We start from the raw sequence: 56655 nt of genomic DNA, 5'->3' as shown, positions 1-56655 counted from the left end.
TACCGCAGCATCTTTGAAAACGCCACCGAGGGGATTTACCAAACCACGCCCGATGGTCAGTATCTCAGCGCCAATCCGGCGATCGCCCGCATGTATGGCTACGACAGTCCTGCCGAGCTCATGGCCAGCGTCGGCGACATCACCCAGCAGGTCTACGTAGACCCCCAAGAGCGCGATCGCTTTCGATCCCTGCTCACCCAGCACGGCGAAGTCAAAAATTTTGAATACCAGGTGTATCGCCGCGACGGCACCGTGATGTGGCTCCTAGAGTCGGCGCGGAGCGTGCGCGATGGCGCGGGCAGAGTCCTCTACTACGAGGGCATGTGCATTGACATCACCCAGCGAAAACAGCAGGAACAGTCCCTCCAGCAGCGAGTGCAGCAGCTTCAGATCGAAATCGACGAGGCCAAACGCCAGCGCCAGGTCGCCGAAATCACCCAAACTGACTATTTTCGCCAGATTCAGCAAGAAGCCGAACAATTCAAACGGCGATTGGCTGAATAGGGCTGGATGTAGGGCTGGAATAAGCCTGTATGGAAGCCTGGAATAAGCCTGGAATAAGCCTGGAATCGGTTCAGATGGACACCCGCCCGTCATCCTCTCCAACCCCTATCCGCTTCGCTCAAAATCCGCTTCGCTCAAAATCCGCAGAAATCCGCCTCGATTAGAAATCCGCTTTGATAAAAAAAGTTCACGCGAAAAGCTAAATTGTCCTCACGCGAAAAAATGAGAGAATAGTGGCCCAAATAGCACCCCGGTTTCAGATGAAATGCTACATAACCCATACACGCTACGGTGATCACAACCCGCCGTAGCCGCAAATCGGGGATGCAGCAGGTGCGAATCGCGCATCAATCAGGTGTGAATCCGGTCTTTGTCATCCAGTCGAGGTTTCTGTGGCCAAAATTGTTTCGATTCATTCCTACCGGGGTGGCACAGGCAAGTCCAACCTTACCGCAAACCTGGCCACGGCGATCGCCCTCCAGGGTAACCGAGTCGCCGTCATCGACACCGACATTCCCTCACCTGGCATCCACGTCATCTTCGGGCTAGACGACCAAAAAATCGACAAAACCCTCAACGACTACCTCTGGGGCCGCTGCACCATTGCCGATGCTGCCTATAATGTCACGCCCCCCTCCTCTAACCCCAGCGGCGGCCAGGTGTTTCTCGTCCCCTCCAGCGTCAACGCTGACGAAATCGCCCGCATTCTCAACCAGGGCTATGACTTTCGCCTGCTCAACGACGGACTGCGCCAGCTCGTCCGCCAGCTTGAAATCGACTATCTGCTAATCGACACCCACCCCGGCCTCAACAAAGAAACCCTCTTATCAATCGCCGTTTCCAACCTGGTGCTGCTGATCCTGCGGCCCGACCAGCAAGACTTTCAAGGCACCGCCGTCACGGTAGACGTGGCCCGCCAGCTCGATGCCCGCCAAATGCTGCTCATCGTCAACAAAGTCCTCAGCAGCATGGATCAAAACGCCCTCAGAGAACAGGTCACCCAGACCTACAAAGTGCCCGTTGCAGGCGTGTTCACCCTGTCCGAAGAAATGATTTACCTGGCCAGCAACGGCATCTTTTTCCTGCGGTATCCCGATCACCCGTTCAGTCAGGAACTCCGCCGCGTCGTTGCCCAGGTGATCGGTTAGTCATCGGTTAATCATTGGTTTAATGCTGCAAATCTTTGGCGATTTTCAAGACGACTATCCCCCCAGTCAGGAATTCCTGTCGCTGGCTTTTTCCCCCAGTTCTGCGCCCATCCGCCAGCGCTGGCGCGTGAACGGACTCTCGGCCGATTTCGTGGCCGACTACATGACGACCTTCTTTCCCGGCGAAGATGATTTATCATCTCCCTCTCAGCAAGATAAGGTTCGCGATGCCGTAAGCTTTATTGCAAATGAACTGCTGGAAAACGCGATGAAGTTTAGTGACGAAACCTCCGCTTTTCCGATTCAGATTCAGCTCCATTTGCACAGCGACGCGCTGGTTTTTTACGTCACAAACAGCATCAAATCCGACGACATCACCCGCTTCCAAACGCTGATTCAGGAAATTGTTTCCAGCGATCCCGACGAGCTTTACATCCAGCGGCTGGAAGCCAACGCCCTGGATGATGCCAATTCTGGGTCGGGGCTGGGGCTATTGATTATGCTGACCAGCTATGCCGCCCGCCTGGGATGGAAGTTTGAAACCCTGCCCGCAGAACCGCCCCTCACCGCCGTCACCACGATGGTTAAAATGCCCGTCTAGGCTGCAAGATGGATAAGCTACGACAGACGATAGATGCATTAGAATCAGCAAAGATTAAGTTGAGCGCTATGGAACTCCGGGACGACGACTATCAAATCTGGTATGACGCAGAGACGCAGACATTGACCTGCCAAGGGGCGCTGCGTCTGGGCGGGCCCGACGAATACGCGCCGATTGCTCAACTGCTGGATGAAGTGGTCAAGCAGGAACCCCAAAATTTGGAACTCGATTTGCGAAAGCTGGCGTTTCTCAATAGCTCTGGGATTAATACCCTGTCCAAATTTGTGATCAAGGTGCGACAAAATAGCCAGATCCAACTAGTGATTCAGGGATCAAATGAGATTCCCTGGCAAACCAAGTCGCTGCCCAATTTGCAGCGATTGCTACCCACGCTCAAGCTCCAGTTTGATTAGGGCGCTTCTATCTGTTCTCTCTGATCGACCGGGACTTATCCTGGGAATTCTGGCAAATTCTGGCTCTCGATTTTCGACTCACGCTTTCGGTCAATCACTATGGGCACGTCCGTATCGCTTTCTGAGCAGGCCCCCGACCCGCTGCTTTCGGAGGTGATTGCCCTACAACAGCAAGTCGAGCAGCTACGTCAGCAGCTCTTGCAAACTCAGCAGGAAAAGGCTGACCTAGAAGTTTTGCTGAACATGGTGACGGGCCATTCTGACCAGATTTTGTCGGAAGTGGAGCAGGAAAAGACGGATCTAGAGATCTTGTTGGAAACCGCAACGGAGCATTCGATGCTAGTGGAAACCGACTTGCAGCAGCAGGTCGAGGAAGAGCGACGGCAGCGAGAGGAGCAGTTTCAATCCATTACGGCGGCAACGCCTGTGGGGCTGCTGATCGCCGAGGTGGAAACGGGGCGAATTTTGTATGCCAATGAGCGGCTGGGGGATTTGCTGGGGCTGTCGCCAGCGGCCCTGCTGGCCCAGTCTACGGTCGATTTTTACGCTCAGCCGGAGGAGCGGGTTTCGGTGCTGGAGGCGATCGCCCAAAACCAGACCTACCGCGGAGAACTGCTGTTTCGGCGGGCCGATGGCAGCGTGTTTTGGGGGCTGCTGTCGATGCGGCCGTTTGGGTTTAACAGGCAGCACACCCTGTTGACGGCAATTCAAGATATCAGCGATCGCAAGCAGGCCGAAGATGCCCTGCGAATTGCCGAAGCCAAATATCGCGGCATCTTTGAAAACGCAGTGGAGGGCATTTTTCGGATGGCGCTGGATGGCGACTATCTAGAAGTCAACCGGGCAATGGCGGGCCTGTTTGGCTATACCTCCCCCGGCGAAATGCTAGAGTCCGTTCGCGGCGCAACGGCCCAGCTCTATGTTGACCCTGCCCAGCAGCAAGACCTGCGGCAGCGCCTCGAATCTCAGGACGAAATCAAAGATTTTGAATACGCAGCCCGCCGCCAGGATGGCAGCCGCTTTTGGGCATCGGCCTGGGCGCGGGCCATTCGCAGCGAATCGGGCGACCTGCTCTACTACGAAGGAAGCTGCATCGACATTACCCAGCGCAAGCAGCAGGAAGAAGCCCTGAAGCGGGAAATTCGCAAATTACGAATCGAAGTGGATCAAACCAAGCGCCAAAAAGAAGTCGCGCAAATCGAGCAAACCGACTATTTTCAATGGCTGGTGTCCCAGGCCGATGATCTGCGCCTGTTCAAAGACGCGCCACGGCGAGACGAGGGATAATCCGGCGCTGGCAGCTTCCGGCGTTGGGGCTGCCTAGCCGCAGCGATACTCGGCGCTATGCTATGGCTATGGTTTCTTCTTTCCAGCCTGCTTTGAATGCCGAAGACCAGCGCGTGCTGCTGTCGGGCGTAACCTGGCAACAGTACGATAGCCTGCTGGCAACCCTGGGCGACTATCCCGGCTTGCGGCTGATCTACCTGGAAGGAACCTTAGAGATCTTCATGCCCTCCGCCGAACATGAGCTAGTCAAGAAAGTGCTGGCGCGGCTGATCGAGCGCTATGCCGAAGCGGTGGATATTCCCCTGCACGGCTACGGTTCCACCACCTTTCGTCAGGAAGCTGCTGCCCGTGGGCTAGAGCCAGACGAGTGCTGCTGCATCAACACGCTCAAGCCGTTGCCCGACTTTGCCATCGAAGTGAACCTGAGCAGTGGCGGCATCAACAAGCTGGCAGTCTATCAGGGATTAGGCGTGCCGGAAGTGCTGGTCTGGCAGGCGGGCGACCTGACGCTGTATGACCTGCGCGGAAAGGCCTATCGCACCGTCAGCCACAGCCAATTTTTCCCAAATCTAGAGATTCAGCAGCTTGCCCAATTTGTCCGCCCCTACGACCAGCCCCAGGCAATTAAGGATTTTCTCAGCAGCTTGTAGGGTTTTGACTCCGTGCCGGAGCCTCCGGCAGAGGCGGCACCATTTTCGACAAGTTTTTCGACAAGTTTATTGCAGCGTTTGGGCGTAGCAGACCGGAGCAGACCGGAGCAGATCAGAAATATATCGGATATAACGGAGGAAAATCTTCTTCTCCTTTCCTACAGCGCTATGATTGACCCGCTTTCCATCCCGGCTGGGACGATTTTGGCCTATGCCCTGCCCAAACTGCTCGATGCCAGCCTGGAAAAGGTGGGCGAACTCTTGACCGAAGAAGCCATAAACCAAGCGAGGCAAAAGGGGCAAGCGCTGCGGCAGGCGATTTTGCGGCGACTCAATCCCGAAAAGCAACGGCAGCTAGAGCAGGCCATGGCCGCCGCAGAAACCTCACCCGACCAGCGCCAGAAGCTAGAGGGCTGGCTAGAGCGGATGATGCAGCAGCATCCAGATTTTGCGGAGGAACTGCGGAAACTGGCGCAGGAAATTCACCAGATTATCAACATCGATAAGGTTCAAGGGCGAAACGTTCAGCAGGTATTTGGAGGACAAGGGCTTCAGGTAAACGACCCAAACCAGCCCGTATTTCAAATTCAGGGCAATCCGATTTTTAATCTGGGAAACCAACCCCCAACCCCTTGACTGGAGCCGCCTGCTGGGGGTCGGGCAAAGTTACCCCCGCCGACGGGCTATGCAGGCAGCGACCTGTTGCCCACGCTGACCTACTGGCAAGGACGCACCCAGGAGCAAGCACAACTCCATGCCTGGCTCAAGGATGCTGCGATTCCGCTGGTTGGTGTTTATGGGCTGGGGGGCTTTGGCAAGTCCACCCTGGCGGCGCGGGTGTATGAAGACAGCCGTCAGTTTGTCGGGAAGTTTTGGGCAGATTTGAGCCAGACGCTCGGTTTTCCGGATGTGGCTCGACGCGCCCTGTTTGCCTGGGGAATGCCCGCCGAGCAGGTGGCGGAGATTGAGGAAATTCGCCTTGGGGCAGCGCTGGTGCAGCAGCTTGGCCGTGGGGCGTATCTGCTGGTGCTGGATAATTTGGAAAGCGTGTTGACGGAGAGCGACGAGTGGCAGAGCGTCACCTATCGACAGTTTTTTGAGCTGCTGCTGAGGACGGCGGGAGCCAGCAAGGTGCTGCTGACCAGTCGCAACCGCCCGCCCAGCCTGCCGGCCCGCTGGCTGCCGCTAACGGAAGGGTTGACCCCGGAAGAAGGGGCAGCACTGCTCCGGCAAAAGGGCGTGTTGGGCGGGGATGAAGAACTGCAATCGGTTTCGCGGCGCGTGGGGGGCTATCCGCTGTCGCTGGTGCTGATTGCGGGGTGGCTGCTGGCGGAGGAGGCTGCTGACCCCCAGGTGCGCTATTTGCCCGGTGATTTGTGGGCGCTGGAGGGGCCCTATCAGGGGGAACGGCAGCTCAGCGTGGAGCAGGTGTTTGGCTGGAGCGCGGGGCGGCTAGAGGAGCGCCTGCGGCAGATGCTTTGGCCGCTCAGCATTTTGCGGCAGCCCTTTGATGCCACCACGGCCGCCGTCGTGGCTGGGGTAGACCCTCCCCAAGCCGAGGCAGACCTGGGCCAGCTTGAGCGCCGATCGCTGCTGCAACGGCTGCCTGCTGCTGGCCGCGAAGGACCGCGACTCTTTCGCTGGCAGCCCCAGGTGCGAGAACTGGCCCAGCGCCGGGCCGGCGACCAGTCCACTGCTCATGGGCGAGCCGTGAGCCACTTTGCCGAGCGGGTGCAACCTTTGCAGCAGATGAGGGGCCAAGAGAATCTGCGGCAGGCAGAAACCGATCTGCTGCAAGACTATTTGGAGGTGTTTCATCATCTCTGCGAACTGGGGCAGTATGGCATGGCGCTGGACTGGCTGACGAGAGAAACGCAGCCAGGGGAGCAGTATAGCCAATGTGATTTTTGGATGCAGCTTTCGGGCTATGACGACCTGCGAGAGGCCTTGTATCGCCGTTTGGTGGAGGAGTGGCGGCCCCAGGAAGAAGAGCGCGGGAGCTATGGCTATGTTCAGGAAAAGCTGGCCGATGTGCTGCAATTTCTCAAACAATGTGATGCGGCGATCGCCTTGTATGACGAAGCGATCGCCACCTATCAGCAGGTGGGCGCTCGATTGGGCTATGCCAATGCGCTAAAAGCCAAAGCCGATGTGCTGCAATTTCTCGACCAACGGGAAGCGGCGATCGCCTTGTATGACGAAGCGATCGCCACCTATCAGCAGGTGGGCGATCGCTTGGGCTATGCCAATGCGCTAAAAGCCAAAGCCGATGTGCTGCAATTTCTCGACCAACGGGAAGCGGCGATCGCCCTCTATGACGAAGCGATCGCCACCTATCAGCAAGTGGGCGATCGCTTGGGCTATGCCAATGCGCTACAAGCCAAAGCCGATGTGCTGCAATTTCTCAAACAATGTGATGCGGCGATCGCCTTGTATGACGAAGCCATTGCCACCTGTCAGCAAGTGGGCGATCGCTTGGGCTATGCCAATGCGCTAAAAGCCAAAGCCGATGTGCTGCAATTTCTCAAACAATGTGATGCGGCGATCGCCTTGTATGACGAAGCCATTGCCACCTATCAGCAGGTGGGCGCTCGCTTGGGCTATGCCAATGCGCTACAAGCCAAAGCCGATGTGCTGCAATTTCTCAAACAATGTGATGCGGCGATCGCCTTGTATGACGAAGCCATTGCCACCTATCAGCAGGTGGGCGATCGCTTGGGCTATGCCAATGCGCTACAAGCCAAAGCCGATGTGCTGCAATTTCTCGACCAACGGGAAGCGGCGATCGCCTTGTATGACGAAGCGATCGCCACCTATCAGCAGGTGGGCGCTCGATTGGGCTATGCCAATGCGCTACAAGCCAAAGCCGATGTGCTGCAATTTCTCGACCAACGGGAAGCGGCGATCGCCTTGTATGACGAAGCGATCGCCACCTATCAGCAGGTGGGCGATCGCTTGGGCTATGCCAATGCGCTAAAAGCCAAAGCCGATGTGCTGCAATTTCTCGACCAACGGGAAGCGGCGATCGCCCTCTATGACGAAGCGATCGCCACCTATCAGCAAGTGGGCGATCGCTTGGGCTATGCCAATGCGCTACAAGCCAAAGCCGATGTGCTGCAATTTCTCGACCAACGGGAAGCGGCGATCGCCTTGTATGACGAAGCCATTGCCACCTGTCAGCAAGTGGGCGATCGCTTGGGCTATGCCAATGCGCTAAAAGCCAAAGCCGATGTGCTGCAATTTCTCAAACAATGTGATGCGGCGATCGCCTTGTATGACGAAGCCATTGCCACCTATCAGCAGGTGGGCGCTCGCTTGGGCTATGCCAATGCGCTAAATGCCAAAGCCGATGTGCTGAAATTTCTCAAACAATGTGATGCGGCGATCGCCTTGTATGACGAAGCGATCGCCACCTATCAGCAGGTGGGCGCTCGCTTGGGCTATGCCAATGCGCTACAAGCCAAAGCCGATGTGCTGCAATTTCTCGACCAACGGGAAGCGGCGATCGCCTTGTATGACGAAGCGATCGCCACCTATCAGCAGGTGGGCGCTCGATTGGGCTATGCCAATGCGCTAAGAGCCAAAGCCGATGTGCTGCAATTTCTCGACCAACGGGAAGCGGCGATCGCCTTGTATGACGAAGCGATCGCCACCTATCAGCAGGTGGGCGCTCGATTGGGCTATGCCAATGCGCTAAGAGCCAAAGCCGATGTGCTGCAATTTCTCAAACAATGTGATGCGGCGATCGCCCTCTATGACGAAGCGATCGCCACCTGTCAGCAAGTGGGCGATCGATTGGGCTATGCCAATGCGCTAAGAGCCAAAGCCGATGTGCTGCAATTTCTCGACCAACGGGAAGCGGCGATCGCCCTCTATGACGAAGCCATTGCCACCTATCAGCAGGTGGGCGATCGATTGGGCTATGCCAATGCGCTAAAAGCCAAAGCCGATGTGCTGCAATTTCTCGACCAACGGGAAGCGGCGATCGCCTTGTATGACGAAGCGATCGCCACCTATCAGCAGGTGGGCGCTCGATTGGGCTATGCCAATGCGCTAAAAGCCAAAGCCGATGTGCTGCAATTTCTCAAACAATGTGATGCGGCGATCGCCTTGTATGACGAAGCGATCGCCACCTGTCAGCAAGTGGGCGATCGATTGGGCTATGCCAATGCGCTAAGAGCCAAAGCCGATGTGCTGCAATTTCTCGACCAACGGGAAGCGGCGATCGCCCTCTATGACGAAGCCATTGCCACCTATCAGCAGGTGGGCGCTCGATTGGGCTATGCCAATGCGCTAAAAGCCAAAGCCGATGTGCTGCAATTTCTCGACCAACGGGAAGCGGCGATCGCCTTGTATGACGAAGCGATCGCCACCTATGAGCAAGTGGGCGCTCGATTGGGCTATGCCAATGCGCTAAAAGCCAAAGCCGATGTGCTGCAATTTCTCGACCAACGGGAAGCGGCGATCGCCTTGTATGACGAAGCGATCGCCACCTATGAGCAAGTGGGCGCTCGATTGGGCTATGCCAATGCGCTAAAAGCCAAAGCCGATGTGCTGCAATTTCTCAAACAATGTGATGCGGCGATCGCCCTCTATGACGAAGCCATTGCCACCTATCAGCAGGTGGGCGCTCGATTGGGCTATGCCAATGCGCTGTGCAGTCGCGCTGGTCTGCTGGAGGATACATCGGCTGCGCTGGAGGCATTTTTGCAGGCACAGCAAATTTATATTGATATTAATCATCCCTACAGCCAGGCCCGCAACTTGATTTTGTACATTTCGTCGGCCCAGGCGGCGCTAGGCCAAGTAGATGCGGCCCTGGAGTCGCTCCAGCAGGCCGCAGAGATTGGCCAGGCGATTGGCGTAGACATCCTTGTGCAATTTGCACAACAGCGAATGGCGGAGTTGCGGGGTTGAGATTTTGGATTTTGGATTTTGGAATTGGCGCGAGATGCCCCAGCAAACCTGGACGGCCGATGCTCTCACTGATTCCGAAACTGCCACGCGGCCTCTAGCACCTGCACCCAGCGCTTTTGCACCTGCTTGGGCGTGCAGCGGAGGGACTGGGCGATGGCCGGGTCGGATTCCCGCTGCATTTTTAGCCGCAAGAGCTGGCGCTGGTCGGCGGTGAGCTGGGCCTGAAACGCCTCCCACTGGTGCTGGGGCATTCCCAGGTTTTGATCCAGATCGGCACCGAGCCACTGGTGGACGAGTTGCCAGCGGTGAGAGCGCGAGAACTTTTCGACGTGATACTTAAACCGCTGCTGCAAATAGTCTCGCTGGCGGGGCGACAGGCCCAGGATTTCGTCGATTTCGGGGGCGGTGAGATCCTGCATTTTTAGGATGAGGTAGTCGATGCAGTCCTGCTGCTTTTGGGATTCTAGGTATTGCACCAGTTCTGCCACGACGCGATCGCGCAGGACGGAATCTGATGGGTCGAGCGCTTCGGACACCATCTGTTCTCGCACCTGCTGCACCACGGGCGATCGGCTGTGGATGTCGGCTTCGTCGCCCCGCGCCGATTCTACTGCCAGATCCAGGTCCACAGAGGTTTCGGCGGGCTGGCGACGGGCAAACCCCTGGGCCCGCAGCACGATTAGCTGCTGGTTTCGGCGGCCGGGCAGGTTGATGCGGCGCTTGGCATATTGCTCCATAAAGGCCATGTATTCCGCCAGTTCTAGCCGGGTCTGGGGGCTATAGTCTTCGGGCAAAAAGTTCTCTTTGCGGAAGGCCTTTAGCACTTCGATGTAGAAGATTTGCATGAAGTCTTCGATCATCTCGTAGCGGGCCTGGAAGCCAAGCTGGGCGCGGCTGCGCGTGATGTGGCGATAGACGATGGCGCTGAGGTGGCTATGCAGTTCCACACGACCGCGCCGCGACCCCAGCCGATAGTAGGTGAGGCACTTTTGCAGGCGGTGTTGGGCCAGCGTCCACTGCCAGGTTTCGACCTGTCCTGAAGACTGGATGCGATCGCTCTTGGAGCAGATCCGCTCGACCTCGGCCACGATCCGCCGGATCACCGCGTCGGCGCTGGTGGGCCGCTTGTCCAGTGCGGATTCCAATTCGTGCAACAGCCGCTCCACAAGCTGGAGGTTCTGAATTTCGGGCGGCTGGGCGGGTGGGAGGGCTGCGTCGTCTGCGTCTGTCGAGGCGAGGGAATGGGCGGGGGAATGGGCGGGGGAATGGGCGGGGGCGATCGCCAACGATTCTGTATCCACCTCCGCCATCAGATCGACGGAATCCAGCATCGGAGCGGAATCCAGCCCAGCCGCAAACAAAGAATCCACAGAATCCGTCGCTTCCGAACGATCTGGCGAAAATGCCGCAGACGGTGACGCAGTGTGCGTATCGTGGGGACTGGGTTGATTGAAGTCGGCAGAGGCGACCGGAGCATGAAAACCAGAAGCCGTAGACGCAGGCGTAGCACAAGTGGGGAAGTTGGCGGGTTCGAGATTCATGACGGTGTTGGTGATGCACGGGTTGGTAGAGCAACTGCTGGAGGGCGCGGAGAACACTGCAAGCCAGTTTTGGCCGCTTTATTCCACCCAACTCAGCAGTCATAATCAGGTCTACACGCTCCCCCGGAGGGAGTACGGCTTCGTCCGGATGGGGCTATGTCACTTTTTATGCTGGTCTCTTGGGGCAAGACCCAGAGCGGGGTTCACCCGTGTTCACCAAACCGCTGAATTTTGCAGGAACTCCAGACGAATCGGGCAGACGACGGGCGGGTAGCTGTCCCTGAGGGAATCGAAGAAAAGGGGGTGCCAGTTGACCGGGTGGCTAAATTTTGGTTTAGTCCTGATCGGGCAAATGAATCGGGCGAATGAATCGGGCGTGTGATCGGGGTCGGGGTCTTTGCAAAAAGCGGGCTTTCCGAAAGCGCCTGCGCTGCAAAGGGGGCGGCGCGACTCTCAGACCTATGGCAAGGGGCCCAAGCGAGCGTGGCTCAGGCGGGGGGCTATTCCGATTCTGGTTCTCCCACCAGCCCGGCAACCGCCTCTACTCCTAGACCCTTTCGCAAGAGAATAGGTTCCTCCCCTGTTAGATCCAGCATGGTAGACACCTGATATCCCACGCGAGAATCGTCGTCGATGATGAGATCCACCAGCTTATCAAAGCGGTCGAACAGTTCAGGTTTAGAAATGTGACCGGGGGACGTGCGCGATTGCGAATCAAACGCTGTGGTTGCAGAGGTAGAAATAATCGGGTTGCCCAGCGTCGTCAGCACTGCCTGACAGACCGTGTGATCGGGGACGCGGATGCCCGTTGTCTTGCGCTTGGGGTCCATCACCAGCCGAGGCACAAGCTTGGTGGCGGGCAGCAAAAAGGTGTAGGGGCCGGGAATCAGCCGCTTGATCAGCCGATAGGCCGCATCGCTGACGTAGGCGTAGCTGGCGATGTTCGACAGGGACGAGCAAAGAAAGGTTAAGGGTTTGTCGCTCGAAAGCTGCTTGATTTTGCGGACGCGCTCGATGGCCGATTTGGAGTTGAGGTCGCAGCCGATTGCGTAGACTGTATCGGTGGGATAGAGCAGCACAGCCCCGTCCTGAAGCGCATCACAGACCTGATCGACCTTGCGCTTTTGGGGAGTTTCAGGATGGATGCTGTAGACGATTGCCATGCAGGTGTTTTGTAAAGGGTTGCAGCGTGCGGATCGAGCCTGGATTGAGCCTGGATTGAGCCTAACCACCTACCTCCGTGGAACTACGGACGCGGCTGCTTCATCCGCCAGCCAGGGCATCAAACTATCGTACTCTTGCGGACGGTGAATCGTGGGATGGGGGTTTTTAATTCAGTACGAGATGAATTTCTCCTGATTTTTGGGTAACTGGGCGATCGCCCGCCAAAGTTTGGAGTATCCTGGTAAATCCTGCACTCTTTTTGAGCAACACGGCACAACCGGGGGCGTTTGGCTTGGGTGGCTCGATTGAGGTTTGCCTCAAAAAGGTTGTAGAGGATGTTTGAAAAGTCCTACTGTTTGTAGCAAAGCGTGCAAGATCCCCCTAAATCCCCCTTAAAAAGGGGGACTTTAAGGCGGTTTCCCCCCTTTTTAAGGGGGGGCGGGGGGATCTCTGAGTGCTTAACATTACAGGCGATACCTTTTCAAACACCCTCTTACAGACAAAGGTTTTACGCAAATCAGGTTTTATGCACCAAAGTTTTACGCAAAACCCCCTGGGGAACCTACCGACTCCAAATTTCATCTGAGTCACTCAACCTGCAAGCATCGAGCCGCAAGCTTCGAGCTGCAAGCATCGAGCCGACTAGATCCAAGGGCTGATTTCATCGCGTCGGATTCAAGAGGTTTGATGGGTGTATCCCACTTTTGTAACCCTCACCCTAAATCCCTCTCCTAAAGCGGGAGAGGGACTTCCAAATCCGGCCCCCCTTTTCCCCAAGAGGGAGAGGGGGATGGGGGATGAGGGCAAACTTGTAGAACTGGGATGCGCCCGGTTTGATGAAGAAAAGCTAAAGCCTTTGCAGCGGATCGTAATCCCGTCGGCGAGTGCTGATAACAGTAGTAAGCTGGCAGGCTGATGGCTGTGGCAGGGCTGGGCAGGTGAAAAGACGAAGGGAAGATTGCCGGGATCTGCATTGATTCAGTCCTCTACCCGACCTACCATTCTCGTTAAATCAACGAATTCTTCAAATCCGCAAGCCACAAATCTGCAAACCGCAAATCTGCAAATCTACAAACCACAAAAAACCACAAATCTGTAAACAAACCCAAACAACCCCAAGGAGGTGAACCCACGATGACCCCGCTGACCTATGCAAGGCTAATCAAGTTCTTGCGCGAAGAGCTATCGGTGCCAGATGCGTCGATTGCGATCGCCCAGAAACACCTGGAGCATGACCCGGGCCCGCTGCCGATGATCCTGTGGCAATACGGCCTGGTGACGCTGGAACAGCTTGACCGCATTTATGACTGGCTCGAAACCGCCTGACTGCTGCCTGCGGCGCTTGGAGCGGCCACTGGAAGCGGTCACTTGAAGTGACCACTAGAAGCGACCACTGGAAGCGACCACTGGAAGCGACCAAACTTAGGGCTGCTGCAAGATTTGCCGACATTCCTCCAGGGTCGTTGGGCGGTTGATCGTACTGCCAATCCACGATCCAAAAAACAGCATTAGCAGGATGACTAGCACGATTGGGCTGGGATCGCCCCATCCATCAGGATTGCCGGGTGGCTCAATTTTGCTCATGGCGATCGCCTCAAAGAACTTTTCACACTGAAATTTTCACACTGAACCGTTAACGCGGCATGAGGTGTACCGGAGTCCGTGAATCCCCCATCCCCTCGTTCCCCCACTAGAATATCTTCTCCAACGCTCCGTCACCCCTGCACTCGCGGATCAAGCCAGCCGTATAGCAAATCTGCAACCAGGTTTAGCAGCACCACCAGGACGGAGAAAATAAAGGCGATCGCCATCACCACGGGCGTATCGCTGCGGGAAATCGACTCCACTAGCAGCGCCCCCATGCCCGGAACCCGAAAGACCTGTTCTACCACCAGCGATCCGGTAAACAGGCTAGGCAAATCCAGCGCCACCAGCGTCACTACAGGGATCAGCGCATTTCGCAGGGCGTGGGCTAAAACAATGCGCCGTTTGGATAGACCTTTGGCGTGGGCCGTGCGGATGTAGTGCTGCGGCAGTTCGTCGAGCAGGGCGGCCCGCACAAACCGCATCAGCACCGCCGTTTGAAACAATACCAGGGTCGCGACTGGCATCAGCGATTGCTTCAGTTGCAGCAGGAAGCTGTTCCAATCCCGCACGACCAGCGTGCTGTCGTAGATAAAGGGCAGCCACCGCCGCTGCACGCTGAACACGATAATCATCAGCAGGCTGGTGACAAAGGTGGGCAGCGAAAAGCCCATTAGCACCGCCGAAGTTAAGACCTGATCGGCGACGGAACCGCGCCGCAGGGCAGAGAAGACCCCCAGCGGCAGGGCGATCGCCACGGAAATGAGATACGACAATCCCGCGATCCACAGGGTCGTCGGCAGCCGCTGCAAAATTAGCCCGCTGACGGGGCTACGGCTGGTGAAGGAATAGCCCAGGTCGCCGCGCAGCAGTGCCCCTAGCCATTTCACGTAGCGGACGGGCAGGGGTTGGTCGAGGCCGAGCGATCGCCGGATGTTTTCCCGTACCTCTGCGGTGATGGCCGGATTGCTGGCAAATTCCGACATCGGATCGCCCGGAGCCACCGCCAAAATGGTGAAAATGACCAGGCTAATCGCCAGCAGCGTCAGCCCTAGCCCCAGCAGCCGCATCGCCACATAGCGAATCATCGCCTACTCTCCCAGCAGCGAAAGCTGAGCCGGGTTAGCCGCCTCTAGCGCTGCCGCCTGCGCCAGTTCTCCCACCGCCCGCTCTACGTCGCCCCGACGATAAAGCAGCGTGCTGCTGCGGCCCCGCGCCACCAATTTTCCCTCAATGCCCAAAGACATCAGCAGTTTGGCGGCTTTCTTTTGCCGCTGCCCCAGCAGTTGCGCCGCATATTTCAAGGGCATCACCTGACGCGCAAACCGGGCCAGCAGCACCGTATCCTCTTCATTGCAGAGTTCTGTCAGCAATCGTTCGGCTAGCAGCCAGCAGGCCAGGGTATCCGCCGCTGCCCGGTGCGACGTATCGATGGGAAATTGAAAATGCTGCACTAGTTTGGGCAGACTGCGCGAGGGCAGATCGGGCAGCATCAGCCGCGATAGCTCTACGGTGCAAAGCTGCATTCGCTCAGGGCGCATAAACTCCACGCCCAGCCGTCGATATTCCGCCTGCAAAAAGCCGTAGTCAAATTCCAGATTGTGGGCCGTCAGCACACCCGTTTGCAGCAGTGGCAAAAAGTCGGTCAGCGCTTCGGCTGCTGTGGGAGCCGTTGCCACCATTTCTGGCGTAATGCCTGTAATCCGCACAATCTTAGCAGGAATCAGCGCTTCCGGATTCAGCAGCGTAGACTGCTGCCGCTGCACTCCTTCCTTCAGGCTGGCGTGCAGCACCGATAGTTCTGTCATGCGATGCTTAAACGCCAGTCCGCCTGTTGTCTCCACATCCACCACCGTCAGCGGCTGTTGGCTTAGTTGGCGATAGTGCTGTAGCAGTTGGGGAGAGAGCATGGGTGGGGTGGGAGAGGGAGAGCAGAAACGACGCTTCCAAAAGCCTTCTGACTATCCTAATCCTTTCTCCAGCGGCTGCCGTCTAGAATCCCACACTCTACGACTTTCCCACTCATCAGACCGTCCTTCCTATTAGCCCTCCTGTGCGGCTTGTCGCAGCATGGCCAAGTCGCCGCCGCAGATAGCAGGCAGGTGGCGGGTAATTTTCTGGATGTCCCAGTCCCACCAGCGGATTTGCAGGAGTTCCTGGATCACTGCGTCGTCAAAGCGCTTGCGAATCAGGGCTGCGGGGTTGCCGCCAACGATGGCGTAGGGTTCCACGTTGCGCGTGACGACCGCACCCGTGGCGATAATGGCTCCGTCGCCCACCTGCACTCCCGGCATCAGCATCGCGCCGTAGCCGATCCACACGTCGTTGCCGATGATGGTGTCGCCTTTGTTGGGCCAGGAATCGGGCATGGCGTGTTCCCAGCCGTTGCCAAACACGGGAAAGGGATAGTTGGTGAACCAGTCGGTGCGGTGGTTGCCGCCGTTCATAATGAATTTGACATCCGAGGCGATGGAGCAAAACTTGCCGATGATGAGGCGATCGCCCTCAAAGTCGAAGTGATACAGCACATTGCGCTCAAAGTTCTCCGGTGTCTCAAAGTCGTCGTAGTAGGTGTAGTCGCCGACGATAATGTTGGGATTTTTGACGATATTTTTCAGAAACGCCAGCCGGGTCTGGCCGGGGATCGGGTAGCGGGTGTCGGGGGAAGGGCCGGAGGTCATTTTATCGCCTCAAACAATTGCGTCAAATTATCGCCTCAAATTATCGCCTCAAAAATCGCTGGCTTAACCGACTCACAAACGCATCCACCTCCGGCAGCCGTAGCCGCGTGGCAAACCACCCAAATACCAGCAGCCCTACGCCGCCTGCAAGACACAGATTCACTAGCAGCACGCCAAAGCCCTGGTTGCCGAGCCATTCCTCGCAGCCCTGAAGCACCGCCCACGCTACCCCGCCTGCCAGCCCGCTGCCCAGGGCCAGCAGCGCCGTCAGTCCGCCCCACTGACGCAGCGGCAGCCCTTGCAGGCGACGGTGCAAAATAGCCAGCATAATCAGCATCGAAATCAGGTTCACGCCGACAGTCGCCAGCACCAGCCCCACCGCGCCGTAGGGACGCACCAGCAAAAAGTCCAGCAGCGCATTTAGGAAGATATTGGCAATGCTAATGCGGAACGGCGTGAGGCTGTCTTCCAGGGCATAAAACACGCGCACCAGCACGTCGCGCCCCAGATACACAAACATGCCGACGGAATAGGCCATCAGCACGGTAGCGGTGAGCAGCGAGTCTTCGGGGCGGAAGGCATAGCGCTCGTAGACCACCCGCGAAATGGGGACAGCCAACACGATCATCAGGGCGCTGATGGGCAGCATGGTCAGAGCCGTGGTGATCAGTCCTTGACGGATGCGGAGCTTGAGGTCGGGCCAGTCTTGCGGTGCGGTGAGGCGAGAAAACACAGGCAGCAGCGGCACCAGGATGACGTTTGACAAAATGCCCAGCGGGGTCAGCGCCAGCAGCCCTGCATAGCCCATTGCCGAAACAGCCGCCGCCGCGTTGGGAATAAAGGACGCGAAAAACAAATCCGTCCATACGTTAATCTGCATCATGCCTGAAGAAAACGTCGCCGGGCCCATGACGTGGATCACCTCGCGCACGGCGGGATCGTTGAAGTTGAACCGGGGTCGCAGCGTGCCCAAGCCGGATTTCCACTGGGCGGGTAGCTGCACCAGCCATTGCAGCAGCGCCCCCGCTAGGGTAGACCAGGCCAGCACCGCGCCGCCCAGCATGGCGTATTGCGGATCGGTGATGCGATCGCCCAGATACCACGCCAGTCCCCCCAACCCCAGCAGCACCGTGACGCTGCTAAACAGCGGGCTGATGGACGGCAGCCAGTATTGATTGGCCGCATTCAACGCGCCAAAGCCGATGCCCACCAGCCCCGCCAGCACCGCCATCGGAGCCATAATCTTGAACTGCTGAATGGCAATGTCTCGCGTCTGCTGGAGCGTGGCATAGGTTTCCGGCGACATCCCCTCCCGCGCCGCATCGGCCGCCGAGAGAAACAGACCCGGAGCCACCAGGCTCATCATTGGCTCTGCAAACGCAATCAAGCCCACCGTCACCAGCAGCAAAATGCTGACCACCAGCGTCGTGATTCCTTCCACAATCGGCGCGACTTCTTCTTGCTTGCGCTTCGACAAGACGCTGACAATCGCACTGTGAAAGGGCCCGTTGATCCCGCCCAGCAAAATCAGCAAAAAGCCCGGAATTACATAGGCAAAGTTGAACGCGCCAAACACGGGGCCCGTGCCAAAAGCGGCGGCGATCGCCTGCTGGCGAAACAAGCCAAACACCTTGCTCAGCAGCGTAGCAATGGCAACAATTCCAGCGATTCCGGCAAGTGAGCGGGCTTTGGACACAGGTTTAGAGGGATTGGGGGTATTGGTTTACTTAAGAAAGCGAGGCAGAAAAAGGCTTGAACAGAAGAAGGTCAAGCCGCTCTTGCGCCTCTTCTCCCAAGTCAGGAGAAGCGATTGGGGAATGAGGGCAGATTGAAAGTTGCACATCGCGTAGAGAAGACAATCAAGACCTGGCTCCCGTCCCTCGCGCCGCGCTCTCTCCTTGTATCTTAAGAGGCAAGCGGTAACCCAATTCGCCTCATCCCCCAGTCTGCGGGTTCAAACGATTCCCACCCTCCCACACCCCCAACCCCCTATAATTCGGATTGCCCTTCCTATCCAATTCCTCTTCTATGTCCGATTCTCAGGCTGTGAGCGCGGCGGTTGCGCGGCTATATGACACCTATCCGTTTCCCCCAGAGCCGCTGCTGGATGAACCGCCACCGGGTTATAACTGGCGCTGGAACTGGCTAGCAGCCTACAGCTTTTGCACCGGACGCAGACCCGCACGGCAGGATATTCGGATTTTGGATGCAGGCTGTGGAACGGGCGTGGGGACGGAATATCTGGTGCATCTGAATCCGCAAGCGCAGGTGACGGGGATTGACCTGAGCGCGGGGGCGCTGTCGGTGGCGCAGGAGCGGTGTCGGCGATCTGGGGCCGATCGCGCTACCTTTCACCACCTGAGTTTGTACGATGCGGATCAGCTACCGGGTGAGTTTGACCTGATTAACTGCGTCGGCGTGCTGCACCACCTGCCTGACCCGATTCGCGGGATTCAGGCGTTGGCGAAAAAGCTGGCTCCGGGTGGCATAATGCATATCTTTGTCTATGGGGAATTGGGACGCTGGGAAATTAAGCTGATGCAGCAGGCGATCGCCCTCCTTCAGCAAGATCGCCGGGGCGACTATACCGACGGCGTGCAGCTAGGGCGGGCCATCTTTGCCAGCCTGCCCAAAAACAACCGCCTAGTGCGGCGCGAACAGGAGCGCTGGTCGCTGGAAAACCAAAAAGACGAGTGCTTTGCCGATATGTACGTGCATCCGCAGGAAATCGACTACAACATCGACACCTTGTTTGAACTCATTGATGCATCGGGGCTGGAATTCTTGGGCTTCTCAAACCCTCGCGTGTGGGATCTGGAGCGACTGCTGGGCAAGTCGCCGGAGTTGATGCAGCGGGCCGAAGGTCTGGGCGATCGCCAGCGTTACCGCCTGATCGAACTGCTCGATCCCGACACCATCACCCACTACGAGTTCTTTTTGGGTCGGCCGCCGCTAGAGCGTTACAACTGGTCATCGGATGCCAGCCTGCTCAGCGCCATTCCCACCCTCAGCCCCTGCATCGACGGCTGGGATAGTCGCTGCGTGTTTAACTACGACTACCAGATCATCAACCTCAGCGAGGCCGAGTGGGGCTTTCTCAAGGCTTGTGAGAAGAATGACGGAAGGGCGATCGCCCAAATCCTGCAAGACCAGCCGTTGCCCCTAGACAGCGTTCGCAACCTCCAGCGCCAACAACTGCTGCTGCTAACCCCAGCAACTTAGACCCCAGGCTGCACCCCAGAATCTCAGTTGCAAAAGCCTTCTAAATTCTTTTCAAAGAATCCTGTTTAGAAAGTCCGTAGGAATTGAATGATTTTGAATCACCGTCATTAAGTATTGTTACCCTGCGATGATATGATTAGAGACGGTTCATCACTGCGTTGGCAATGATGCACTGATGACTCCAAAAGACCTATCTGGACTCGGTTCTCAATCGTGACCACGCCAGATCTCCCACCCGAAACCAATACGAACGCTCCGGCTGATCCTGCTGCTCCAGAGAGCAGCGACTCCTCTGCCGCCCTGTCAGCCCAGCCCGATGCATCCATGCAGGAATACTACAAGCTTCAGAACCATCTGCTGCTAACAACGCTTGTCATGGCTGCGGTCATTTTTAGTTCTGTGTGGGCAGTCTACTCTCTGAATATTGCTCTCAATTACCTGATTGGAGCGTGCACAGGTGTGGTTTACTTGAGAATGTTGGCTAGAAACGTTGAGCAGCTAGGCCGAGAAAAGGGACGAATTGGAAACACTCGTCTCGTTCTCTTGGTGGGTTTGATTCTGATTGCTTCTCGCTGGAATCAGCTTCAAATTATGCCTATTTTTTTAGGCTTCCTGACCTATAAAGCTGCGGTCATTCTCTATATGTTGCGGACATCTATCCTCCCCTCACAGGGATAGGTTTAGATATCCTAGCATCCCTCCAGTTAATTCGGGCAAGCCATTTTCATGGAAACGTTGCTTTCTCTTAACGTCTTCAATGCCTTTCCGCTTGCTGAGCTAGAAGTCGGCAAACACTTCTATTGGCAGTTAGGAAATCTAAAGCTGCATGGGCAGGTGTTCCTCACCTCGTGGTTTGTAATCGGCCTTTTGGTGCTGGTCACGTTCCTGGCAAGCCGTAATATTCAGCGCGTTCCCTCTGGGCTACAAAACCTAATGGAATACGGGCTAGAGTTCATTCGCGATCTGGCGAAAAACCAGATTGGTGAAAAGGAATATCGCCCCTGGGTTCCGTTTGTGGGCACGCTGTTTCTGTTCATCTTCGTGAGCAACTGGTCGGGTGCGCTGGTTCCCTGGAAGCTCTTTAAGCTGCCAGAGGGTGAACTGGGTGCGCCGACTGCCGATATCAACACCACGGTTGCGCTGGCGCTGCTGACCTCGCTGGCCTATTTCTACGCAGGGTTTAGCCGCAAGGGATTAGGCTATTTCGGCAACTACGTGCAGCCTGTGCCGTTTATGCTGCCGTTCAAGATTATTGAAGATTTCACCAAGCCGCTCTCCCTCAGCTTCCGACTTTTCGGAAACATCTTGGCGGATGAGCTGGTGGTGGGTGTGTTGGTTCTCCTGGTGCCGCTGTTTGTGCCGCTGCCCGTGATGGCGCTTGGCCTCTTTACGAGTGCAATTCAGGCGCTCATCTTTGCGACGCTGGCGGCAGCCTACATCGGCGAGGCAATGGAGGATCACCACGGTGAAGGGCATGAGGAGCACTAGCATCCTCAGTTGGGGTGTGTGAATTCCCCGTTCATGCGACTCGATTGCAGCAGTCGTCAGTGCAATCGACGGTCGTTGTGTGAGGTGTGCGATCGCCTTTACATGGGCTGATTTTGCAAGCCGGATCACGCATTTGCTGACGTGTTTCTCGTTCTGTAATTTTTAGGGAAGGAAAACATCATGGATCCGATTATTTCTGCTGCTTCGGTTGTGGCTGCTGCGCTGGCTGTAGGTCTGGCGGCGATTGGCCCTGGCATCGGTCAAGGGAATGCCGCTGGTCAGGCAGTTGAAGGGATTGCTCGTCAGCCCGAAGCAGAGGGCAAGATTCGCGGTACGCTGCTGCTGAGCTTGGCGTTTATGGAAGCGCTGACGATCTACGGTCTGGTGGTGGCGCTGGTGCTGCTGTTTGCTAACCCCTTTGCCTAAGAGATGGGCTGTGTGGCTGGGGTGCAGGGCATTTCAGCCACAGGCTTGCTTAGACTTGAGTGTTTTGGACTTGAGTGTATTGTTGTCGGGCGATCGCGCTTGAGTCAGGTATCCAACTTTGGGCAACGCTCCTCGACAGTGCTTTCGACGTTAGTGCAGATGGTTTGGTTAGTAGAACCCCAAAAAGTTAGTCGGGGCGAATGAATATGGTTTATTGGACATTCTTACTGGCTGAAGAGGGCGGCGGTGGTCTGTTTGACCTGGATGCCACACTGCCGCTGATGGCGCTTCAGTTTATGCTGCTGGTTGCAGTGCTCAACGTCACTTTTTACAAGCCGTTGGGAAAGGCACTGGATGACCGCGAGGGCTACATCCGCGCCAATCAGTCAGAGGCGAAGGAGCGTCTGGCAAAAGCAGAGGCGCTGGCTAAGCAGTATGAGACTGAGGCAGCCGAGGTTCGCCGTCAGTCGATCGCAATTGTCTCAGCGGCTGAGGCAGATGCTCAGAAGATCGCAGCTCAAAAGATTGCCGAAGCCCAGCAGATTGCTCAGGCTCAGCGAGAGCAAGCGCAAAAGGACTTAGACGCTCAAAAGGCTGCGGCATTGCAGTCTTTAGAGCAGCAGGTGGATGAATTGAGCCGTCAGATTTTGGAAAAGGTGACGGGTGGTGTTGCGCTTGGCTAGCGCTGACGGGGCAAGCCGCTAGGTCGCAGCGTTTTCTGGTGTTGTGCTAGTTGACGTTGCTCTTCGGTTGGCTTTCCAGAGACCTGTTTTGAACTCGTGAATCAATCAAAGACGCAGATTCGGGCATTCACAGATGGAGATACTAGGGAGTTTGTTGGCGATCGCCGCAACAGCGGGAGAAGCGGCTGAAGCGGCCGAAGAAGGCGGCTTCGGGCTGAATTTTGACCTGCTAGACACAAACCTGATTAACCTCGCCATCATCATTGGTGTCTTGGTATATTTTGGTCGCGGCTTTTTAGGGAAAACGCTGAGCGATCGGCGGGCGAAAATCGAAGCTTCGATCAAGGAAGCGGAGCAGCGCAAGCAGGAAGCCGCCGCTCTCCTGGCAGAGCAGCAGCAAAAGCTGGCACAGGCTCAAGAAGAAGCGGCTCGTATTCGCTCAGAAGCAGAAGCTCAGGCAGCCGCAGCGAGTGCCGCAATTCTAGAGCAGGCGACGCAGGATGTGGCTCGAATGCAGGCGGCGGCGGATCAGGATGTCGCCGCAGAAGAGCAGCGCGTTGTGAACGAACTGCGTCAGCGAGTGGCAGCGCTTGCGCTCCAGCAGGTCGAGGCAAGGTTGAAAGGCGGACTGAGCGAAAATGCCCAGCAGCAATTAATCGATCGCGGCATTGCGGCATTGGGAGGTTAGCGAAATGAGAGATTCAATTACAGCATCCGAAGTATCGGAGCCTTACGCACAGGCTTTGATGTCGCTTGCCAAATCCAGTGATTTGATTGACCGCTTTGGTGAAGATGTCGCATTCTTGCGATCGCTCCTGGCCGAATCAGAAGAACTTCAGCAAGTCTTGGCGAACCCGCTGATTAAGCCTGAGGCCAAGAAAGGCATTTTGCGCCAGCTTGCATCAGAGCAGGTTCATCCCTATACGCTCAACTTTCTGTTTCTGCTGGTGGATCGGGGTCGAATTCTGTTTCTAGACAACATTTGCAAGCAGTATCAGGCGCTCCTGCGCGAACTGAAGCAGGCCGTTCTGGCGGAGGTCAGTGCGCCTGTTGAATTGACCGAAGCCCAGCAAGAAGCGGTTCGCAACAAGGTCAAAGAGCTGACGGGTGCCCAGCAAGTTGATTTGGAAACTCGCATCAATCCTGATCTGATTGGTGGAGTCGTGATCAAGGTGGGTTCTCAAGTGTATGACACAAGCCTGCGGGGCCAACTGCGACGCATCGGACTGAAGCTAATGGGTTCTAGCTAGGAAGCACCCCCGGACAACTGGCTGCCTTTACTGGTTCCCCTTGATCCATAAAGAATCTATTACTTTCATCCCGACGGGTATTACAACCTGATCCCCCACCGTTCAACTGGAGAAAAACGCAATGGTAGCAATTAGACCAGACGAAATTAGCAGCATTATTCGCCAGCAAATCGAGCAATATGACCAGCAAGTTAAGGTTTCCAACGTGGGAACCGTGCTGCAGGTCGGCGACGGAATTGCCCGTGTCTATGGATTAGAGAACGTTATGGCCAGCGAACTGCTGGAATTTGAAGACGGCACGATTGGTCTGGCGCTGAACCTGGAAGAAGACAGTGTGGGTGCTGTGCTGATGGGCGAAGGTCTGAATATTCAGGAGGGCAGCACTGTACGCTCGACGGGTCGAGTCGCCTCGATTCCTGTTGGGGAAGCCTATCTGGGTCGTGTGGTCGATGCGCTGGCACGTCCGATTGACGGTAAGGGGGAGATTGCCGCGACTGATTCTCGCCTGCTGGAATCTCCTGCACCCGGTATTGTGCAACGGAAATCGGTGTACGAGCCGATGCAGACCGGGATTACGGCGATCGATGCTATGATTCCAATTGGTCGTGGTCAGCGTGAGCTAATCATTGGTGACCGTCAGACGGGCAAGACCGCTGTTGCGCTGGACACCATCCTGAACCAGAAAGGCGGGGATGTGATCTGCGTTTACGTTGCGGTGGGACAGAAAGCCTCGACGGTGGCTCAGGTAGTGGATGCACTCCAGTCTCGTGGCGCATTGGAATACACCATCGTTGTCGCAGCAAACGCCAGTGATCCTGCGCCGCTGCAATACCTGGCTCCCTACACGGGCGCAACCCTGGCAGAGTATTTCATGTACAAAGGCAAGCATACGCTGGTGGTGTATGACGACCTTTCCAAGCAAGCTCAGGCATACCGCCAGATGTCGCTGCTGTTGCGTCGTCCGCCCGGACGGGAAGCCTACCCTGGCGATGTGTTTTATCTCCACTCACGCCTGCTAGAGCGGGCTGCAAAGCTCAGCCCTGAACTGGGTGAGGGCAGCATGACGGCGCTGCCAATCGTGGAAACCCAGGCGGGCGACGTGTCGGCCTATATTCCAACGAACGTCATTTCGATTACGGACGGACAAATCTTCCTGTCTTCTGATCTGTTCAACTCAGGTCTGCGTCCGGCGGTGAACGCAGGTATTTCGGTGTCTCGCGTGGGATCTGCGGCACAGACCAAGGCGATGAAGAAAGTCGCAGGTAAGGTGAAGCTGGAACTGGCTCAGTTTGCTGAACTGGAAGCCTTTACTCAGTTTGCGTCTGACCTAGACAAGGCGACCCAGGATCAGCTAGCGCGGGGTCAGCGCCTGCGGGAGCTGCTGAAGCAGCCACAGTATTCGCCGCTGTCGGTGGCGGAGCAGGTGGCTGTGATTTACTCCGGGATTAACGGCTATCTGGATGATATTCCGGTGGAAAAGGTAACTGCGTTCACCAAGGGACTGCGCGACTATTTAAAGACCAGCAAGGCCAAGTACATCGAAATCGTCCAGGGGCAAAAGGTGCTGACAGATGAGGCAGAAGGACTGTTGAAAGAGGCGATCGCCGAATACAAGCAAACCTTCCTGGCAGGACTGAAGTAGGGATAGGGTGTCAGGGGCCAGGTCTTAGGAATCAGCATGGGTTTGTATTTCTAATGCCTGCCTCTTCCCTCTAACCGCTTCGACTCCTAACCCTTAATTCCTAACTCCTAACTATGGCAAACCTGAAGGCAATTCGCGATCGCATCCAGTCGGTCAAGAATACCAAGAAAATTACAGAGGCAATGCGCCTAGTGGCTTCTGCAAAAGTCCGCCGCGCCCAGGAGCAGGTGATTGCGACTCGCCCTTTTGCCGATCGTCTGGCGCAGGTGCTATACGGCTTGCAAGCGCGGATGCAGTTTGAAGATGTCGATCTGCCGCTGCTGAAGTCGCGGGAGGTGCAGACCGTTGGGCTGCTGGTGATTTCGGGCGATCGCGGTTTGTGTGGCGGCTACAACAGCAACATCATCAAACGGGCAGAAGCGCGATCCCGCGAGCTACAGGCCGAGGGTCTAAACTATCGCTTTGTATTGGTTGGACGGAAAGCGCTGCAATACTTCCAGCGCCGCAACCAGCCCATCGATGCCAGCTTTTCCGGGCTAGAGCAAATCCCAACGGCTGCGGAAGCGGCAAAGATTTCTGATGAGGTGCTGTCGCTGTTCCTGTCGGAAACCGTGGATCGGGTCGAGCTAATCTATACCAAGTTTGTGTCGTTGGTCAGTTCTCGCCCGGTGATTCAGACGCTACTGCCGCTTGACCCGCAGGGACTGGAAACACCAGATGACGAAATCTTCCGGCTGACGACTCGATGCGGCGAGTTTGCGGTGGAGCGGGAAAAAGTCGCTACGCCAGATGTACGGTCTTTCCCCCAAGACATGATCTTTGAGCAAGATCCAGTGCAGATTTTGAACGCGCTGCTGCCGCTCTATCTCAATAACCAGCTTTTGCGGGCGCTGCAAGAGTCCGCCGCCAGCGAACTGGCCGCCCGGATGACTGCTATGAACAACGCCAGTGACAACGCCAGCGAACTGATGAAGACACTGACACTGACTTATAACAAGGCGCGTCAGGCCGCGATCACCCAGGAAATTCTTGAGGTGGTGGCAGGTGCAAACGCCTTGCAGTAGCTGTGAGCAGTAGTTGCAAGTAGTAAGCCAAAAAATAACAGCAGTTTTCCGTGAGCGCACACCTTTACACGCTCACGGAAAGCTTTTTTATTTAGCGCTTGCCCAGGTTTTTATTTAGCGCTTGCCCAGTTTACAAAATTGGGTGGGCAACACGATCGCCGAGAGGTACGAGCGTTGGGAGATGAAGGGCGATCGCCCAGAGGCACGGGTGCTGCAAGATGAAGGGCGATCGCTCTGCGTAAGTCCCAACGGTTGATATTTCTGCTAGTATTTCCGCTCTTGGGGCTGGAACTGAGTGATAGTCACCGGGCGATAGCGTAGCTCAATGCCCGCAGGCGAGTAGTAAGCCATTGTGTGCTGAAGGAAGTTCACATCGTCGCGATCGGGGCAGTCTTCGCGGCAGTGCGACCCCCGGCTTTCTTTGCGGTTCAGTGCGCCCGTGAGGATGATTTCGCCCACAGTGAGCAGGCTTTGTAGCTCCAGAGCTTCGATTAGCTCGGTGTTCCACAGTTTGCCTTTGTCGTCTAGGAAGATATTGCCCGCCTGCTGGCGAATCGTTTGCAGCTTTTGCAGCCCTGCTTGCATTACCTCTTCAGTGCGAAACACGCCGCAGTGATCGGTCATGCAGTCCTGAAAGGCTTGCCGCACCGTGTTGATTCGGTGTTCGCCGCGCTGGTCGAGCAGGGTTTGGATACGCTGACGGGCTTCGCTGAGGTAGGGTGTCTCGTTCAGGTCGGGTAGCTTGCGGTTTTGCACATAGCGGGCGATCGCCGCCCCCGTCCGCCGCCCATACACCACGCACTCTAGCAGCGAGTTGCTGCCCAGGCGGTTTGCGCCATGCACCGACACGCAGGCCGTTTCCCCGGCGGCAAAAAAGCCTTCCACTAGCGTCTCGTCGCCGCTCCGCACCTGTCCGTCAGTGTTGGTGGGAATGCCGCCCATCGAATAATGCACCGTCGGGCGCACAGGGATCGGCTCATGCACCGCGTCTACGCCCAGCAGCCGATGAGCTTCCTCCCAGGCAAAGGGAATGCGGCTCATAATCTTTTCGCGACCGAGGTGGCGCACGTCGAGATGGACGAAGGGGCCGCCCGCGCTGCCGTCTCGGTGAATGCCGCGTCCGGCTCGAATCTCTTTCACGATCGCCCGTGAGGTAATGTCTCGCGGAGCCAGTTCCATGCGGCTGGGGGCGTAGGTCTTCATGAAGCGATCGCCTTCCGAGTTCACCAGGTAGGCCCCTTCGCCGCGCACCGCCTCCGAAATCAGCACCCCCACGCCATACACGCCTGTTGGGTGAAACTGCACAAACTCCATGTCTTCCAGGGGTAATCCGGCGGCTGCCGTCATGGCCAGCCCGTCGCCTGTCGAGGCAAAGTCATTGGACGTGGTGTTATACACGCGCCCATAGCCCCCCGTAGCAAACATCACCGCCTTTGCCCGCACCACTTCCAGATGCCCATCGCGAATGCGGAACATCACCAGTCCTTTCGCCTGCTCCTCTTCCAAAATCAGGCGCATGACGTACCACTCGTCGTAGATGTGAACGCCGTAACGCCGCAGGTTGTTCACCAGTTCGTGCAGGATGGCGTGCCCGGTTTTGTCGGCGGCGTAGCAGGTGCGGTTGTGGGAATGGCCGCCAAAGGCTCGCTGGGCGATGCGTCCGTCAGGCAGGCGCGAAAATAGCACGCCCATGTGTTCCAAGTCGATCACCACGTCGGGCGCTTCGCGGGTGAGGATTTCCACTGCGTCCTGGTCGGCGAGATAGTCAGATCCCTTCACGGTGTCGAAGGCGTGGGCTTCCCAAGAATCTTCGCTATCGACATTTTTGAGCGAGGCCGCCATGCCGCCCTGGGCAGCGACCGAGTGGGAGCGAATCGGGTGCGTTTTGGCAATCACCGCCACGCTGAGGGATGGATTCATGCGGGCAATTTCGACAGCGGCGCGGCATCCGGCCAGTCCGCCGCCCACAATCACAACGTCGTGATCAATCATGCTAGTGTGCTGGGTCGGTGTTCTCCTGTTCTCTATGGTGGCGTAAAACAAAAGCTCCCCGCCGATTGGCAGGGAACTTCTTTAGAAAGTAGCGATAGAAAGTAGCGACTTTCTGAGGCGGAGAAGGGGGGCTAGCTGAGGCTCTGGGCGGGGCGCTGGCCCGAAACGGTCACTTTTTTGCTGGTGGTTTCTGTAGCAGGATCGACCGACGAAAACTCGATGTGGTTGAGCAGCGTCGTGACGAAGGCAAACAGCAGGAACGGCAGCGATAGCACCAGGATCAGCCCTACCGTCACCAGGGCAAACAGCGGGCGACTCGTGCCCATCAGCGCCAGCGCACTGGCCAGGCTGAGGAAAATGACCACCAGCCAGACCACCACCTGACCGTAAATATCTCCAAAGGACAGCGTGCAAGTGACGCGATATTTTTCCATATTCATGACCGTTAACCCATTTAGCCTTGAGTGGTTGGCAAACCTGCATTGCGGCGGCTTTGGCGATCGCCCAGTGAGGCGCATCTCGCTTACCCCAAAAGGCAACGCAAGTTGAAGCGCATAAAACTAATGGACTAAGCGTAAAGCGTGAGTTGAGCGATCGCCCGAAGTCCTCAATCTCTCTTAAGGTTTCTGCAACATCTGTTTAATCACAACATCTGTTTAATCAAATTAATCATTAATCAAATTAATCAAATGAAGTTAATCAAATGAAGTATCGCAGCCAACACACCACTGCTCGACCATGCCTGCATCGGCTGCCAGCAAGCTCACTCACCGAATCAGGCTTTCCATCGCCGTTTGCAGGTCTTGGGTCAACTGTGTGACGGCTTCGCGGCGGTTGGCGCGATATTGCTCAGCGCGATCGCTCACCGAGAGGGGCGTGCCAACCGTCATCACCACGCGGCGCGGCCCCAGACGCAGGGGCGGTTTGGGTGCTTCGCCCTTGAGGCGGTTCACCATGTTTCGCAGCAGCAGCAGCGTTTCGGCAAAGCGCTCGGCGGTGGGCTTTTCCATGACATAGCGGCCGGTGACGCTGACGAAATTTTCCACCAGGCGCATGTGCCAGATCCGCAGGTCAGCCTCTTCGGCGATGCGGTCTGCCAGACCGCGCTCGGCGGGCGACAGCGCCTCCAGATTCAGGTCTTCGCGAAAGATGCGCTCCCACCCGGCTTGCTCCAAACGGCGACAGCGATCGGTGAGGCTGCCTTTGGGGGCGATCGCAAAAAATTCTTCTGCCACCCTCAGCGCCGTGTCCAGCAGCGACTTCAGGCGGGCGGCCAGGCGGGCGTTGGGGTCGGCATCGGCCGGCAAGTCGGGCAACACGAGCGATCGCCCGTAATATTTGCTGTAATAATTCTCCATCTGCGTTAACAACGTTTCGCCCAGGTTTAATAGCCGCTGATAAAGCTGGGTCTGCTGCTCTAGCGTGGGTTCTGTGCCGTCTTGCAGGCCCAGATAGGCCGTCGGCGAAACGCTGGCCCGAATACCCGTGTCATATTCCAAATCCAGAAGGAGCTGTTCGAGCGATCGCCAGGGCGGCGTGATGTAGTGATACTGGATGCCCACGGGCAGCAGCGCCACGGTTTCTGTCCGCTTGGCTTTTTGCAAATCCTCCACACACCAAAAGCCAAATTGAGCAATTCCCGGCTCCAGCGGGCTAACGATTTCGTTGTGTCCATTCGTGCCGCCCTCTGGCGAGGCGGCCATCGGAAATTGACCATTCGCAAACAGATCGCGCACCGCCTTCAGGCTCACCAGATCTGCCTTGCCCCGCTTCACAGGCACACAGCCCATCTTGGGCAATAGCCAGCCGACAAACTTTCCTGCCCACAGCGGAATCCCCCGGTCATAGATAAAGTGGGCGTGAACTGGCTTTTGCAGCGACACGCCCAACTCTCGCGCCGTCTGGGGCACCGACCGCGACAGCAACCACAGCAGCGAAAACGGGTCATCCGGCGTGGGATGCCGAAACGCCAGCAAAAATCGCGTCTTCCCCGCCTGAAACTGCTGAAACAACTCAACCAATTGCTTGGTGTTTTCCACCTCCACATCGGCGATCGCCACTCGCAGCTTCATCCAGGACGGCAGCACCGCACACATCCCCCGATAAACCAGCGGGTCAAAATCGGGCGGAATAAACTCCAGCGGGGGTTGGACTTGGGTGATAGGGGAGGGCATTTGGGGAAGAGGGAAGAGGGAAGAAGGAAGAACGAAGAAGGAAGAACGAAGAGAGAAGAGAGAAGAGGGAAGAGAGAAAACTTCTGCTTTTCGTTTTTCGTTCTTCGTTCTTCGTTTTTTCTTTTTTCCCTTTATACCCCACGCAGGCGCATCGCTTCGACGGGTCGCCCCAACTGGAGATGCTGATGGGCGATCGCCCCCACTTCTTCTGGCAGCACGCGCCAGTACCACACCTCGTCTGGCAACACCAGCACCATCGGCCCGTTGCCGCACTGCCCCAAACAGCCGCTCGCCACAACTTCTACCCCCTCCACCCCCTCTAAACTTGCCGCTCGAAATGCCGCCAGCACTTGCTGCGCTTTTGCCTTGCGACAGGCGTTGCTCTGGCAGACGAGGACTTGGTAGGACATGGGAATCGGGGATAGAGAAATTAAGGGGTGGAATTGCTAGATTGCGTCCGAGACTCCCTCCATTATCCCAACCTGCCTATCCCAACCCGTCAACTCTCCACCCCCCTTAGCACGCCTTTTTCCCCTCTTCGTTCTTCCCTCTTCCCTCTTCCCTCTTCGTTCTTCGCTCTTCGTTTTTTCTCTACGACCTCTCAGCGGGCTGCATCGCCTCCAAATCCACCACTTCGGGCGCTGCGCCGCGACTGCGCTGGGTCATCAGCGACACGATCACAAAGGCGGCTAGCCCCAGCAGCGGGCTGATCAGCGTCGGGAATCCGTCAAAGTCGGCGGTGAAGATAGGGTTGGGAATGTAGAGCAACGTGTTGTCTGCGCCAAACATGGTAGGCATCAGCACAAAAAACAGCAGCCGCGCTACCGTGCCCACCAAAATGCAGGCCATTGCGCCGTAGCGAGTCGCTTTGGGCCAATATAGCCCGCCCGCCAGCGGCACCAGCAGCCCCGCAAAGCCCAGGTCAAACGCCAGCAGCAGCAAGATACCTGTTTGGGGCACCAGCAGGGCAAAGATTACGCCCAGGATGGTGATGACCAGTGCCATCGTGCGGGTGAGCGCTAGCAGGCGATCGCCCCCGGCGTTATGGTCGGTGTGGCGAACGCCGAGAATGTTGTGGGCAATCACCGACGAGGTTCCCAAAATTGCGCCATCGGCGGTGGAGAGAGACGCAGACAGAATCGCAGCGATCACCAGCAGGCTGAGCAGCGGCGGCGCCACGTTTTTGAGGAGCGACAGCAGGATGGGGCCGTCAGATTGGATGCCCAGCCCAGACAGGATGCCCGGTGTGCCCAACGCCATCATGGCAAAGGGAACGCCGATAATCACGGTTCCCAGAGAGCCGATGAGACAGGCCCGCTGAGCGGTTTCGGGGCTTTCGGCGGCAAAGACCCGCGCCATAAAGTCGATCGCCACAATGTCGCCCAGCCCCAGTGCCAGCAGGGTGGCCCAGTTCACTGCGGCTCCCTGGCCGGGGTCTACCAACTGTCCCAGGGCCAGCGGCCCCATGCCTTCGGGTACATTCAGCCCAAAGCTGCTGCTCATGAAGCCCAGCAGCGCCAGGGTTCCCAAGAAGGCGATCGCCACCTGAATTGCGTCCGTGTAGGCTACGGCAAACAGCCCGCCGCTAGCCGTGTAGGCAAAGACGATGGTGGCAATCAGCAGCACGCCTGCTGTGTAGCTCGTACCCAAAAAGCCCTGAAACAGGAAGCCGCCCGCCACCAGGTTACCTGCCAGCAAAAAGGCAAAGCTCAGCACCATGATCACCGAGGCGACGACCTCAACGCGCCGACCATACTTGACTCGATAGAAATCGGGCAGCGTGATCAGCTTCATGCGGTTCATCGGCTTGGCAAAAAACAGCGCCGTGAGAAGCAGGCAGAGCGCCAGCCCCAGCGGTAGGGACGCGCCCGCCCAAAAGCCAAACTGAGACGAGAGATCCATATTGCCCATCGTGGCGTTTGAGTCCACAGACTGGGCCATGAGGGTCGCCGCCGCTAGGGGCAAGACGAGGCCTCGCCCTGCGACAAGGTAATTCACGCTGTCGCCTTTGATCTGCTTGGAAGCCCAAACGCCAACGCCCAAGGTTCCCAGGAGGAATACAATAATCCCCCAGAAAAAGATATGTTCTGCCATAATGAGTTGTTCCTGGTCGATAAGAGTGAACGGTTGACAGTGGATTAAGCTGTCATCGATTTGGTTTCGGTCGGTCTGGGAGCCAGTTGGGGTGGGGTCGTGTCTCTGGCCGGAGGTGACCCCTGCCCCAACTGCTGACTGTGCGTTGTTGCACGCCTGATGCAAAGCCCTGATTGCAAACCCTGCTAGGGGGCGATCGCCATTGAGGAGGAGTCCGCAGGATGGGGCGAATGGTTTTGTGAAGGGTCTTGCGAAGGGTCTGATGAATGGTTTTGTGATGGATTGGGTGAATGAAGCTGCGATCGCACCCAATCAAACCACGCCTCCAGTCCTGCCCCAGTTTTGGCGGAAACGGGTAAGATAGCCACTCGCGGATTGACCTGGCGCACGTTTGCCACCAGCTTTTCCAGATCCACTTCTAGATGCGGAGCCAAATCCATCTTGGTAATCAGCAGACAATCGGCTTCGCGGAACATGATGGGATATTTCAGCGGCTTGTCTTCGCCCTCGGTTATGCTGAGCAGCGCGACCTTAGCGTGTTCTCCCACTTCAAATTCTGCTGGACACACTAGGTTGCCCACATTTTCCACCAGCACTAGGTCGAGCGTTGCCGGGTTGCACTGGTGTTCTAGCAGGTGAATGCCGCCTGCCACCATGCGCGAATCCAGGTGGCACGATCGCCCAGTATTGATCGCAACCACCGGAACCCTGTGCTGGCGCAGGCGGTCAGCATCGAGTTCTGTGATCATGTCGCCTTCAATCACAGCAATGTTGATTTGGGGCGCAAGTTGCTCCAGGGTGCGCTCCAGCAGGGCCGTCTTGCCCGCGCCGGGACTGCTCATCAGGTTCAGACAGGTGATGCCCCATTCGTCAAAATGGGCGCGGTTGTGGTCGGCTCCGGCTTGGTTGGCGTGGAGCAGGTTCATTTCGATCGCAGCGTCGTGGGTCAGGTGCATGGTGGTTCAACGGTGGGTATCGAGAGTATGTCGAGTCAGTCAGTCGAGCGTTTTAGCCGAGTCATCCGCCGAGTGAGTAAAAGGCAAAATGCCGAGTTACTTACCGGAGGGTGGCCAGGTCAGTGCTGTGGGCGGCGGCGTATTCAATCCGGTCAATTTTGAGTTCTCGCCCAGAGCGGATGTCATCCATAGGCGCGTGGCAGGTGGGGCAGGCATATTGCAGCCCAATCTCCGGCGCATACTCCTGCTGGCAGGTGTGGCAAAAGGCAATCAGGGGCGTTTCCTGAATCGCTAGCTCTGCACCGTGCAGGAAGGTGTTTTGGGTCTGCACGTCAAAGGCGAACCGCAGGCTAGCGGGTTCGACGCAGGTAAATCGCCCAACAATCAGATGGATGCACTGAATGGTGGGGCGATCGGGCTGCGATTCCCACCAGTCTTTGACCGTCAGGATGAGCGCTTTGGTCATGTCGGTTTCATGCATATCAGATTAACGGAGGAGTAAAGCGAGAACGCTGGGTGGAACTAGAAACGGATAGCAATTGGGGATGAGGGCGATCGCCCCAACACGCATCACGACAATATAAGTAGACGTTAGAAATAGACGTTAAGCGCATCATTAAGCGCATCATTTCATGCACAGATTCTCCATCGCTACGACCACGCCTGATCCACCGCCATATTTGCTTCGGCGTGAATGTAAGCGGGCTTTTCCCGGCGCGGCAGTTGCCCCGAAATAACCAGATGCGCCATCGTGTCGCAAATTACGCGAGTCGCCATCAGCGCCGTCATATCGCTGACATCGTAGGGGGGCGAAACTTCCACCACCTCCAGTCCGCAAATGGGCGCACGCTGGACGATCTTGCCCAGCAGGGCCAGCGCTTCTCGCGGCAGCAGCCCGCCCGGTTCTGGCCAGCCTGTGCCAGGGACAAAGCCCGCGTCGATGCAGTCGATGTCGAAGCTGATCCAGACGCAATCAGTGCCATCGAGGGCCCGCTCTAGAGCAAATTCTGCGGCAGCGTCGATTCCCATTTCCGTAATGTCAGTCACCGTGAGGATGTTTGTCGCGCGATCGCGGCATACTTTCACCCCCTGGCGCGGCACCTGCCAGCCGCCGATGCCCAGTTGCACCAGGTTTTTGGCGGGGGCGTTTGCCATATTGGTCGCGTGAAACCAGGGGCAGGTGTGCATCCGCTCATCCAGGTCGGTTTCCTGCGTGTCCACATGGCGATCAAAGTGGATAATGCCGACTTTCTTATCTCCCAAATGCCGACACACGCCGCGCACCGTGGGAAAGCCAATGGAGTGGTCGCCACCCAGCAGGATCGGGAAGGCTCCCGACGCAAACACATGGGCAACCCCTTTGGAAATTTGGTCAAACGACTTTTCGTTGTTGGCGGGGATGGTAAACACATCGCCCACATCGCACAGCGTAATTTGCTCCCGCAGGTCTACGCCCAGTTCAAAGTTATATGGCGTGTAGAGGGCAGAGATGCGGCGGATACCCTGGGGGCCAAACCGCGTGCCAGGACGGTAGGTGGTGCCAGAGTCGTGGGGAATGCCGACGATCGCCACGTCATACTCTCCCACCTTCCGCACGTCTTCTAAGTAGGGCGCTTTCAAAAAGGTATTGATGCCTGCATAGTGGGGCAGTTCGCCGCGAGAGAAGGTGGGAATAGAGCGATCGCGGATGCTGTCCGCCGCCTCCAGCCCATACTCCAACCCCTTAGACACCTCCTGCTGCCAGCCCGTCAGCGGTAGCCTCGCCTCGCGCTCCAGCGCCCGCTGCGCCTCGAAGCTGAAAGAATTGGGAGCCTGAAAATTGGGTTCGTTCGTCATAACGCCTGTTCAACTCGTTCAATCTGGATGCAACAACAAAATGCAACAATCAAATGCAAAAATCAGATGCAACAACAAAGCCCAGGAAACAGGCCGCACAAGGCAACCGTCTCCCGGGCTTTTATCCCGCCGTGGAACTGGCAGAGACCTCAGTGGTGAAATGCTCTGAAACCAGCCTGCCCCTCTTGGACCAGTCGCTTACGCAGAACGTCTAAATCAACACTCTGAAAGCCGGAACCCTAGAAGCTAAATTCTTTTGTTGAATTAGACGGAGATTAGCAAGCGCAATGGATAAGATTTGTAGTTTCAGATACGATCCAGCTCGGACTTGTCATCGTTTGCTGATATTTAAAGGGTTTAAGGTGCTGATACTTAAAGGGTTTAAGGACAGGGTTTAAGGGGATGGGGGAAGTCGCAAAGCGCTACAGGCGGCCCTGAATGAACGTGTGAGCTTGCAGTCTGCTGATCTTGAAACGCAGAGGGCGATCGAGATAGGATGCGTCGCAAATGCTAAGATGCTCAGTTTGGTAACACCCAGTACACTATGAAACGTATCCCAAAGGCTCTGTTTGCTCTATTACTCTCCACAACGCTCCTCGTTGCAGCACCGGCCGAAGCCTGTACGCGGGCCGTCTATCAGGGCCCCGCAGGGCGTGTCCTCACTGGGCGCACTATGGACTGGAAGCTCGAAATTCTCAGCAATTTGTGGATTTTTCCACGGGGAATGGAGCGCAACGGCGCGGCGGCCGGCCCCAACTCAATGCGGTGGACTTCTAAGTACGGCAGCCTGATCGTCAGTGGCTACAACATTGCTACCGTAGACGGCATGAACGAGCCAGGACTAGTGGTGAATGCCCAGTGGCTCGCTACGTCGAAATACCCAGAAAACGACGGCAGAACGCCGCGCCTTTCGCTATCCATCTGGGCGCAATATTTTCTAGATAACTTTGCAACCGTGTCGGAAGCAATCGAGCATATCCGCGCCAACCCGTTTCATGTGGGGGCGGGCGAAGTGCCCGGCCAGCCGGGGCGACTGGCAACGATTCACCTTTCACTCTCGGATGCCACGGGCGACAGCGCTATTTTGGAATGGGTAGATGGGGAACTGCAAATTCACCACAGCCGCGACTATCAGGTCATGACCAACGAGCCAGTGTTTGAGCAGCAGCTTGCTATCACATCCTATTGGCAACAGATAGACGGACTCAGCTTTTTGCCCGGAACCAGCCGCGCCACCGACCGCTTTGCCCGTGCCAGCTTTTATATCAACGCCATTCCCCAAACCGACGATCCGCGCATTGCCGCCGCGTCCGTATTCAGCGTCATGCGAAATGTGTCGGTTCCCTATGGTATCAGCATATCTGACCAGCCCAACCTATCGACCACGCGCTGGCGTGTTGTGGCGGATCACAAGGACAAGCTGTATTACTTCGAGTCGGCAATTTCGCCCAATGTGTTTTGGGTAGATTCGAAAAAGGTGGACTTTTCGCCCGCTTCTGGGGTCAGAACGCTGGATCTGGGCGACAGACAGCAGGTGATCTTCTCTGGCGAAGTCTCCAGTCAGTTTGTGTCCGCAGCACCGTTTGTGTTTCAACCGTCCGACTGATGGATAGATAAGTTAGTTGGAGGCTACAAATGGATGACGTGTGGTATGGCGTTTCTACACCGCACGTCGAAGCCTTTCTCTGTCGAACTTCTTACCTGCTTCTTATCTGCTTCTTATCTATCGAGTGCTGACCGTTTCGGTGGTAGCTACTGGGTAGACCTCCAGGTTTTCGACGGGTGGCCCGTGTAGCACCTCGCCCTGGCAGCTAAAGCGGCCGCCGTGGCAGGGGCAGTCCCAGCTTTTCTCAGCAGCGTTCCAGTTCACGATGCAGCCCAGGTGAGTGCAGACGGGCGATACGGCGTGGACTTGTCCGGTTTCATCTCGATAGGCGGCAAGCTGTTTGCCTTCGATGGTGATGAGCTTGCCCTCGCCCATGGCCACTTCGTCAAAGGAGTGGTGCTGGAGCGCTTTGAGGCGATCGCCCACCCAGTGTATCCCCGTCTCCAGGTTGTTCTTGAGCGAGTCGGCGGTGACAAACGGCGTGGCCCGCAGCGAGTCGTAGAGATCTGCCCAGGGATTTTCGATGCCCAAAATCGTGTTGGCTAGCACTAGCCCAGCCGCCGTGCCGTTGGTCATCCCCCACAGGCTAAAGCCTGTTGCCACGTAGAGGTGATGGGTCATGGGCGTGAGCTTGCCAACGTAGGGCACTTTGTCAAAGGAGACGAAATCCTGACTCGACCAGCGATAGGCGATGTCTCGCACCCCAAAGCGCGATCGCGCGTATTCCTCCAGCCGCTCGAAGCGTTCCTCGGTGGCCTCATCGCTGCCCGTTTTGTGCCCCTCGCCGCCAATCAGCAGCAGTTGCCGATCCTGGTAGGGTGTGGTGCGGATAGAACGATAGCCCTCGCCCGTGCCGATGAACATGCCCTGGGGAGCGCGATCGCCCTCAATTGGCGCAGCGATGATATACGACCGCTTGGCATAGGACTTGGCGAAGAACAGTCCCTGATCCAAAAACGGCAGGTTCGTCGTCACCAGCACGTCCTTGGCGTGAACCGTGCCCTGTGCGGTCACAATCTGGCAGGGTTCGCCCTCGTTGATTTCCAGAACGCGAGAATGCTCAAAGATGTAGTTGCTGGGATCAGCGGCGATCGCCCTTGCCAGGTGCGCCAGATAGCGGCGCGGATGGAACTGAGCCTGGTTGCTAAAGGCAACGGCCCCGGCAATGGGGAAAGGCAGCGGCGTTTCGGTGACGAAACTGGCGGGTAGCCCTAGCGTTTGCGCCGCCTGAGCCTCATCGCGGATGGACTGAAGCTGATCGGCGGACTCGGCAAAGGTGTATGCGGTCTGGCGGCTGAAGTCACAGTCAATCTGCTCTCGCTCTACGAGTTGCGCCACAAATTCCACGGCTGTCTGATTGGCTTCGGCATAGAGCCGCGCCTTCTCTTCGCCCAAATCTTTGAGCAACTGCGCGTAGATCAGTTGGTGTAGCGAGGTCACTTTGGCAGTCGTATGCCCGCTCACCCCAGCGGCGATCGCCCCCGCCTCGATCACGGCAACGGTTTTGCCCGACTTGGCAAGCTGGTAGGCGGCGGTGAGTCCAGCCATGCCCGCGCCAACAATAGCGACATCGATCGTAACGTCGTTAAAGGTTTCGCTGATCAGGTTGGGATAGGTAGAAACATCCTGGGTGGAGTCTATCCAGAAAGATTGGGTGGAACTCGGATTTTGTGCCATTGGGAGTCGTGTCATAGGGAAGTGCTTGATGGGGCGTTCTCAACGGTTAGCCAGGAAGGTCAGTCAAGATAAGATCAAGGAAATCAATCCAAACACGGTTTCAGAAAATTTGGAAAACCGCAGCTTTGCCCAAAGCCTATCGTCCAATGCCTGCGAGCGAGATCTCTCAGCAGATTGAGTCAGTGCGCTCCGAAAGGCAGACCTTTTCTGCAATGGGGGTCTATCTTCGGAAAACCCCACTTAAGTATGGTAAGAACCGCCATGATTGCATTTCTAGAGCGTGAGTCCTTCGGGAAACCCGCCTGATTGAGTGAGGTTTTCGGCTCTCTGAGTTAGGGCGATCGCCCTGAAAATCAAGAATGTGAGAAGTGCGATGTGAATTGAGCGATCGCCTTTTTCATGCTTGTTGCATTCAGGACTTACTGCCGATGAAACCGGATTCTCGTTCCCTTTCGACCTACAGCACCTTTCTCGATCAGGTGAAATCATCCCAGGTGCAGCGGGTTGTGATTAAGCGCGATCGCATTGATTACTCGCTGAAACCAGAATTGGGTGGAGAGCAGTTCTACACCCTTCCCAACGGCCCGACCGACACGCTGCCGGGTCTGCTGCGTCGCCACGGCGTACCCTTTACCAAGCTCGATGACAACGGCGACACCTCTGGGCTAGTGGCAGGTATCTTACTTTCCACCGGGATGCTGGTGGGGATGTTTGCTTGGCTGGCAAGGCTGAATCAGGCGGGGGGTGGCTCCAACAACAGCACCCCTGGCAGCAGTTTTGGGAGTGGCTTGGGCAATAACTTTGGCGGCGGCTTTGGCGGGCTGGGCGTAGGCATGGGCATGGGCAGAAGCAACGCCCGCGTCTATAACCAGGCGGGTAAAGGGAAGGTCACCTTTGCTGATGTGGCCGGCGTAGACGAGTCTAAACAAGAACTGCAAGAAATTGTGGACTTTTTGGCGAATGGCGAGAAGTATCGCCGCATTGGGGCGAAGATTCCCAAGGGTGTGCTTCTAGTGGGCCCGCCGGGGACGGGCAAGACGCTGCTGGCCAAGGCGATCGCCGGAGAAGCAGGCGTGCCCTTCATCAGCATGTCTGGCTCGGAGTTTGTGGAAGTGTTTGTTGGCGTGGGCGCGTCTCGCGTGCGGGATCTGTTCAACCGCGCCAAGCGTCAGGCTCCCTGTATCGTGTTCATCGATGAGCTAGATGCCATCGGCAAAACCCGCAGCGCCAACCCCGTCGGCGGCAACGACGAGCGCGACCAGACGCTAAACCAACTGCTGACGGAAATGGACGGCTTCGACGGCAACGACGGCGTGATCGTGATCGCCGCCACCAACCGCCCAGAAATCCTTGACCCGGCGCTGCGCCGCCCTGGCCGCTTCGATCGGCAAGTGCTGGTGGATCGCCCAGACAAGAGCAGCCGTCTGCAAATCCTCAAGGTTCATGCCCGCCCAGTGAAGCTGGGAGAGGATGTGGATCTGGAGGCGATCGCCGCTCAAACGGCAGGCTTTTCCGGGGCTGACCTGGCCAACTTGGTCAACGAAGCGGCGCTGATGGCCGCCCGCAACAATCGCCAGGCCGTGCTGATGGCGGATGTCAACGAAGCCATCGAGCGGGTGATTGCGGGGTTGGAGAAGCGCTCTCGCGTGCTGACCCCGCTGGAGCGGCAGACCGTTGCCTATCATGAAGTGGGCCATGCGCTGGTGGGGGCGCTGATGCCTGGAAATACTAAGGTGTCGAAGATCTCCATCGTGCCCCGCGGACTGGGGGCGCTGGGCTATACGGTGCAAACGCCGGAGAGCGATCGCTTCTTGCTGCTTGAAGATGAACTGCGCGGCCAGTTGGCAACGCTGCTGGGCGGGCGCTCTGCGGAAGAAATCGTCTTTGGCAAGGTGTCTACCGGAGCCAGCGACGACATCCAGCGGGCCACCGACCTAGCGGAACGCGCCATCACGCAATACGGCATGAGCGAAACCCTCGGCCCCATCGCCTTCGACAAAAACCAGGCGCAGTTCCTCGATGGGGGCAGCACTCGCCGCGCCATCAGCCCAGAGGTGGCCGCCGAAATCGATCGCCAGGTCAAGCAAGCGCTGGACAAGGCCCACGACATGGCGCTGGACATCCTCCGCCTCAACCGCGACCTGCTGGAGTCTGCCACCCAAACCCTGCTCAAAGAGGAGGTGCTGGAAGGCAGCACGCTGGCGGCAATTCTCGCCCAGGTGAAGGCCCCCGAAGGTCTTCAACCCTGGCTGACCCAGAGCTAAGCCTCGTTCAGGTTCCGATTCAACAGGAAAGGCGCAAAGGTATCCAGTAGATATCTCTGCGCCTTTTGTCTTAACTAGTCCTGCGGCTCTATTCAGCCTATGGCAAGGCTTGAGGAAGGGTGGCCCGCGCAGCAGTTAAGAAAAAGCGGAGCAGGCAAGGCCTATCCCGCTTGAGGAGCTAATGAACTTGGTTTGATAGTGCCGCCAGTCTGGTGTTGACCAGGAAAGGAGGCGATCGCCACACCCGCCAGCATTGACGCAGGAGCCGGAAATCCAACTAAACGGCTTTGCTAGAATCCGGAGTGTCCTGAGAAACCCAGACCGCCGCCAGAGTTGGGCGGACGATGCGCTCACTAACTTTTGGAGACGCTGCCCTTAGACAGCCGCCTCCAACTGAGAACCAGCTTATTGAACGCTGAGGAAAGGCAAGAGAAACGCGATGTGTAACTTTCGATTTGCCCTCATCCCCCAACCCTTTCTCCCAATTTGGGAGAAAGGGAGCAAGAGAGGCTTGAAGTCCCTAGTGAAGCGCCAAAGGGATCTGATTTGACGGGCTGTCTTTTGACAATGCGGCTAGACTTCGAGACGATAAGCCTCCAGAAGGTTGATATCTGGAGAACACAACGATGAAACGAATTTTGCAGGCGCTTTCGATTGTGCTGTCGCTGGTGATTGGGCTGGGGGCGATCGCCCTGCCTGCCCGTGCTGATGCGGATTTGGCGACGGGTGCAAAGGTATTTAGCGCCAACTGTGCCGCTTGCCACGCGGGGGGTATTAACCTGGTGAATGCCGAAAAAACCTTGAAGAAAGAAGCGCTGGAAAAATTTGGCATGAATTCCGTCGCCGCCATCACGACTCAGGTAACCAACGGCAAAGCCGGGATGCCTGCGTTTAAGGGACGGCTGACCGATGAGCAAATTGCCGCCGTCGCTGCCTATGTCCTCGATCAAGCCGAGAAGGGCTGGTAGGTGGCCCATGCAGGAGCCAGACCCTCGGCGGGTTTCGCAGCGTATGGTTTTGGGGCTGGTGGCGCTGGGGCTGATGTTGACCCTTTGGTGGAGTAGAGGTTCCAGCGCGATCGCCGCCGAGGTTGCGTCCCAGCAGCCCGATCGAGCAGCCCTGACCGCTGGGGTGGCGGCGTTTCGGCAGGGCGATTATCCAGCGGCGATCGCGGCCTTCAGCGAGGCCCTCCGCGCCAACCCAAATTTGGCAGCGGCCTATGGCGATCGCTGTCTGGCGCGAATTTATCAGCGCGAGTATGCCGAGGCGATCGACGACTGCACCCAAGCGCTGCGGCTCGATCCGCGCAATACCGAAGCGTATCTCAATCGTGGGCTGGCGCACTATCGTCAGGGCAGCCTAGACGAGGCGATCGCTGACTTTACGCAATTGCTGAGCCTCACGCCCCACGACCCCCGCGCCCGATACAATCGCGGACTGGCAAAGGTAGCGCAGGCAGCGTATCGGGAGGCCATTGTGGATTATGGTGAGGCGCTGCGACAGGCTCCGCCCCAAGACCGCAAGATGCTGGCCCAAATTTACACCGATCGGGGGCTGGCGGAATTGCTGGTGTCCGATTTGCGAGGGGCGATCGCCGACCTGACGCAGGCCATCCAACTGGATAGTGGCAATGCCCGCGCCTACCTCAACCGCGCCTGCGCCTATCACCGTGATGGAAACTTGGTGGCGGCTCTGAGCGATTTTGACCAGGCCATTGCCATTGATCCAACCTATGCAGAGGCGTATTTTGGGCGGGCAATGGTGCGACAGCAGCGCGGTGAGTCTGGCAGCGCGATCGCCGATCTGCGAGAGTCGGTGCGCTATTTTGGCGAACACCCGGAGCTTGCGCCAGATACCTATCGGCAGGCGGTGCAGTTGCTCAAACAATGGCGATCGCACACTTCGATCGGCTAGCGTCAGGTATTCATTTGACGTGTGCATTTCACGCCTTCAAGATGCAGATGATCAAGAAAGATGAGTAGGATGAGTAAGAAAAGATTAGATAATACGAGAAAGGGGTTCAAACTGGGCTGGGCGATTCGCGAAGCGATCCTTGCAGGAATTGCCGTTGGCTGTGGGGCGATCGCAGTTCCCACAGGTCTGATTCACGCTTCTACCTCCATGCCCCTGCGCTACGCCCACGAAGGACACTCGCATAGCCAACCGCACGACGCAGGCTCAACCCATGCCCACCCGCCCCATTCCCCGCATCAGGGCGCACATGACCACGAACACGGGATGCTGGAAATTCCTGCCGGACAGCCCATTCCCACGGTCGAACTGGTGATTCATCCAGATGCTCGTCGGGGCTGGAATTTGGAAATTCAGGTGACAAACTTTGCCTTTGCACCAGAGCGGGTCAATCAAACCAGCAGTTTCCAGGAAGGGCACGGTCATTTGTACATTGACGGGGTGAAGATAACCCGCCTGTATGGAAACTGGTATTACCTGGAAAGCCTCGCCCCTGGAACCCACGAAATTACCGTCAGCTTGAACGCAAACGGGCACGAAGCGCTGATGCATAACGGACAGCCAATTCAAGCGACCCAGCAAATCGTGGTGAAACCCTAGAATGCTTAAACACGCTGCTGGATGAGACTCCCTTACGAATAGAAAGTTGCACAGTGCGATGGATCACTAGATGCGCGATCGCCCTGTGCTGAGCAGACAGTAGTAGATGTAGCCGTGGAAAGCCGGACTATTGTCCCAGCGTGACGTAGCCGATAGTGACGTTTGCCATACGGCACCAAATCATATCCGACTGCTTTGAACACACCTGTGTCCAGAACAGACACCTACTGTTGGGCAATTTCAAGCAATTTCAACAAGCAATTTCAATTTGAGTGGAGATGCAGGTCTGGGCTTGAGGATTGGCGATCGCTCCGGTAGGGGCCGCAAGAGCCAGCGAGGTGTCGGCTTAAGCATGAACCGCCAAGCTGCAGCCAGCCTAATGTCTCCCTGAGCGGAGACAGGTAAGATGCTGAGAATCTTCTGAAGGGCGATCGCACTGGGTTCAAGTCAAGCGTAGTGCAAGAGTCTGGCATCACGCAAAGCGTCTGAAATCAGAGCGTCCGAAATCAGAGCGTTCAGGCTACGATGCAAATCCTACTCCTCGTCCGAGGCCTGGCCGTCGCGCCGCCCCAGTTCGTACACTGCCGCGCCAATGACAGACAAAATACCCATGCTGACCGACCAACTGCGCCCCAGGCTTACGTCACTTAGATAGTTCAGTCCCGCACCAGCAATCACAAAGGGAATCACGCTGAGCAGCGAGGCATAGAAGCTGTTTTGGGCTTCGCGGGCGGCGCGGGTGCGCTCAAACTCGGCTTGTGAGGTGTAGAGCGATCGCTCGGCGAAGTTCAGCCAGCGGCTAATCTGATCCATCACCCAGTCGCTTAGGGGCGAAAAGCCGAGGTATAGCGCCAGCGCCCACAGCCCAACGCCTGCAACGGTGGTCGAGTCAATCGCCAGTCGGAACGGCAGCAGTTCGCTCAGCATGGGGAGTTCTAGAGGCAAGGGGCAATACATTAACAAGTATTAATGATTGTAAACTCCTTTGCAATTCTCTGCGAACGCTCTGATGGACGCGCTATCGAAGAATTTCATTGAAGAATTTCTTCCAGCTTTTGCTGTTCCCAGAGCGTCTGATATAGACCCGGTTGCGATAGGAGTTCGGCATGGTGTCCCGCTTGCACAATGCGCCCGCCATCCATGACCAAGATGCGATCGCTTAGGGCGGCAGCCGAGAGCTGGTGCGTGATGAACAGCACCGTCTTCCGCTGAGTTCCTTCTCGCAGGTTGGTGAGGATTTCCGTCGCGGTCTGGTTGTCCACGCTGGAGAGCGCATCGTCCAAAATCAGTACGGGCGCATCGATCAGCAGAGCGCGGGCTAGGGCTGTGCGCTGTCGCTGTCCGCCAGAGAGCGTGATGCCGCGTTCGCCAACGATGGTTTTATACTGCTGCGGAAAGTTGAGAATTTCTGGATGAATCTGCGACTGCTTGGCGGAGGCCTCTACCTCGTCCTGCTCGGCTTTGGGGTCGCCATAGCGAATATTGTTTTTAATCGTCGTGCTGAACAGGAAGCTCTCCTGGGGCACGTAGGCGATCGCCCCCCGCAGGTCTCGCAGTCGAATTTGCGTAATGTCGTAGCCGTCGAGATACACCTGTCCTGGCGCAATGTCCAGCAGGCGGGGCAGGGCGTTTGCCAGGGTGGATTTGCCAGAGCCGATGGGGCCGACGATTGCCACCGTTTCACCCGGCTGAATCTTGAAGCTCACCCCATCCAGCGCGGGCCGAACTGCACCCGGATAGGTATAGCTGAGATGGTCGGCACAAAGCCAGCCCTGCACCTCCGACCGGGGCAGATGAATCGCGTCGGGCGCATCGTCGATTTTGGGCTGCTCCGCCAGAATGTATTCCACCCGGTCGATGCTGACCTCGCCGCGCTGGTAGGCCGTGATTGTGAAGCCCAGCAGCGCCGTGGGAAACACCAGCCGCTCGACATACAGCAGCATCGCCAAAAAATCGCCAATGCTGATGCGCCCACTGGCAATTTCGCCCGCCCCCAGCGCCAGCAGCACCAAGAGGCTAATACTCGCCAAGCCGCCCAGCAGGGGAAACAGCGTCGTGCGGGTGCGGGCCAGGGCCAGGTTTGCCTTCAGCAAGTTTTGGTTGCGCTCGGCAAAAGCCTGGCGCTCGTTTTCTTCTTGGGCATAGATTTTGATCAGGGCAATGCCGCTGATGTCTTCTTGGATTAGATCGCTGAGGTCAGAGGTGCGCTGCTGCACCTGAAGCTGCTGGTTTCGCAGGCGATCGCTAAACAGATGCACCAGGAAAAACATCAGCGGGTAAATGGCGATCGCCACCACCGTCAGCCGCACGTCAATGCTCAGCATCACAGGCAGCGTCAGCGTGTAGGCAAAGATGGTATTCGCTAAGCTCAGCACGGCAAACCCCAGCAGCCGCCGAATATTGTCCACGTCGCTAGTGGCCCGGCTGATCAAATCGCCGACTGTATTTTCAGCAAAATAGGCCGGCTCCATCATCAGCAGGTGGCTAAAAATCCGCTGCTTTAGGTCAAATTCCACCAGCCGCCCCACGCCAAATAGCCAGATGCGCGACAAAATCCGCATTCCCCACATCACTGATGCCAGGGCAAAAATCCACCCTGCGTAGAACGTCACCCGGCCAAAGCTGAAGGTTTGCTGAAGCTCGTCAATGCCCGACCGCAGCAGCAGCGGAATATAGACCCCGATGCCATTCACCAGGAGCAGCGCCAGAATGCCGCCTGCGGCCAGTCGCCAGTGGGGGCGGAGGTATTGGCGCAGTCGTTGGAAACGGGAGATGACCATGTTGGGGGAAGAGGGTGGGCGATTTTGGATTTTGGAGATTTTGGATTTTGGATTGCTAATCAAGCGTCTACAAGCTTCCGGCAGCTTCCTTCGTCGCTACCTGGGAGAATCGTTGATACTGAGGATGAAGCGCGTAGCTCCTTCCCTCAATTGCGTTTCTGTTTGTTGAGGGGGGTGCAAGGGAATCGACTCGAGGCAATCAACGACCCAGAAAGCTTTAAAGCACTGTCTAAAACACTGTCTAGAAACTCTCTGCCCCTCGCAAGCGTCCCTATGGTCATTGCCCAATTGTAATTGCCCGGTGGGGGCATCAGCGCGATCGCCCTGTGGGATTGAAATCCTTGGAATGGGGACGACAGGCATCAGTCGGGGATCTACGCTAGGCTAGCGAAATAGGTCTGGAATGCATTGGCACGCATGGGTAACGGAGCGTATGAAGCGCGGATCGATTGGAATTTGGATCGGGCTGGCGATCGCTGCTGCGGGCATTGGCATGGCGGCGACGAATCCGGGTGAGGCGGCCTACGATGAATATGCCACCGCTCGTCTATCCGAGTATTTGAATCAGGAAGTATGTCCCGATGCGCCCGATGTGTTGGGCATCGACCTGGAAGACCTTTGTGCGGATCTGGTAGAAGACAACCAGGGCGATTTGCGGGAAATCATTTCCGACAATACGCAGCGCTCTAACTATGGCGTGCTGAGCCTCTATCAAACGAACCTGTCTGCCCATCGGCTGCTGCCTGCGGAGATTCGCTCCTTTTTGCCGCCGCAACTGCTGCCGGCCTATCGCTTCAAGACGGTGGGGGTTTTGGGGAATTTCGTGACCTACGAAGCCAAGAAGCAATAAGAGGAATTCCCGTAGGGATCGCTTCACGAATCACGCTCAGCCCTGCCAACAGCACCAGCAGCCAGTCGCCCCAGCGGACGTAGGGCGTTTTGCTCCGGCGGCGATAGATCGAGGCAGCGTGGGTTTCCAGCGTTTGATCCCCCGACAGCCAGACCGTTTCTCCGTGCGGGTTGACGATGCCAGACAGGCCCGTGTTGGTGACGCGCACAGCCCAGCGATCGCTCTCAATCGCCCGCATCACGTCCTGGGCCTTGTGTTGCAGCATCATGCGGCGGGGGTAGGGGTCGTTGTTGGAGGCAGTCAGGATAAACTCGCCGCCCGCCGCCGCCTGCTGCCGAAATAAGTAGCTGAAGGCAGATTCATAGCAAATGGCGGCGATCGCCCGTCCCACTGGTGTATCAAACCGCTGCTCCAAGTGCCCTGGATGCATCGAACCCTGGATGAGCGACAGCCGCCCCACTACGCGCCCCAGCACCTCCTCAAAGGGAATGTATTCGCCCAGGGGCACTAGCTTCACTTTGTCGTAGTGTCCGGCAATCTCGCCATTGGGAGCGAGGGCAAACAGGCTTTGAGTCATGCGGCGTTCTTGCCAGCCGACCGTGCCGACAATCGCCGGAACGCCCCGCGCCAGCACTGCCTGGTAGAGGGGATGTCGCGCCTGCTGCGCCGTGCCCACCCACACCCAGGGAAACGCCCCCTCCGGCATCACCACCAGATCTACGCCTGCATCCGCCAGCGCGTTGTAGCCCTGGGTATAGCGTTCTAGCGCCAGCCGTTCGCCCGTTTCAAACAGCTTGATCCGCGTTGGCACATTGCCCTGCACCAGCCCCACCGTCAGCGCTTGGTTGTCCTGATCTGCCAGCGGTTGCCGCAGCAGCACCCAGCCGCCCAGATGCGTCGTCGCCAGCAGCGCCAGCGCCAGCGCTAGATACCGACTCGCGCTTGATGGGGAACCTGGAAGCGGCGGGTGATTCCCGTTGGGGGCGCTTTGCGAATTGCGCTCCGGTTCTGCCGACACACGCTGCGGACGAGTGCGCCACGCCAAAAAGCTTTCTGCCAGCAGCCCGTTCACCGCCACGATCGCCGCCGTCACCGCTGTCGGGCCAGACAGTTGCCCCAGATGCAAAATTGGCAGGTTGTGGGGGCTTTGGGTCAGCGCTAGGGAGGTCCAGTAGAGCGGGCTATGGCTCCAGAGGGTTTCGGTGGCGCACCAGAGGGCAGTTCCAGTCAGAATCAGGAAAAGTGGGCGGGTAGGCGGGTGGGCGGATGGGAGCGTGGGGCGAAACAAGCGAGCGGCAAGGGAAAAACCCAAACTCCAGACTAGGGGGATGGCTGCGCCCCAGAGGGTAATGAACACCCAGGCGAAGAGGGCGATCGCCACGCTGCCCAGCCAGGGAATCCCCATCCAGGTCAGCGGGTGCAGATCCACGATCCAGGAGAGGGCTAGACCGTGGTAGCCCATGCCCCAGAGGATCGGGAGCAACGCGCAATTCGCGAAGAAATCTTGACGGGAATCGCCCCACCGAAACGTCCTCGTTATCAAGGGGGATTGCGGGGAATCGGATGAAGAAGCGCGATCGCCCCACCCAGAATTTCTCCTCACTATGACCCACAGCGGAGCCAGCGCCACCCACGCCAGCCACCAGGCGTTCGCAGGCGCAACCGTGCAGCCCATCGTCAGTCCGCCAAGCAGAGCGACCAGCCCCCAGATGCGACGGGGACGAGGCTGGGTTAGAGGCTGGGTTAGAGCCTGGGTGAGTGGTTTGCGGATGTTGCCAAACAGCTTCAAAAGGGTCGGCATGGGCAAAAACAGGCGAAATTCAGCCAAGATACTGCCCCGCGAGGGGGATTTTTGGAATGCTTTACTGAACCAACTGACGCTGACGAGGGCAATGAGCCTGCTGACCTGTCTCGATTTTAGATTTGCGATGCTAGATTTGCGATGTTGGCGTGCTCGGTCAGCGTTTACCGCGCTTGTGGCACGTTCATTCGTAGCGCCCTGCCGGAGGATTAACTGGGGCACCAACTTTTCAAAGTTCCTTAAATCCGCCGCCTTAGCCCGCAAACAGCCTCTATAGTTTGCTCATAAGGATTAACAGGCGACATGACAACCACAACACCCCCTCTTCATACCCTGGCAGTAGACATCGGCGGCAGCGGCATCAAGGTGATGGTGCTGGACGAAGCAGGCAACCCTGTGACAGAGCGCGATCGCATTCCCACCCCCGACCCCGCCAAGCCAGGGCCGATGATTCAGGGAATTTTGGGACTGGCCAGCGGCAAAGCCTTTGACCGGGTTTCGGTCGGGTTTCCGGGCGTGGTGCGAAATGGCATCACAGAAACCGCCGCGAACCTGCATCCCGACTGGATTGGGGTAGATCTGGCGACGGTGCTGATCGAAAAGCTGCAAGCGCCTGTGCGCGTGATCAACGATGCCGATATGCAGGGGCTAGGGGCGATCGCCGGAACGGGCGTAGAAATGGTGATCACCCTGGGCACGGGCGTTGGCTCGGCGATGTTCCTGAACGGGCGACTCGTGCCCAACCTGGAACTGGGACACCACGAGTTTCGCAAAGGGCAGACCTACGAACAGCAGTTGGGCCGCGCTGCCTTCGACGAGGGCGGCAAGAAAAAGTGGAACGAACGGCTAGAAAAGGCGATCGCCCAATGGCAGCGCGTGTTTAACTACGACTATCTCTACCTCGGCGGCGGCAACGCCAAGGAAATCAACTTCACCCTGCCCCCCCGCGCCAAGGCCGTGCCCAATATTGCAGGACTACTGGGCGGCATTGCTCTCTGGCGCGATTAGGACGCATTGCCCAATCGACCTTATGAACTAACCTTAATGCGCTCTGGGGTGTCTGCCTTAGTGTCGGGATCGAAGGTTGAGGTTTGGGAATCATCCACCACAGGCAAGGTAATTTCGACGGTCGTGCCTTTGTCCAGTCCCTCACTGTAGAGGTCGATCGTGCCGCCCATGCGCTCCACCAAGTTGCGCGAGATTGCCAGCCCCAGCCCCGTGCCCTCAAACTTGCGGGTAGTAGAGCCGTCCGCCATCACAAACGGGCGAAATAGCTTGTCCTGCTGTTCTGGGTCTACGCCGATGCCCGTGTCTTTGACCGAAACCACAATCCAGTCTTGGGGGCGGGTGTTGGGGTTTGTCAAATCCCCACCGTCTCCATTGAGGGAAACCCCGTCGCTGACCAGCTTGCTAAACTCAGACTTTTGGTTGCGGCGAATGTCGATCGTAATGCTGCCTTCGTCGGTAAATTTCACGGCGTTGGATACGACGTTCAGCAGCACTTGCTTCAGCCGAGCTGGGTCAGCCCGCACCAAAATTTGCTCATCGAGATCAGGAGCCGTCAGCCGGAGCTGCTTTCGCTGAATTTCAACCGCCTGTAGCTCCAGCACTTCCTTCAAGATTTGCCGCAGATCCACCACTTCTAGAAAGAGCCGCAGCTTACCCTGCTCGATGCCGCGAATGTCTAGCAGGTCGTTGATGATTTTGAGCAGGTGAATTGCTGCCTTATCGGCCTGCTCCAGCAAATCCAGTTCCTCTTCGCGGGTGTCGCAGTAGCCGTCTTGCACCAGCCGAATGCAGCCGATGATGGCGTTGAGCGGCGTTCGCAGTTCGTGGGAGGTCGTCGCCAAAAACTCGCTCTTGAGCTGGTTGGCGGCTTCGGCCTCTTGCCAGGCCGACTCTAGCTCGTTGGCGCGATCTTCCAAGCGGCTGACCATGCTGTTTAGCACTTCTGCGAGTTGGTTTAGCTCGCGCACCTGAAAGTTTTTGGGCATTCGAGCTTTAACATCGCGCCGATCCAGATGGCGGGCGTATTTGCCGAGCTTTTCGATGGGCAGAGAGATATCGCGGGCAATGTAGAGCATCGCCAGCATGTGTGCCGTGAGCAGCCCACCCGTCAGCAGCGCCAGGATTTGGCTGATGGACTTTAGACCCTCTAGCGCGTAGTCAAGCCGGGTAACGGCCAGCACCGTCCAGATGCGTTTTTCGGTGGGGCTGATGCTGACTTCGATGGGCGTAAAGCCTGCCAGCCATTCGGTGCTGTCGCCTGAAAAGTTGAACAGGTGACGCACTGCCCCATCGCCCCTAGCGGTATTTTCCAGGATGTTTTCAAAGCGATCGCGATCGCCCTCTTCGGCAATATTGCGTCCTACCTTTTCGGGAAATGGGTGCGACAGGAATGTCCCGTCCTGGTCGATCACCGTCGTATAGCCCAGCAACGACCAGGGCTGCGCCACCTCAATCTGTCGCAGCACCGTTTGCACCGTCAGCCCATAGCGGGGTCTGCCATCGTTGGTGTAAACAGGAGTGCTGATCACCAGATCAAGCTGGCTATTCATTGGTTCTTGCCGCACCCGCCGTCGCGGCTGGGTATCTAGGACAGACCTCTGGAAAGGATTAATAGCGCTGGAGTCGGGCTGGTAGCGCCAGGGATGGTCGTCGAGCGACTTGATTGGCTCACTGCCGCAGGTGCTTGCAACGATTTGATCGGTGTACAAATCCGTCAACTGCAAGCACTGGGCCCCCGGCAGTTGGGGCAGCAATTTTTCCAGAAAAAGCTGGCTTCGAGCCATGTCCCCGGCTTGCAAGCTTTCGGTCTGGCTGGCGATCGCCAGACTGGTTTGAAGCGAGTCGATGCTGCTCTGAATCAGGTTGCCCTTACGAATCGCGCTCTCGGTCAGGTTTTGCCGTGCTGTTTCGAGGAGGCTGGTGCGGGCTTTGCGAAACGTCACTGCCACCCCCAACAGCAAGATGGGAATGCTAAGCAGCAAAATTCGCATCAGCAGCAAGCGGCGGAAGGAGGGCTGACCACCAGGCATAGCGATTCCCGACCTAAAGGGCATACTCCACTTTAAAACACTAAGATTTGATTGCTTCTGACCGAGCCACAGATTTGTTCAGACCAGGCAAACTTCTTGAAGTCTTCATAAAGTTGGAAAGCTTTCGCGGAAATACTCAGAGGCGCAATTAGCCGTAATCTGCTGTCTAACTTACCGTCTTCATCTCCTGTGCCAGTCTGCTTCTGTGCCAGTCTGCTGATATGCCAGCCTGCTCATGTGCCAGTTTGCCAAACGCTGAAAAACGGATAGAAACTCCGCAATTAGACGATTTTTCTCGATTGCAGCCCGTGAAAAATCGTCCAAAATCCAGAAAATCGCTCACAAGTGCGTAGAACCTAGCTGATTTTATAGACTAATTTTCTGATTTCTTAGGTTTTTAGAGCGCTCTTTTATGATTTTAGGCAAGCTGCCAGAACCGACACCACGCCCGTCTCTCTCGTTTCGCCCGATGCCCTCCATCACGGTTGTACTGGCGATGAGCCTGGATGGCAAGATCGCAGACGTGGGGCGATCGCCTGCTCGGTTTGGCTCTGCCCGCGATAAAGCCCATCTGGAAGCCCGCTTGGCTGAGGCAGACGGCTTTTTGTTTGGTGCAACGACGCTGCGGGCCTACGGTACAACGCTGCCCATCACCCATCCCGATCTGCTCCAGCAGCGGCAGGCAACAGGGCGATCGCCCCAGCCTGTCCACATCGTCTGTTCCCGCACTGCCGAGTTCAAGGCGGATCTCAAGTTCTTCAAGCAGCCCGTTCCCCGCTGGCTGCTGACCACTGCCGCCGGGGCCGACCGCTGGCGGGCGGGGTCTGAATTCGCCCAGGTGTTTGCTCTGCCGGAAACTCCGACGGGGCTGGATTGGGCGATTGCCCTGCCTCTGCTGTTCCAGTTGGGCATTCACCGTCTGGTGCTAGGCGGTGGGGGCGAACTAGTGGCGGCGCTGATTGCCGCCGATGCCGTAGAGGATCTCTGGATTACCGTCTGTCCTCTGCTGCTGGGCGGATACACGGCCCCGACCCCCGTCAGTGGCCCTGGCTGGCTAGAAGCTGCCGCACCCCGTTTGGAACTGCTCTCCGTAGAGGCGATCGCCCAAGAAGTTTTTCTGCACTATCGCCTGCATCGAGCGAAAGATTGATCTACGTTGTAAAGAGATGTTTCGTATCGGCATGGCGGGCGCTGGCATGATCAAGCGCCAGGGATGAACCCCGTCCCCGTCCCCCACCCTGAACGCCCCAAATCCAAAATCCCAAATCCAAAATCCCAAAATGCCCGAACAGACTCGCCCCCGCCTTACTGTGAACTGGATTCAGGCGATCGCCGAAGTGCCCCAATCTGCCTGGGACGACCTGGCACTGCCGCTTAAAACGCCGTTTTTGGAATGGGACTGGCTGCACAATCTGGAAAGCTCCGGCAGCACCACGGCCAAGGCGGGCTGGCTGCCCAATCACCTCACCCTCTGGCGCGAACGCACGCTGATTGCCGCCGCGCCGATGTATCTCAAGGGCCACAGCTACGGCGAGTTTGTATTTGACCAACAGTGGGCAGAACTGGCGCAGCGGCTGCGAATTGCCTACTATCCCAAGCTGCTGGGCATGTCGCCCTTTACCCCAGCGGAGGGCTACCGCTTTCTGATCGCCCCCGGAGAAGACGAAGCGGAACTGACGGCGCTGATGGTGGGGGCGATCGACCAGTTTTGCATCAGCAACAATATTTCGGGATGCCACTTTCTCTATGCCGACCCGACCTGGCGACCGATGATCGAGCCGCACGGATTTCGGCCCTGGCTGCACCACAGCTATATCTGGCAAAACCACGGCTTCCAGACCTTCGACGACTATCTCGGCAGCTTCAACGCCAATCAGCGCCGCAACATCAAGCGCGAGCGCAAAGCTGTCGCCGCAGCAGGGCTGACGATGCGGGTTCACGCCGGAGATGAAATCCCCAAGGCTTTATACAGCCTGATGTATCGCTTCTATAGCGACACCTGCGACAAGTTTGGCTGGTGGGGCAGCAAATATCTGACGCGGCAATTTTTTGAGCAGCTTCATCCCACCTATCGCCACCGCACGGTGATAGTTGCGGCCTATGCCGAGCAAGATCCGCAGCACCCCATTGGCATGTCGCTTTGCTTTACCAAGGGAGATCAGCTATACGGGCGCTATTGGGGGTCGCTGCAAGAGATTGAGAATCTGCACTTCGACACCTGCTACTACACGCCGATCGAATGGGCGATCGCCCACAATATCCAGACCTTCGACCCCGGCGCAGGCGGCCGCCACAAAAAGCGTCGCGGCTTCCCCGCCACGCCCAATCATTCTCTGCACCGTTTCTATGAACCGCGCCTGTCGCAAATCCTGAATCACTACATCCAGGAGGTCAACGAGCTAGAGCAGCAGGAGATTGAGGCGATCAACGCCGATTTACCGTTCCGGCAGGGCTGAGGAGAAGGGCGTTGGAGTATGATTCACTCCGTCTCCTCGGTTACCCCGCTTGCCCCAATGCGCCTTTTTGCTCTGCTCCTCACCAGTCTCCTATTGCTCACGGGCTGCCAGCCTGCGGCGGCGACCGATGGCATCACGCATCTGACGCTCTGGCATGGGGTCAATCCACCGTCCAATCGGGCGGTGTTGCAGCGGCTGGTGGATCGGTTTAACGAAGCGCATCCGCAGATCCAGGTAGAGGCGCTATATGTAGGACAGGGCGACCAGCAAATTCCCAAGATTTTGGCAGCGGTGGTGGGCGATGCAGCTCCGGATATGCTGTGGTATGCGCCGATGATTACGGGGCAACTGGTGGAACTGGGGGCACTGCGATCGCTCGATGACTGGCTTTCCACCTGCTCCGTCGCCGCCGAGATTGACCCAGCGCTGCGCGAGTCGATGCAGTGGGAAGGGCGAACTTGGTCGATTCCCTTTGGCACCAACAATGTCGGTGTGTTTTATCGACCCAGCTTGTTTGCGGCGGCGGGCATTCGCGAGCTACCCCAGACCTGGGATGCGTTTCGCCAGGTGGCCAAGGCGCTGACGATTCCCGAAAAAAATCAGCATGGCCTCTTGCTGCCGCTGGGCAAGGGCGAATGGACGGTGTTTATGTGGCTGCCGTTTCTCTGGGGCGGCGGTGGAGAAATCGTGGCAGAACAGGGCGCGGTGCGGGTGGCTTCGCCGGGGGCGATCGCCGCGTTGCAGTTGTGGCAAGACCTGGTAAACGATGGCTCCGCGATTCTTTCGCAGCCAGAGCGGGGCTATGAGCTAGACACATTTCTGGCCGGCAGGGTGGCCATGCAGCTAACCGGGCCGTGGACCCTGGGGCAGCTTCGGCAGGCGGGTGCAGAGTTTGGCGTGATGCCGATTCCGGCTGGCCTGCGGCCCGCCACCAGCACGGGCGGCGAAAATCTGTTTTTCTTCCACTCCACCCCGGCGCGAGAGCAGGCCGCCCAGGTGTTTGGTGAATATGTGCTGAGTGAGGCGTTTCAGACCGAGTGGGCGATCGCCACTGGATATCTACCCGTCAACCTGCGATCGCGCCAGAGCCAGGACTATCAGACCTTCCTCACCCAACAGCCCGCTGTGCAGGTGTTTCTAGACCAGACGCAATACGAGCGATCGCGCCCCATAGTTCCGGGCTATAACCGCATTTCCGATGCGCTAGGCCGGGCCGTAGAATCCGTCTTGCTGAACCAGAATACGCCTACAGCGGCCATCGACGCAGCGCAGCGACGACTGGATCGGGTGTTTGGGCAGGCGGAGTGAGGGGGGCATCAGGTCAGCCCAGCGCCTCATGGCTCCAGCGCTGTTTGGCATTTATTGCGCCAGTGCCCTCCGGCAAAAGTCCAGGGCGATCGCCCGGTCACTTGTCACCTGGGGATAGGCCAGCGCAGGTCGCGCCAGGGTGACGAGTTTAATGCCGAGGTCGGCGGCAACTTGGCGCTTGATGTCTTCGCCGCCGGGACTGCCAGACGCTTTGGCCACCACAAGGGAAATTTGCCACTGTTGCCAGAGCGCTTTTTCTAGGGGTGCAGCAATGGGCGGACGCAGCGCAATTAGCCGATCGGGGGTAAACCCAGCGGCGATCGCCCCTCCTAGCGCCTCGTGCGATGGCAAAATGCGGGCAAACAGGATGGCCCGATCCTGCCACGGCTGAAACAGCGGCAAATAGCGATAGCCAATGGTCAACAAGACCCGCTCGTTGATCAGCAAATCGGTTGCCAACAGCGCCTCGACACTGGGAAAGACCCATTCCCCCGGCGCAACGCCTTCCACGGGCGATCGCTCGAAGCGCAGGTAGGGCAGGTGTAGCTCAACAGCAGTGGCGATCGCCAGTTCAGACACCGCCGCCGCAAACGGGTGAGACGCATCCAGAATGGCGCGAACTGAGTACGTCTGCAAAAACTCGCTCACCGCTTCTGGGGTCAGCTTACCAACCCATACGCGACAGCACTCGGTGTCTGGATATAGCCGCCGCGCCCCCGCCGTCGTCACCGTCACCACGCAGTCTATCCCCTGTGCTACCAGATCTCGCGCCAGCACCGCGCTTTCCTGCGTACCGCCGATGAGCCAGAGCATGATCCTAACTCTCTTTGTGAGCTGCTAACTTGCACTACAAGCTTGCGCTAAAAACCTGCACGACAAACTTGCGCTAAAAAGAGCAAAAAAGAGCCAGATCGGAACCTGACTCTTTCGCAGTTATTGAGCGACGGGTGTTTGCAGCTTAGCGCAGTTGCAAGTGTTTGGTATTAT

51 protein-coding genes and 1 riboswitch (2 of these 52 cut by a window edge) are annotated in these 56655 nt (G+C 57.3%); of the genes, 29 read left to right on the top strand and 22 right to left on the bottom strand.

Annotated elements, in window-relative coordinates; translation table 11 throughout:
* From HPC62_RS08695 to HPC62_RS08660, 8 genes are all read left to right on the top strand, one after another.
* Positions 1-504 carry the end of a PAS domain-containing protein gene (locus HPC62_RS08695; RefSeq protein ID WP_172354881.1) on the top strand. 609 nt of this gene lie to the left of the window's left edge, so 504 of the gene's 1113 nt are visible here — the last part of the coding sequence; its start codon lies beyond the left edge, outside the window; it ends in the stop codon at positions 502-504.
* Positions 505-896: 392 nt separating this feature from the next.
* Positions 897-1652 (top strand): MinD/ParA family ATP-binding protein, encoded by a 756-nt coding sequence (locus HPC62_RS08690; protein ID WP_172354879.1) that lies wholly within the window; start codon positions 897-899, stop codon positions 1650-1652.
* Positions 1653-1674: 22 nt separating this feature from the next.
* Positions 1675-2253, top strand: coding sequence for a DUF6272 family protein (locus HPC62_RS08685; protein WP_172354877.1), 579 nt, complete (start codon positions 1675-1677; stop codon positions 2251-2253).
* A gap of 68 nt (positions 2254-2321) precedes the next feature.
* Entirely contained in the window at positions 2322-2666 is a 345-nt protein-coding gene (locus tag HPC62_RS08680) for a slr1659 superfamily regulator (RefSeq protein WP_172354875.1), read from the top strand.
* Between the two features lie 99 nt (positions 2667-2765).
* Positions 2766-3953, top strand: a complete 1188-nt coding sequence (locus tag HPC62_RS08675; protein ID WP_172354873.1) for a PAS domain-containing protein — start codon at positions 2766-2768, stop codon at positions 3951-3953.
* A 68-nt stretch (positions 3954-4021) separates the two neighbouring features.
* A complete protein-coding gene (locus HPC62_RS08670) occupies positions 4022-4603 on the top strand; it encodes a Uma2 family endonuclease (protein WP_172358857.1) in 582 nt (193 codons plus the stop codon).
* Positions 4604-4771: 168 nt separating this feature from the next.
* A complete protein-coding gene (locus HPC62_RS08665) occupies positions 4772-5239 on the top strand; it encodes a hypothetical protein (protein WP_172354871.1) in 468 nt (155 codons plus the stop codon).
* Positions 5240-5305: 66 nt separating this feature from the next.
* Positions 5306-9520, top strand: coding sequence for a tetratricopeptide repeat protein (locus HPC62_RS08660; RefSeq protein ID WP_172354869.1), 4215 nt, complete (start codon positions 5306-5308; stop codon positions 9518-9520).
* A 65-nt stretch (positions 9521-9585) separates the two neighbouring features.
* Here the strand turns inward: HPC62_RS08660 and HPC62_RS08655 are convergent, their stop codons facing one another.
* Both HPC62_RS08655 and HPC62_RS08650 read right to left on the bottom strand, forming a co-directional pair.
* Positions 9586-11061 carry a HetZ-related protein gene (locus HPC62_RS08655; RefSeq protein WP_225906759.1) on the bottom strand — a complete coding sequence of 492 codons (1476 nt, stop codon included), beginning with the start codon at positions 11059-11061 and terminating at the stop codon, positions 9586-9588.
* A 500-nt stretch (positions 11062-11561) separates the two neighbouring features.
* Positions 11562-12224 carry an L-threonylcarbamoyladenylate synthase gene (locus HPC62_RS08650; RefSeq protein ID WP_172354867.1) on the bottom strand — a complete coding sequence of 221 codons (663 nt, stop codon included), beginning with the start codon at positions 12222-12224 and terminating at the stop codon, positions 11562-11564.
* Positions 12225-13359: 1135 nt separating this feature from the next.
* On the opposite strand from HPC62_RS08650, the gene HPC62_RS08645 reads away from it, so the two are divergent.
* A complete protein-coding gene (locus tag HPC62_RS08645) occupies positions 13360-13551 on the top strand; it encodes a DUF2949 domain-containing protein (protein WP_068516276.1) in 192 nt (63 codons plus the stop codon).
* A 96-nt stretch (positions 13552-13647) separates the two neighbouring features.
* Here the strand turns inward: HPC62_RS08645 and HPC62_RS08640 are convergent, their stop codons facing one another.
* The 5 genes from HPC62_RS08640 to murJ form a co-directional block, all read right to left on the bottom strand.
* Positions 13648-13809, bottom strand: a complete 162-nt coding sequence (locus HPC62_RS08640; RefSeq protein WP_172354865.1) for a hypothetical protein — start codon at positions 13807-13809, stop codon at positions 13648-13650.
* A gap of 131 nt (positions 13810-13940) precedes the next feature.
* Positions 13941-14897 carry an ABC transporter permease gene (locus tag HPC62_RS08635; RefSeq protein WP_172354863.1) on the bottom strand — a complete coding sequence of 319 codons (957 nt, stop codon included), beginning with the start codon at positions 14895-14897 and terminating at the stop codon, positions 13941-13943.
* Positions 14898-14900: 3 nt separating this feature from the next.
* Positions 14901-15719, bottom strand: coding sequence for a 3'-5' exonuclease (locus HPC62_RS08630; RefSeq protein WP_172354861.1), 819 nt, complete (start codon positions 15717-15719; stop codon positions 14901-14903).
* A gap of 132 nt (positions 15720-15851) precedes the next feature.
* Positions 15852-16490 carry a CatB-related O-acetyltransferase gene (locus tag HPC62_RS08625; RefSeq protein WP_172354859.1) on the bottom strand — a complete coding sequence of 213 codons (639 nt, stop codon included), beginning with the start codon at positions 16488-16490 and terminating at the stop codon, positions 15852-15854.
* A gap of 40 nt (positions 16491-16530) precedes the next feature.
* On the bottom strand, positions 16531-18186 hold the full coding sequence (gene murJ / locus HPC62_RS08620) for a murein biosynthesis integral membrane protein MurJ (RefSeq protein WP_172354857.1): 1656 nt from the start codon (positions 18184-18186) through the stop codon (positions 16531-16533).
* A gap of 332 nt (positions 18187-18518) precedes the next feature.
* Between murJ and HPC62_RS08615 the strand changes: the two genes are divergently transcribed.
* The 10 genes from HPC62_RS08615 to HPC62_RS23905 all read left to right on the top strand — a co-directional run bounded on the left by HPC62_RS08615 (position 18519) and on the right by HPC62_RS23905 (position 26521).
* Positions 18519-19712: a class I SAM-dependent methyltransferase gene (locus tag HPC62_RS08615; protein WP_172354855.1), complete on the top strand. Its 1194-nt coding sequence runs from the start codon at positions 18519-18521 to the stop codon at positions 19710-19712.
* 213 nt (positions 19713-19925) lie between these two features.
* Positions 19926-20390, top strand: coding sequence for an ATP synthase subunit I (locus tag HPC62_RS08610; protein ID WP_228721733.1), 465 nt, complete (start codon positions 19926-19928; stop codon positions 20388-20390).
* 48 nt (positions 20391-20438) lie between these two features.
* Positions 20439-21200, top strand: coding sequence for a F0F1 ATP synthase subunit A (gene atpB, locus HPC62_RS08605; protein ID WP_197673316.1), 762 nt, complete (start codon positions 20439-20441; stop codon positions 21198-21200).
* Between the two features lie 180 nt (positions 21201-21380).
* A complete protein-coding gene (atpE, locus tag HPC62_RS08600) occupies positions 21381-21626 on the top strand; it encodes an ATP synthase F0 subunit C (RefSeq protein WP_172354853.1) in 246 nt (81 codons plus the stop codon).
* Positions 21627-21832: 206 nt separating this feature from the next.
* The gene (locus tag HPC62_RS08595) at positions 21833-22309 is read left to right on the top strand and encodes a F0F1 ATP synthase subunit B' (protein WP_172354851.1); all 477 of its coding nucleotides are present in this window, start codon (positions 21833-21835) and stop codon (positions 22307-22309) included.
* A 133-nt stretch (positions 22310-22442) separates the two neighbouring features.
* Positions 22443-22997 carry a F0F1 ATP synthase subunit B gene (locus HPC62_RS08590; RefSeq protein WP_172354849.1) on the top strand — a complete coding sequence of 185 codons (555 nt, stop codon included), beginning with the start codon at positions 22443-22445 and terminating at the stop codon, positions 22995-22997.
* A gap of 4 nt (positions 22998-23001) precedes the next feature.
* Positions 23002-23559, top strand: a complete 558-nt coding sequence (gene atpH / locus HPC62_RS08585) for an ATP synthase F1 subunit delta (protein ID WP_172354847.1) — start codon at positions 23002-23004, stop codon at positions 23557-23559.
* A gap of 121 nt (positions 23560-23680) precedes the next feature.
* The gene (gene atpA, locus HPC62_RS08580; protein WP_172354845.1) at positions 23681-25201 is read left to right on the top strand and encodes a F0F1 ATP synthase subunit alpha; all 1521 of its coding nucleotides are present in this window, start codon (positions 23681-23683) and stop codon (positions 25199-25201) included.
* A gap of 113 nt (positions 25202-25314) precedes the next feature.
* Complete coding sequence (locus tag HPC62_RS08575) at positions 25315-26265, top strand: F0F1 ATP synthase subunit gamma (RefSeq protein ID WP_172354843.1); 951 nt, start codon at positions 25315-25317, stop codon at positions 26263-26265.
* Positions 26266-26386: 121 nt separating this feature from the next.
* The gene (locus HPC62_RS23905) at positions 26387-26521 is read left to right on the top strand and encodes a hypothetical protein (RefSeq protein WP_255548873.1); all 135 of its coding nucleotides are present in this window, start codon (positions 26387-26389) and stop codon (positions 26519-26521) included.
* A gap of 8 nt (positions 26522-26529) precedes the next feature.
* Here HPC62_RS23905 and HPC62_RS08570 read toward each other — a convergent pair whose 3' ends face one another.
* From HPC62_RS08570 to HPC62_RS08535, 8 genes are all read right to left on the bottom strand, one after another.
* Positions 26530-28257 (bottom strand): succinate dehydrogenase/fumarate reductase flavoprotein subunit, encoded by a 1728-nt coding sequence (locus tag HPC62_RS08570; RefSeq protein ID WP_172354841.1) that lies wholly within the window; start codon positions 28255-28257, stop codon positions 26530-26532.
* Between the two features lie 131 nt (positions 28258-28388).
* The gene (locus HPC62_RS08565; protein WP_172358854.1) at positions 28389-28697 is read right to left on the bottom strand and encodes a hypothetical protein; all 309 of its coding nucleotides are present in this window, start codon (positions 28695-28697) and stop codon (positions 28389-28391) included.
* A 327-nt stretch (positions 28698-29024) separates the two neighbouring features.
* On the bottom strand, positions 29025-30431 hold the full coding sequence (locus HPC62_RS08560) for a lysophospholipid acyltransferase family protein (protein WP_172354839.1): 1407 nt from the start codon (positions 30429-30431) through the stop codon (positions 29025-29027).
* A gap of 131 nt (positions 30432-30562) precedes the next feature.
* The gene (locus HPC62_RS08555) at positions 30563-30841 is read right to left on the bottom strand and encodes a (2Fe-2S) ferredoxin domain-containing protein (protein ID WP_172354837.1); all 279 of its coding nucleotides are present in this window, start codon (positions 30839-30841) and stop codon (positions 30563-30565) included.
* Between the two features lie 181 nt (positions 30842-31022).
* Positions 31023-32525, bottom strand: a complete 1503-nt coding sequence (locus HPC62_RS08550) for a sodium:solute symporter family protein (protein WP_172354835.1) — start codon at positions 32523-32525, stop codon at positions 31023-31025.
* A gap of 185 nt (positions 32526-32710) precedes the next feature.
* Positions 32711-33481: a hydrogenase nickel incorporation protein HypB gene (hypB, locus tag HPC62_RS08545; RefSeq protein WP_172354833.1), complete on the bottom strand. Its 771-nt coding sequence runs from the start codon at positions 33479-33481 to the stop codon at positions 32711-32713.
* A gap of 100 nt (positions 33482-33581) precedes the next feature.
* Positions 33582-33962 carry a hydrogenase maturation nickel metallochaperone HypA gene (gene hypA, locus HPC62_RS08540; protein ID WP_172354831.1) on the bottom strand — a complete coding sequence of 127 codons (381 nt, stop codon included), beginning with the start codon at positions 33960-33962 and terminating at the stop codon, positions 33582-33584.
* Between the two features lie 170 nt (positions 33963-34132).
* Positions 34133-35317, bottom strand: coding sequence for an agmatinase family protein (locus HPC62_RS08535; RefSeq protein ID WP_172354829.1), 1185 nt, complete (start codon positions 35315-35317; stop codon positions 34133-34135).
* 108 nt (positions 35318-35425) lie between these two features.
* A riboswitch (guanidine-I (ykkC/yxkD leader) is annotated at positions 35426-35571 on the bottom strand.
* Between the two features lie 290 nt (positions 35572-35861).
* Between HPC62_RS08535 and HPC62_RS08530 the strand changes: the two genes are divergently transcribed.
* Positions 35862-36923, top strand: a complete 1062-nt coding sequence (locus tag HPC62_RS08530) for a linear amide C-N hydrolase (RefSeq protein ID WP_172354827.1) — start codon at positions 35862-35864, stop codon at positions 36921-36923.
* Between the two features lie 117 nt (positions 36924-37040).
* On the opposite strand, the gene HPC62_RS08525 is transcribed toward HPC62_RS08530, so the two are convergent.
* A complete protein-coding gene (locus HPC62_RS08525) occupies positions 37041-38600 on the bottom strand; it encodes an FAD-dependent oxidoreductase (RefSeq protein WP_172358853.1) in 1560 nt (519 codons plus the stop codon).
* A 428-nt stretch (positions 38601-39028) separates the two neighbouring features.
* On the opposite strand from HPC62_RS08525, the gene ftsH reads away from it, so the two are divergent.
* The 4 genes from ftsH (at position 39029) to HPC62_RS08505 (ending at position 43435) form a co-directional block, all read left to right on the top strand.
* Positions 39029-40864: an ATP-dependent zinc metalloprotease FtsH gene (gene ftsH, locus HPC62_RS08520; RefSeq protein WP_172354825.1), complete on the top strand. Its 1836-nt coding sequence runs from the start codon at positions 39029-39031 to the stop codon at positions 40862-40864.
* A gap of 626 nt (positions 40865-41490) precedes the next feature.
* Complete coding sequence (gene petJ, locus HPC62_RS08515; protein WP_172354823.1) at positions 41491-41832, top strand: cytochrome c6 PetJ; 342 nt, start codon at positions 41491-41493, stop codon at positions 41830-41832.
* Between the two features lie 7 nt (positions 41833-41839).
* On the top strand, positions 41840-42778 hold the full coding sequence (locus HPC62_RS08510; protein WP_172354821.1) for a tetratricopeptide repeat protein: 939 nt from the start codon (positions 41840-41842) through the stop codon (positions 42776-42778).
* Positions 42779-42847: 69 nt separating this feature from the next.
* Entirely contained in the window at positions 42848-43435 is a 588-nt protein-coding gene (locus HPC62_RS08505; protein ID WP_172354819.1) for a hypothetical protein, read from the top strand.
* A gap of 534 nt (positions 43436-43969) precedes the next feature.
* Here HPC62_RS08505 and HPC62_RS08500 read toward each other — a convergent pair.
* Positions 43970-44362, bottom strand: a complete 393-nt coding sequence (locus HPC62_RS08500) for a hypothetical protein (protein ID WP_172358852.1) — start codon at positions 44360-44362, stop codon at positions 43970-43972.
* 104 nt (positions 44363-44466) lie between these two features.
* Positions 44467-46215 (bottom strand): ABC transporter ATP-binding protein, encoded by a 1749-nt coding sequence (locus HPC62_RS08495; RefSeq protein WP_172354817.1) that lies wholly within the window; start codon positions 46213-46215, stop codon positions 44467-44469.
* A 433-nt stretch (positions 46216-46648) separates the two neighbouring features.
* Between HPC62_RS08495 and HPC62_RS08490 the strand changes: the two genes are divergently transcribed.
* Complete coding sequence (locus HPC62_RS08490) at positions 46649-47065, top strand: DUF4359 domain-containing protein (RefSeq protein ID WP_172354815.1); 417 nt, start codon at positions 46649-46651, stop codon at positions 47063-47065.
* Here HPC62_RS08490 and lnt read toward each other — a convergent pair.
* Positions 47010-48866, bottom strand: coding sequence for an apolipoprotein N-acyltransferase (lnt, locus tag HPC62_RS08485; RefSeq protein WP_172354813.1), 1857 nt, complete (start codon positions 48864-48866; stop codon positions 47010-47012). The genes HPC62_RS08490 and lnt overlap by 56 nt on opposite strands.
* A gap of 303 nt (positions 48867-49169) precedes the next feature.
* Between lnt and HPC62_RS08480 the strand changes: the two genes are divergently transcribed.
* Complete coding sequence (locus tag HPC62_RS08480) at positions 49170-49874, top strand: ROK family protein (protein WP_172354811.1); 705 nt, start codon at positions 49170-49172, stop codon at positions 49872-49874.
* Positions 49875-49894: 20 nt separating this feature from the next.
* Here HPC62_RS08480 and HPC62_RS08475 read toward each other — a convergent pair whose 3' ends face one another.
* Positions 49895-51904 carry a sensor histidine kinase gene (locus tag HPC62_RS08475; protein WP_216655344.1) on the bottom strand — a complete coding sequence of 670 codons (2010 nt, stop codon included), beginning with the start codon at positions 51902-51904 and terminating at the stop codon, positions 49895-49897.
* A gap of 412 nt (positions 51905-52316) precedes the next feature.
* Here HPC62_RS08475 and HPC62_RS08470 point away from each other — a divergent pair, with 412 nt between their 5' ends.
* The 3 genes from HPC62_RS08470 (at position 52317) to HPC62_RS08460 (ending at position 55668) form a co-directional block, all read left to right on the top strand.
* A complete protein-coding gene (locus HPC62_RS08470) occupies positions 52317-53054 on the top strand; it encodes a RibD family protein (protein WP_228721731.1) in 738 nt (245 codons plus the stop codon).
* A gap of 130 nt (positions 53055-53184) precedes the next feature.
* Positions 53185-54360, top strand: a complete 1176-nt coding sequence (locus tag HPC62_RS08465; protein ID WP_172354807.1) for a GNAT family N-acetyltransferase — start codon at positions 53185-53187, stop codon at positions 54358-54360.
* A 57-nt stretch (positions 54361-54417) separates the two neighbouring features.
* On the top strand, positions 54418-55668 hold the full coding sequence (locus tag HPC62_RS08460; protein ID WP_172354805.1) for an ABC transporter substrate-binding protein: 1251 nt from the start codon (positions 54418-54420) through the stop codon (positions 55666-55668).
* 51 nt (positions 55669-55719) lie between these two features.
* On the opposite strand, the gene HPC62_RS08455 is transcribed toward HPC62_RS08460, so the two are convergent.
* Both HPC62_RS08455 and glpX read right to left on the bottom strand, forming a co-directional pair.
* Entirely contained in the window at positions 55720-56481 is a 762-nt protein-coding gene (locus HPC62_RS08455; protein ID WP_172354803.1) for a cobalt-precorrin-6A reductase, read from the bottom strand.
* 145 nt (positions 56482-56626) lie between these two features.
* Positions 56627-56655 carry the 3' portion of a class II fructose-bisphosphatase gene (gene glpX, locus HPC62_RS08450; protein ID WP_172354801.1) on the bottom strand. The gene runs 1012 nt beyond the window's last position, so the window shows 29 of its 1041 coding nt (coding positions 1013-1041); its start codon lies beyond the right edge, outside the window — the gene reads right to left on this strand; its stop codon occupies positions 56627-56629.

This window comes from Thermoleptolyngbya sichuanensis A183 (assembly GCF_013177315.1).
Classification (GTDB): domain Bacteria; phylum Cyanobacteriota; class Cyanobacteriia; order Elainellales; family Elainellaceae; genus Thermoleptolyngbya; species Thermoleptolyngbya sichuanensis.
The sequence above is the reverse complement of the archived record's forward strand: the minus strand, read 5'-3'. Positions and strand labels throughout refer to the sequence as shown.

Excerpts from the sequence above, each read along its gene's own strand:
- atpB (WP_197673316.1), top strand. The coding sequence starts at position 20,439 with ATGGAAACGTTGCTTTCTCTTAACGTCTTCAATGCCTTTCCGCTTGCT.
- hypA (WP_172354831.1), bottom strand. The coding sequence starts at position 33,962 with ATGCATGAAACCGACATGACCAAAGCGCTCATCCTGACGGTCAAAGAC.
- petJ (WP_172354823.1), top strand. The coding sequence starts at position 41,491 with ATGAAACGAATTTTGCAGGCGCTTTCGATTGTGCTGTCGCTGGTGATT.
- HPC62_RS08565 (WP_172358854.1), bottom strand. The coding sequence starts at position 28,697 with ATGAATATGGAAAAATATCGCGTCACTTGCACGCTGTCCTTTGGAGAT.
- HPC62_RS08560 (WP_172354839.1), bottom strand. The coding sequence starts at position 30,431 with ATGCCCTCCCCTATCACCCAAGTCCAACCCCCGCTGGAGTTTATTCCG.
- HPC62_RS08480 (WP_172354811.1), top strand. The coding sequence starts at position 49,170 with ATGACAACCACAACACCCCCTCTTCATACCCTGGCAGTAGACATCGGC.
- HPC62_RS08470 (WP_228721731.1), top strand. The coding sequence starts at position 52,317 with ATGATTTTAGGCAAGCTGCCAGAACCGACACCACGCCCGTCTCTCTCG.
- HPC62_RS08655 (WP_225906759.1), bottom strand. The coding sequence starts at position 11,061 with ATGAATCTCGAACCCGCCAACTTCCCCACTTGTGCTACGCCTGCGTCT.
- HPC62_RS08495 (WP_172354817.1), bottom strand. The coding sequence starts at position 46,215 with ATGGTCATCTCCCGTTTCCAACGACTGCGCCAATACCTCCGCCCCCAC.
- HPC62_RS08625 (WP_172354859.1), bottom strand. The coding sequence starts at position 16,490 with ATGACCTCCGGCCCTTCCCCCGACACCCGCTACCCGATCCCCGGCCAG.
- HPC62_RS08505 (WP_172354819.1), top strand. The coding sequence starts at position 42,848 with ATGAGTAAGAAAAGATTAGATAATACGAGAAAGGGGTTCAAACTGGGC.
- HPC62_RS08630 (WP_172354861.1), bottom strand. The coding sequence starts at position 15,719 with ATGCTCTCTCCCCAACTGCTACAGCACTATCGCCAACTAAGCCAACAG.
- HPC62_RS08460 (WP_172354805.1), top strand. The coding sequence starts at position 54,418 with ATGCGCCTTTTTGCTCTGCTCCTCACCAGTCTCCTATTGCTCACGGGC.
- HPC62_RS08665 (WP_172354871.1), top strand. The coding sequence starts at position 4,772 with ATGATTGACCCGCTTTCCATCCCGGCTGGGACGATTTTGGCCTATGCC.
- ftsH (WP_172354825.1), top strand. The coding sequence starts at position 39,029 with ATGAAACCGGATTCTCGTTCCCTTTCGACCTACAGCACCTTTCTCGAT.
- HPC62_RS08510 (WP_172354821.1), top strand. The coding sequence starts at position 41,840 with ATGCAGGAGCCAGACCCTCGGCGGGTTTCGCAGCGTATGGTTTTGGGG.
- HPC62_RS08475 (WP_216655344.1), bottom strand. The coding sequence starts at position 51,904 with ATGCCTGGTGGTCAGCCCTCCTTCCGCCGCTTGCTGCTGATGCGAATT.
- atpH (WP_172354847.1), top strand. The coding sequence starts at position 23,002 with ATGAGAGATTCAATTACAGCATCCGAAGTATCGGAGCCTTACGCACAG.
- HPC62_RS08680 (WP_172354875.1), top strand. The coding sequence starts at position 2,322 with ATGGAACTCCGGGACGACGACTATCAAATCTGGTATGACGCAGAGACG.
- HPC62_RS08490 (WP_172354815.1), top strand. The coding sequence starts at position 46,649 with ATGAAGCGCGGATCGATTGGAATTTGGATCGGGCTGGCGATCGCTGCT.
- HPC62_RS08645 (WP_068516276.1), top strand. The coding sequence starts at position 13,360 with ATGACCCCGCTGACCTATGCAAGGCTAATCAAGTTCTTGCGCGAAGAG.
- HPC62_RS08615 (WP_172354855.1), top strand. The coding sequence starts at position 18,519 with ATGTCCGATTCTCAGGCTGTGAGCGCGGCGGTTGCGCGGCTATATGAC.
- HPC62_RS08675 (WP_172354873.1), top strand. The coding sequence starts at position 2,766 with ATGGGCACGTCCGTATCGCTTTCTGAGCAGGCCCCCGACCCGCTGCTT.
- HPC62_RS08555 (WP_172354837.1), bottom strand. The coding sequence starts at position 30,841 with ATGTCCTACCAAGTCCTCGTCTGCCAGAGCAACGCCTGTCGCAAGGCA.
- HPC62_RS08535 (WP_172354829.1), bottom strand. The coding sequence starts at position 35,317 with ATGACGAACGAACCCAATTTTCAGGCTCCCAATTCTTTCAGCTTCGAG.
- atpE (WP_172354853.1), top strand. The coding sequence starts at position 21,381 with ATGGATCCGATTATTTCTGCTGCTTCGGTTGTGGCTGCTGCGCTGGCT.
- HPC62_RS08685 (WP_172354877.1), top strand. The coding sequence starts at position 1,675 with ATGCTGCAAATCTTTGGCGATTTTCAAGACGACTATCCCCCCAGTCAG.
- HPC62_RS08570 (WP_172354841.1), bottom strand. The coding sequence starts at position 28,257 with ATGATTGATCACGACGTTGTGATTGTGGGCGGCGGACTGGCCGGATGC.
- HPC62_RS08670 (WP_172358857.1), top strand. The coding sequence starts at position 4,022 with ATGGTTTCTTCTTTCCAGCCTGCTTTGAATGCCGAAGACCAGCGCGTG.
- HPC62_RS08635 (WP_172354863.1), bottom strand. The coding sequence starts at position 14,897 with ATGATTCGCTATGTGGCGATGCGGCTGCTGGGGCTAGGGCTGACGCTG.
- HPC62_RS08595 (WP_172354851.1), top strand. The coding sequence starts at position 21,833 with ATGGTTTATTGGACATTCTTACTGGCTGAAGAGGGCGGCGGTGGTCTG.
- hypB (WP_172354833.1), bottom strand. The coding sequence starts at position 33,481 with ATGCACCTGACCCACGACGCTGCGATCGAAATGAACCTGCTCCACGCC.
- HPC62_RS08525 (WP_172358853.1), bottom strand. The coding sequence starts at position 38,600 with ATGGCACAAAATCCGAGTTCCACCCAATCTTTCTGGATAGACTCCACC.
- atpA (WP_172354845.1), top strand. The coding sequence starts at position 23,681 with ATGGTAGCAATTAGACCAGACGAAATTAGCAGCATTATTCGCCAGCAA.
- HPC62_RS08500 (WP_172358852.1), bottom strand. The coding sequence starts at position 44,362 with ATGCTGAGCGAACTGCTGCCGTTCCGACTGGCGATTGACTCGACCACC.
- HPC62_RS08465 (WP_172354807.1), top strand. The coding sequence starts at position 53,185 with ATGCCCGAACAGACTCGCCCCCGCCTTACTGTGAACTGGATTCAGGCG.
- HPC62_RS08530 (WP_172354827.1), top strand. The coding sequence starts at position 35,862 with ATGAAACGTATCCCAAAGGCTCTGTTTGCTCTATTACTCTCCACAACG.
- HPC62_RS08455 (WP_172354803.1), bottom strand. The coding sequence starts at position 56,481 with ATGCTCTGGCTCATCGGCGGTACGCAGGAAAGCGCGGTGCTGGCGCGA.
- HPC62_RS08650 (WP_172354867.1), bottom strand. The coding sequence starts at position 12,224 with ATGGCAATCGTCTACAGCATCCATCCTGAAACTCCCCAAAAGCGCAAG.
- HPC62_RS08550 (WP_172354835.1), bottom strand. The coding sequence starts at position 32,525 with ATGGCAGAACATATCTTTTTCTGGGGGATTATTGTATTCCTCCTGGGA.
- lnt (WP_172354813.1), bottom strand. The coding sequence starts at position 48,866 with ATGCCGACCCTTTTGAAGCTGTTTGGCAACATCCGCAAACCACTCACC.
- HPC62_RS08590 (WP_172354849.1), top strand. The coding sequence starts at position 22,443 with ATGGAGATACTAGGGAGTTTGTTGGCGATCGCCGCAACAGCGGGAGAA.
- HPC62_RS08640 (WP_172354865.1), bottom strand. The coding sequence starts at position 13,809 with ATGAGCAAAATTGAGCCACCCGGCAATCCTGATGGATGGGGCGATCCC.
- HPC62_RS08575 (WP_172354843.1), top strand. The coding sequence starts at position 25,315 with ATGGCAAACCTGAAGGCAATTCGCGATCGCATCCAGTCGGTCAAGAAT.